Below are 55,984 nucleotides of genomic sequence, written 5' to 3'. Positions count from 1 at the left end.
TCCCACAGGGGATGGGTGTCAGTGCAGTTTGAGTCGCGGCTCAGTCCCGCGCCCGATCTTGCTGCCCAACATCAACATCGCCGTACGAAACGCGCCATACAGCGCCATCTGGTGCATGCGGTACAGCGACACGTAAAACATCCGCGCCAGCCAGCCTTCAAGCATCACGCTGCCGGTGAGGTTGCCCATCAAGTTACCCACAGCCGAAAAACGCGACAGCGAGATCAGCGAGCCGTAGTCGGTGTATTTGTACGCAGGCAGAGGCTTGCCTTCGATCCGCAGTTTCAGCGATTTGGCCAGCAACGAAGCTTGCTGATGCGCAGCCTGGGCGCGCGGCGGCACATTGCGATCGGTGCCCGGCTGCGGGCAGGCCGCGCAGTCACCGAAGGCGAAGATGTTCTCGTCGCGGGTGGTTTGCAGGGTCGGCAGCACTTGCAGCTGATTGATCCGGTTGGTCTCCAGGCCATCGATGTCCTTGAGGAAACCTGGTGCACGAATCCCGGCGGCCCAGACTTTCAGGCTGGCGTTGATGACTTTGCCATCGGCGGTAATCAGGCTGTCGGCTGTCACTTCGCTGACGGCGGCATTGGTCATGACGTTGACCCCGAGTTTCTCCAGGGTTTTATGCACAGGCCCGCCGATACGTTCCGGCAGGGCTGGCAACACCCGTGGCCCGGCTTCGATCAAGGTGATGTGCATGTTCTCCGGTTTGATCCGGTCCAGGCCGTAAGCCGCGAGTTCATGGGCGGCGTTGTGCAGTTCGGCAGCCAATTCGACCCCGGTGGCACCGGCGCCGACGATGGCCACGCTGATCTGCTCGACCTTGTCGGTCTGCCCGGCATGGGCACGCAGGTAGTGGTTGAGCAATTGCTGGTGGAAGCGCTCGGCCTGTTTGCGGGTGTCGAGGAACAGGCAGTGTTGCGCCGCGCCCTGAGTACCGAAATCGTTGGTGGTGCTGCCGACCGCGATCACCAGCGAGTCGTAACCCACTTCGCGCGCCGGGACCAGTTCAATGCCGGCTTCGTCGTAGGTGGCAGCCAGCTGGATTTTTTTCTGTGCGCGATCGAGCCCGCTCATGCGCCCCAGCTGGAACTCGAAGTGGTTCCATTTGGCCTGGGCAACATAGTTGAGTTCGTCTTCGGAAGAGTTCAGGGAACCTGCCGCCACTTCGTGCAACAACGGTTTCCAGATGTGGGTCAGGTTCGCGTCGACCAGCATCACACGGGCCGTGCCGCGCTTGCCCAGAGTCTTACCCAGACGGGTAGCCAACTCCAGACCGCCGGCGCCGCCGCCAACGATGACAATACGATGAGTCATGGGGATATCTCGCAAGGCTAAAAGAAATCGGTGCAATTACCCGAGCGAGCGCGATGCTGCTCATAGCGTCAGGTAACTGATAAATCGGCTCAACAGGCCTAAACCAATGGTCACTGCCAACACCACCACCAGGAGCATCCACGGCCGGAAAGGCCGGCGCTCGACTTGGTGCTGGGACAGTTGCAGGTACTCTTCGACATGCTTTTGGTCGTCGGGGTTCAGGCGGCTGGTCATATTGGGTCTCGTCAGGAGTAGACGTTGCTAAATGTGTAGAAGCTACAAGCAGGCTGCTGTGCAACACGTTAGCCCACATTGAACGGAGCATAGCCGCTGGCAGGAATGGGCTCGACGCTCACCGTATCGTCCAGGCGAATGATCCCACTTTGTAACACTCGGGCTGTGATTCCGCCATGTCCGCGAACGGCCTGAAAGGTCCCGGGGCCGAGGTTGTTTTGCAAGCGTGCGCAAGGCTGGCACCAACCGGTGGTTTCGAAAATCGCCTGGCCGATCCGGAAGCGACGGCCCTTGAGGCTGAACAGGTTGATACCGCTGATAACGAGGTTGCGCCGCAAATCATTCGGTAAGACCGGTTTGTCGTCCGGGCGGCCCATGAGCGAGCTGATCACTGCCAGATGCTCCCACTGAATCAGCGTCACCTGCCGCGCATTGCGTGCGCCGGGCCGGGCTCGATCGCCGGTCAAACCGGCCTCAAGCCGCGCTTCCACGGCCTCCAGTTCAATCATCGGAGCATGAGGTGCCGGGCGCACGCCGATCCAGCGTACGCGGCCGATTTGCGGAACTTCAGCAATCAGTTCCTGCAATGGACTCACAGGCTGATCCCGACGTCGAAGACGATGCTGCGGCCGAGGTTGCTGCGCAGGAAATCCGGGGCGTCCGGGTGTGCGAACAGCACACGGGCGAAGGTCGGACCGACCAGCGACAACGAGCGCCAGCCCTGGCGCAGGTATTCGGTCGGTGGCGGGAAATGGCTGTTGAGGTCCAGCACTTCGCGCTTGAGGCTGGCGAAGGCGATGATGTCCAGTTCGCCCAGGTCCATGCCGCGTTCTTTGTAGTTGTGCGCTTTTTTGCGCAAGGTTGGCGCCAGTCTCAACAAAAACTCATTAGCCGGAATGCGCCGGGGCTTAGCCTCGCGGCGCACCAGCGAACTCAGGGAAAACGCGCTGCGTCGACGTTGCAGCTCATCGCGCCATTCATCGTTGAGGCGCCGACCTTCATCGAGTACGAAAAACACTTCGAAACTGGCGTCACGAAACAGCACGTCCGGCGGCTCCCCGGCCGGGGCGAATTCGTCGGCGCGATAGGGAATGTTCAGGCCTTGCAGCAGGCGCTGACACACCCAACGCTCACGCTCCCATTTGCGGGCATTGGACAGGAACGCGTTGGCTTGCTCGGCCGCGATGGTCAGCAGGCGTAAATAATCTGAGTCATCCATAAGCCCAAGCTTAGCGTTCAAATGCGATCGCAAAGAAGACAGTTTATCGGAGAGGGTCAGATCTGCCGGATCTGCGGCGCGCCATCCCCACAACACTCCTCATCCCACGCCCTGTTCAGGGCATTGCACAAAACGGATAGCGATCTGCGCAAAGCGGATATTGCCCCGTGCCTGGCGCCTCTACCCTCGGCTGTACGGACGTGAGCCGTGCTACCGACGCTCTAAAAAAACAACAACAAGAGATAGATGCCATGCGCAAGATTGACGTACATGAGGTTATCGACAACGCACGATTCAACCGCTTCCACTGGATGGTGCTGTTCTGGTGTGCACTGATCATCATCTTCGACGGTTACGATTTGGTGATCTACGGCGTGGTGCTGCCGATGCTGATGAAAGAGTGGGGGCTCAGTCCCCTGCAGGCGGGCGCACTGGGCAGTTATGCACTGTTCGGCATGATGTTCGGTGCGCTGTTTTTCGGCCCGCTGTCCGACAAGATCGGCCGCAAAAAAGCCATTACGATCTGCGTGATGCTCTTCAGCGGGTTTACCGTGCTCAATGGTTTTGCCCGCAACCCCACCGAGTTTGGCCTCTGCCGGTTCATTGCCGGGCTCGGCATTGGCGGGGTGATGCCCAACGTTGTGGCGCTGATGAATGAGTACGCGCCGAAGAAGATCCGCAGCACGCTGGTGGCGATCATGTTCAGCGGCTATTCGGTGGGCGGCATGCTCTCGGCGGGGCTCGGTATCGTGCTGATCCCGAGTTTTGGCTGGCAATCGGTGTTTTACGTGGCGGTGCTGCCGTTGCTGTTGTTGCCGTTGATCATGTACTTCCTGCCCGAGTCGGTGGGTTTCATGCTGCGTCAGGGGCGCAATGAAGAGGCGCGCAACATCCTGCAGCGGATTGACCCGGCTTTCGTCGCGCAAACCGGCGATCAACTGCACATGAGCGAAGTGAAGGGCACTGGCACCCCGGTGTTGCAATTGTTCCGCGAGGGACGTGCGCTGCGCACGCTGATGTTGTGGCTGGCGTTTTTCTGCTGCTTGCTGATGGTCTACGCCTTGAGTTCCTGGCTGCCGAAACTGATGGCCAACGCCGGTTACAGCCTGGGCTCGAGTCTGTCGTTCCTGCTGGTGCTCAACTTCGGTGCCATTTTCGGCGCGGTCGGCGGCGGTGTTCTGGGTGACAAACTCAACTTGCCGCGGGTGTTGGCGGTGTTCTTCGCCGTGGCTGCTGTGTCGATCACCTTGCTGGGATTCAACAGCCCGATGCCGCTGTTGTACTTGCTGATCGCCATTGCCGGCGCCACCACCATCGGCTCGCAGATTCTGTTGTACGCCTGCGCCGCGCAGTTCTACTCCATGACCATTCGCTCAACCGGTTTGGGCTGGGCCTCGGGCATCGGGCGCAACGGTGCCATCGTCGGACCGCTGCTGGGCGGTGCGCTACTCGGGATCAGCCTGCCGCTGCAACTGAATTTCATGGCCTTTGCGTTGCCCGGTGCGGTGGCCGCCATCGCCATGACCGTGTTCGCCATCAGCAGTCGACGCAGTGCTAAACAAGCGCTGTCGGGCCTGCGCCACGGTTCGCCCGACGGGTCTGTTGGCGACGTTTCATGAGAGCGTTAGTCCGGGACTTTTCCCTGTCTGCGGCAGTCGCCGGATTTATCGCCACGGTGATTTCCTACGCAGGCCCGTTGGTGATCATCTTTCAGGCTGCCGAGACCGCGCACCTCTCGCGAGAAGTGCTGTCGTCGTGGGTCTGGGCGATTTCCATCGGCAGCGCCGTGCTCGGCATCGGTCTGAGCCTGCGTTACCGCGTCCCGGTGATCATCGCGTGGTCGGCGCCGGGCTCGGCGTTGCTGGTGGCGCTGTTGCCGGGGATCTCCATGCCGGAGGCCGTAGGTGCGTATCTGGTCAGCAGCCTGATTATTTTCCTGGTCGGGGTTTCAGGCGCATTTGACCGGATCATCGGCAAACTGCCCGCGGCGATTGCGGCGGCGATGCTGGCGGGGATTCTGTTCAGCTTCGGCACCGGGTTATTCATCTCGTTGCAGGGCAAGCCGCTGCTGGTGCTGGCGATGTTCGCCACGTACCTGATCTGCAAACGGCTGATGCCGCGGTATGCGGTGTTGATGGTGCTGCTGGTGGGCTGCTCGACGGCTTTTCTCGCCGGTGATTTGCGCAGCGAGGCGTTGGTGATCGGGTTGGCCACGCCGGTGTGGATCACGCCCGTGTTCAGCCTGAGCGCGACCCTGAATATCGCCTTGCCGCTGGTGATGGTGGCGCTGACCGGCCAGTTCGTTCCCAGCATGGCGGTGCTGCGCGCCAGCGGTTACGTAACACCGGCCGGCCCGATCATCGCCAGCAGTGCGGTGGGCACGGCGCTGTTGGCACCGTTCGGTTGCCATGGGCTGAATCTGGCAGCCATCACCGCGGCGATTTGTACCGGGCGCGAGGCCCATGAAGATCCCGGCAAACGCTATGTGGCCGGGGTTGTGGGTGGGCTGTGTTACCTGGTGTTGGGGATCTTCGGCGCCACCCTGGTTTCACTGTTTTCCGCGTTCCCCAAAGAACTGATCGCAGCCCTGGCCGGGCTGGCGCTGTTTGCTGCGATTGCCGGGGCATTGGCCGGCGCAATGGCCGTGCCGAGTGATCGCGAAGCCGCGTTGGTGACCTTTCTGACCACCGCGTCGGGCATGTCGTTGTTGGGTTTGTCCGCCGCCTTTTGGGGGCTGATTTTCGGCATGGTCACCCATTTGTTGTTAAACGCCCGTCGTCCCGTTCCCCGCCGCGAATCCGCTGCGGCTGAAGCACTTCAACCTGTCGATCAATAAAAATAAGAGAAAAAACGATGAAACAGATTCTTCCAACCGGTTCAGTGTTGTCCATGGCTGTCGTCTCGAGTTTCTCCGCCGGTGCGATGGCGGCCGAGGGCGGGTTCATCGAAGACACCACCGCCACCTTGCAAGCACGCAATTACTATTTCAGCCGGGACTTCTCCGACATCGTCGGGGCCAACCAACAGTCGAAGGCTGAAGAGTGGGCGCAGGGCTTCATCCTCAACGTCAAATCCGGTTATACCCAGGGCCCCGTCGGTTTTGGTGTGGATGTCATTGGCCTGCTCGGCCTCAAACTCGACAGCAGCCCGGACCGGGTCAATACCGGTTTGCTGCCGGTAAAGGATGATGGGCGTGCGGCGAATGATTACAGCCGACTGGAGGGCGCATTGAAGGTGCGTTACTCCAAAACCGAGCTGAAGGTGGGTGAGCTGCAACCCAATGTGCCGGTACTGGCCTTCAGCGATATCCGGCTGCTGCCGCCCAGCTATCAGGGCGCGAGCATCAGCTCGAACGAGATCAACGGCCTGACGCTGCAAGGTGGTCACTTGAACTCGACCAGCCTGCGCAACGAGGCTGGCGACGAAAAGATGCAAGCCATGCTCGGTCACGTACCGCAGCGTCAGGTCAGCAGTGATGGCTTCAACTTTGCCGGTGCCGATTACGCCTTCAACGATAAACGCAGCTCGGTCAGCGCCTGGTTTGGGCAACTGGAGGATATCTACAACCAGCGTTTTCTCGGCCTCAAGCACAGCGAGCCACTAGGTAACTGGATTCTGGGCGCCAATCTTGGATATTACGATTCGCGCGAAGACGGCAAAAAGCTGCTGGGCAACATCGACAACCAGGCGTTCTTCTCCTTGCTGTCAGCCAAGCGTGGCGGACACACGTTCTATGTCGGCTATCAGGGCATGTTCGGCGACAGCGCCTTCCCGCGAGTGTTTGCCAACATCAGCCCACTGGGTAACGAGGTGCCGACCTACGAGTTCGCCTACACCGATGAGCGCTCCTGGCAGGCGCGTTACGACTACGATTTCGCGGCCCTCGGCGTGCCGGGGCTGACCAGCACCGTGCGGTACATCACCGGCAACAATGTTGATACCGGCAAGGGGTTTGAAGGCAAGGACCGCGAACGCGATCTGGACATCGGCTATGTGCTGCAGAGCGGCAGTCTCAAAGGCCTCGGGATCCGTGTGCGCAATGCGATGGCTCGCTCCAACTACCGCAGTGATATCGACGAAAACCGCCTGATCCTCAGCTATACGTGGACGCTGCTATGAGGCGTAGATCACAGGCTGCTCAGGCAGTTACCCATCACCTGATACGTCACGCGATGAGTCTGGCCCTGATGATCGATGTAGACCATGGTGGCTGGGCCTACCGGCCGGCCTGTTTTCTCAACACCTGCGTGTACTGATCGTTCCCACGAGCAGCAAAGGAATGCCGCCGGGGAAGCTCCGCGTTCCGCTGTCTACGTGAGGCTTGAGTCCTGCGCATGGTGACGCGGAGAGTGGGAACGATCAGCGGGTGAGCGCTGAGTTCTGTTGACCTTGCTTTGGCTTTGGCTTTGGCTTTTGCTCTGGTTTTTGATCTTGATCTGCCTGCCCCTTTCCCAGAGGCCGAACGCAGGCGTTGCGCAGGGGGCACCGCGGCAAGGATGCCGCGGTAGCCGCCCCCGGCCATGGATGGCCGATGGCGGCGGGCCCCCGGAGCAATGCCGGAGTGAGGGCATGCCGAGCCTAGGCGAGGCACCGAATGGAGGGGCAGAAGCGCTTTGGTTACTTTCGCGCTTTTCGAAAGTGACTCGCTGTAAAAGCGAAACCGCCAGCAGCCGCTACGCAGAAACGGATATGCCCCCAATCGTAAAACGCCCCTCCGGAGCAAAGTCGAAGCGCATCCAAAGCCCGGTGTAGACTGAGAACCTGTCCTCTTTCGGCAAGACAAAGGAGTGCGCCTCACCATGATCGGTGCCGAATTACTGTCACCCGAATCCCTCGCGGCGGGGTGGTTGATCTATGTGCCGGTGCTGATCTGGGCCGTTGCGCGAGCACCGTGGGTCGAACTGTTCAGCGACAGTCGCCGCCAGCATCTGTTGTTCGGCACGGTGTTCGCGCTGTTCATGCTCTGGCTGGTGCGACAAGACTTCGACACCGGCGTGTCCTACCACTTTATCGGCATGACCGCCGTGACCCTGTTGCTCGACTGGCCGCTGGCGATTGTCGGCGGGTTGGTCGCGCAAGCGGGATTGGTGTTGCTCGGGCGGCAGGATCTTGCGGCGATGGGGGTCAACGGCGCGCTGCTGATTCTACTGCCGGTGCTGGTCACCGAGTGCTGCGCGATCCTGGTGGAGCGAGCGCAACCGCGTAATCCCTTTGTGTATATCTTCGTGTCCGGGTTTTTTGCAGCGGCGCTGTCGGCGTTGCTGTGCCTGCTGCTGGCGCTGTGGTTGCTGTGGTTCGACGAACGTTTCGCCATGCCGTACTGGCTGGAAGATTTTGTCGGTTATCTGTGGTTACTGATTTTCCCGGAAGCATTTATCAACGGCATGGTGGTCAGCGCGCTGGTGGTGTTTTGCCCTGAGTGGCTGGAGACGTTCAATCGCACGCGCTACCTTTCGGCGCCCTGGAAAGACGACGATCCCAAATCTTGATCCACATCAAATCCAAAAATCGCTGACGAATCCATGCTCGGGAAAACCTTCAGGAGCATCGAAATGAGTGTCTACGAATGGGCAAGGCAGGAGTTGCGCCAGAGTCTGGATGGGGCGCAGGAAGTGGGGTTTGATCCGGGTTTGAGCCTGCGCGCCTTGCTAAGCGCAGTGGTGCAACAGAGCAAGGCGGTGCGCAGCACCGCAGACCTGGCCGATGAGTTGCGTTTTCTTGCGGAAAACCTCGATGACAGCCAGGACTACGGTTTTATGCGGCCTTGAAGATCAGTGACGCGGGTCGAAGTCTTCGCTGAACAGTTCGTCTTCTGCATCCGGGCTGACTGGAATCTTGTGTTCTTCCGACGCCCAGGCGCCCAGGTCAATCAGCTTGCAACGGTCCGAACAGAAAGGCCGGAATTTGCTCTCGGGGCTCCATTCAACAGGGGCGCCGCAGGTTGGGCATTCGACGGTTGGGGTTTGGCTCATGACTGGCCTCCAGGCAAAGTAAGGTAAAAGTGATGCAGGCGTTCGACCTCGCTGTGCAGCCAGGCGAGGTCGCGGTCGTTGACCACCACATCGTCGGCGTGGCTCACGCGGTCCTGCCGGCTGGACTGGGCCTTGAGGATCGCCTGGACCTGTTGCTCGCTGGTCTGGTCACGCTGCAGGGTGCGCTCGATCTGTAATTGTTCCGGGGCATCGATCACCAGAACACGTTGGGTCATGGCGTACTGCCCGGACTCGATCAGCAGCGGCGAAACCAGAATCGCGTAAGGCGATTGTGCCTTGGCCAGATGATCGGCGATTTCCTTTGCGATCAGCGGATGCAGCAACGCTTCGAGCCAGCGGCGTTCCTCTGGCACTTCGAAGATCAGTTTGCGCAACGCCGCGCGATCCAGCTGTCCGTCGGCTTGCAATACGTCGGGGCCGAAGTGTTCGGCAATCTTTGCCAGCGCCGGGCGACCCGGTTCTACTACCCAGCGCGCTGCGTGATCGGCGTCCACTACGTGCACGCCCAGATCGATGAAGTGCTGGGCAGCCGCGCTTTTGCCGCTGCCGATGCCGCCGGTCAGGCCGAGAATCCAGGGTTTTTCCACAGGGGTATTCATTTCAAACCGACAAACTGCCAATAGAAGTCGGTTATTTGACCACCCCAGAGCAAGGCAATCCAGCCGGCAATTGCCAGAAAGGGTCCGAAGGGGATCGGTGTCGACGGTTTCGCGTTGCGCAGGCGCAGTAAAATCACGCCGACAACGGCGCCCACCATCGACGATAACAGGATGGTCAGAGGCAAGATCTGCCAGCCACCCCAGGCGCCAAACATCGCTAACAGCTTGAAATCACCGTGGCCCATGCCGTCCTTACCGGTGATCAGCTTGAACAGCCAGAACACTGTCCACAGCGCCATATAGCCGGCCACCGCGCCCCACAATGCTTCATGCAGGGACACGAAGAGCCCGAAGCTGTTGACGATCAGCCCCAGCCATATCAGCGGCAGCACCAGCACATCCGGCAGCAGTTGGTGCTCGGCGTCGATCAGGCTCATCGTCAGCAACCCCCAACTCAGGAGCAGCGCCATGCAGGCCTGCCAGCCGAAACCGAAATGCCAGGCGATGAACGCCGAGAGCAAACCGCAGACCAGTTCGGTCAGCGGGTAGCGTTTGCTGATGGCTGCCGTGCAGTTCGAGCATCGACCCTGTAAAAACAGATAACTGAGCACCGGAATATTTTCCCAGGCGCGGATTCGATGGCCGCAATGTGGGCACTGGGAGTGGGGTAGTATCAGGTTGAAGGTCGGCAGCGGCGTTTCGCCTGGCAAGCCCAACACTTCACGAGCCTCCTCACGCCATTCGCGGTCAAGCATTTTTGGCAGGCGCCAGACCACCACGTTGAGAAAGCTGCCAATCAGCAGGCCGACCAACATGGCTGCGATCACGAAGGTCAACGGGTGGAGGGTCAGAATGTCGTTCAAGGGCATGTCAGATCGCTGTGCCGAGTTGGAAGATGGGCAGGTACATCGCAACCACCAGGCCACCGACGATAACACCCAGCACCACCATGATGAACGGCTCCATCAGGCTGGTGAGGTTATCGACCATGTTGTCCACTTCGTCCTCATAGAAGCTCGCGACCTTGTCGAGCATGTCGTCCAGTGCGCCGGACTCTTCGCCAATCGCGGTCATCTGGATCGCCATATTCGGAAAGATACCGGAGGCGCGCATGGAGAAGTTCAGTTGCATACCGGTGGATACGTCCTGCTTGATGCGCAGCACCGCGCGCTTGAACACGATGTTGCCGGTGGCGCCGGCCACCGAATCCAGGGCTTCCACCAGTGGCACACCTGCCGCAAAGGTAGTCGACAGTGTGCGGGCGTAACGGGCCACGGCGGACTTGTACATCAGCGTGCCAATCAGCGGCAATTTCAGCAGCCAGGTGTCCATTCGGTCCCGAAAGGCTTGCGACGTTTTAAAGGCGTGGCGCACGCCGAAGATGGCCGCGATCAGCACGCCGAGCATCGCCCACCACCAGTCCTGCATGAATTCCGAGAGGCCGATGACCATCACCGTGAAGGCTGGCAATTCGGCACCAAACCCTTTGAACACCGATTCGAACTGCGGCACCACTTTGACCAGCAGAATCCCGGTCACAATGATCGCGACGAACACCACCGCCAGCGGATAGGTCATGGCTTTCTTGATCTTGGCCTTGAGGCTTTCGCTCTTTTCCTTATAGGTCGCCACTCTCTCCAACAGGGTATCGAGGGCACCGGCCTGCTCGCCGGCATCGACCAGGTTGCAGTAGAGCTCATCGAAATACTGAGGCTTTTTGCGCAACGACGCGGCGAAGCTGTTACCCGCCGCGACTTCCTGTTTCACCTCGTCGACCAGTGTGCGCATGGCCGGGTTATCGAAGCCTTCACCGATGATGTCGAAGGACTGCAACAGCGGTACACCGGCCTTCATCATGGTCGCCATCTGCCGGGTGAACAGAGCGATGTCCTGGGCCTTGATGCGCTTGCCCAGGTTGAAAATCGAGGCGGACTTCTTGCGTACCTTGCCGGGGGTGATGCCCTGTTTGCGCAACTGGGCCTTGATCAACGCCGGGTTCTGACCGCTCAATTCGCCCGTCATTTTGGTGCCTTTGCGGTCTGTGCCTTCCCAGGCAAAGACGCTGATTTTTGCTGCTTTGACCGCCATATTCAGTCCTTGGTGACCCGGTTGATTTCTTCAAGGCTGGTGATGCCTTGCATGGCCTTGAGCAGGCCTGACGTGCGCAGGTCGTTGAAGCCGTCTTTACGCATCTGACTGTCGATTTCCAGTGAATTGCCTTCGGCCATGATCAGCCGTTGCAGGTCCTGTGTGTTCTTCACCACTTCATAAATCCCGACTCGCCCTTTGTAACCGCCGTTGCAGTAATCGCAACCGACCGGTTCATAGATCGTGAACGAGCCGATGCGTTCCTCGGGGAAGCCTTCCTTGAGCAGCGCTTCCCGGGGAATCTCGATGGGTTTCTTGCAATGGCTGCACAGCTTGCGTGCCAGGCGCTGGGCAATGATCAGGCTGATCGAGGTGGCAATGTTGAAACCCGGAATGCCCATGTTGTGCAGGCGAGTCAGGGTTTCGGCGGCGCTGTTGGTGTGCAGGGTCGACAGCACCAGGTGACCGGTCTGGGCGGCTTTGATGGCGATTTCGGCGGTTTCGAGGTCGCGGATCTCTCCGACCATGATCACGTCCGGGTCCTGTCGCAGAAATGAGCGCAGCGCCTGGGCGAAGTCCAATCCCTGTTTGGGATTGACGTTGACCTGGTTGATGCCTTCCATGTTGATCTCCACCGGGTCTTCGGCGGTGGAGATGTTGATGTCCACGGTGTTGAGAATGTTCAGCCCGGTGTAGAGCGATACGGTCTTGCCCGAGCCGGTGGGCCCGGTCACCAGAATCATCCCCTGCGGCTGCTTGAGGGCGGCCATGTACAGTTCTTTCTGGTCGGGCTCATAGCCGAGGGCGTCGATGCCCATTTGAGCGCTGGACGGGTCGAGGATCCGGATCACCACTTTCTCGCCCCACAGGGTCGGCAGGGTATTGACCCGAAAGTCGATGGATTTGCTCTTGGACAGGCGCATCTTGATCCGCCCGTCCTGGGGCCGGCGCCGTTCGGAGATGTCGAGGCTGGCCATGACTTTCAGCCGCGCGGCGATGCGATTGGCCAGTTGAATCGGTGGTTTGGCGACTTCACGCAAGATACCGTCGGTACGCACCCGCACGCGGTAGGTTTTTTCATAGGGCTCGAAATGCAGGTCGGAAGAGCCGCTTTTGATCGCGTCCAGCAACATCTTGTGAACGAAGCGCACCACGGGCGCGTCATCGGCATCCTGTCCGGCGATGGCGTCTTGTTTGTTGTCATCGATCGACTCGATGTCCACGCCATCGAGGTCAACGTCGGCCATGTCTTCCAGGCCGGTGCCTTGGGTATCGAAGAATTTTTCGATGGCATCGGTGAGCTTGTCGTCTTCAACCAGGATGGCTTCGGTATTCAGCCCGGTGCTGAACTGGATGTCATTGATGGCTTGCTGATTGCTCGGGTCGGAAACGCCCACAAACAACTTGTTGCCGCGCCGCCAGAGGGGCAGCGCGTGATTCTGGCGAATCAGCTTCTCGCTGACCAGACCCTTGGGTTGGGTTTCCTTATCCAGACAGTTGAGGTCGAGCAAGGCCATGCCGAAGTGTTCCGAAGCGATCTCGGCGACCTGGCGACTCTTCACCAGTTTGTTCTGCACCAGATAACTGACCAGGGAGGTTTTGTTGCGTTGGGCTTGCTGATACGCCTGTTGCGCGCTTTTGTCAGTGAGCAGCTCGGCCAGGACCAATTGCTTGGCCAGACCGCTAAGGGCGATGTCATTCATTGGGATACCGGACGCAGACAGTTCATGACTTATAGCCTAGTCAAGCGGAGGAACCAAACCAGCGGCGTTCAGGTGACAAAAAGTGTCAGATAGTGCGGAATCTGGGGGTGGGAAAGGGCGTTGCACTCACTTTGCGTCCTGCCAACAGGGGGCTCGGCGCTTGGCATGGGCTGTGCTGCGGCTACTTCAGATCATGAGATTTCGACTCATGCATGGAGCTTGTCTATGAAGACTCAAAAAGGTTTTACCCTGATCGAGCTGCTGATCGTGGTGGCGATCATCGGGATTCTGGCGACGTTTGCGTTGCCGCAATATTCCAAGTACCAAGCGCGGGCCAAAGTAACGGCGGGGCTGGCTGAAATCAGCGCGTTGAAAGTGCCTTTCGAAGACACCATCAACCAAGGCACCGACCCTACATTGTTATTGGTTGCAGGTAACGCGGCGGCGACGACCTCTAATTGCACGTTGGCGGCTTCAGGCACAGCTTCGACAGGTGCAGGGACGATCACTTGTACGCTGGTTAATGCTCCAGGACCGGTGTTGGGCAAGACCATCACACTGACTCGCTCATCAGGGAACACGGCGGGTGCCTGGACGTGTGCCAGTAATGTCAACGCTGACTTCGCACCAAAAGGCTGTCCCGGCAGCGGCGTGTAATCTGGCTGCTTGATCTGTTGCCTCGTCTGTTGACGGGGCATTTTTTTGTTCGCCGTTCGGGGCAAATTGGAGTAATGAGAAAACTTCCAACAATTCATGGCCTTAGGCCTGCGGTAAAACCCGCAACTTGCATGTCGATAATTTGGAAGTCATGCATTTTGCATGATTCCGAAAATCAGGTGTTTTTGTAAGTTATTGATTTATATGTGTTTGTTGGCTGTCTCAAACTTGGCACAGCGTTCGCAATATCTCCAGTAACCCTGCTGACAAGACACGCAGCAGACTTTATGAAAAACAGGAGTTACTCGTATGAAGAAGTTCGCTATCGCTGCCGCTACTGCTACCGCGCTGACCCTGACCATGGCCAACGCTGCATTTGCTCAAACCCAAGCCACTCAAGCACCTATGATGCTGGCTGCTGGTGAGGTCACTGAAGCGAAAGAGGATGTTTCCGATACTTGGATCACCACCAAAGTCAAAAGTGACCTGGTGACTGAAAAAGGGATTCCTGGTACCGATATCAAAGTCGAAACCAACAAAGGCGTTGTGTCTCTGTCGTCCACCGTTGCGGTGACTGACGCTCAGAAAACCACTGCTGTGGCCATCACCAAGAAAATCAAAGGCGTCAAAGCGGTCTCCGCTGATGGCCTGAAAGCCGAGTAAGGCAAGACTTCTCGCCTGGACTGGGAGAAGGCGCGACAGGCGGGCCGAGCAATACGTCTGCCGCCTCTGGAGAGTTCATGCGAAGGCCATAAGGATGTGGCCATTACAGGCCCCGGCATTCGTGTCGGGGCCTGTTCTATTTGGCAAACGCAAAAGATCGCAGCCTCCGGCAGCTCCTACAGTGGAGTGTGTGCACCTGTAGGAGCTGCCGGAGGCTGCGATCTTTTGATCTTCAGTTACCGCGCTTGCTGGTGATCTGCTTCAAACGATTGCCTTCAAAACGCAGGTACTGATACATCCCGCCGTTGGGTCCGTAGGTCCATTCCTCGACTTGAAACTCTTCCCGCCGGTTGGCGCTGCGCTTGTAGCCCAACAGATCACGGCTGACCGGTTCACCGCATTTCTGCAGCACTTCGCTGGACCTGTCCCCGACACTGACCAATTGACTGCCGCAGCGCAGGGTGTCGGCTGCCGAGGCCTGACTGGTGGCCATCGCCAGAGCCAGGCTCATCAGCCATTTTGCGCCCATCACTCGGCGTCCAGATGCAGCGGCGTAACGACCCCACCGTCACTTTCCGCCTCGCCGAGGTTAGCGTCGATGAAGTACACGCGGTCATCGGCCAACTGACCCTTGTCGACCAGATAGTCCTTGATGCTGCTGGCGCGTTCCTGACCCAACTGACGCAACAGCACATCGCTGGAACTCCAGAACTTGATCACGCCTTCGCGCATTTTTACCGTGCGTTCTTCCTTGCCCAGATCCTTCCATTCGGCGGGCGGCTGAGTCTTCAGGCGCGTGCGGTAGATCCCTTCCAGCAGCGGACCTTTCTCGTTATCCGGTACTTCCAGCAATGAAGCCTGAGCCGGCACCTTGTCACCGCGACGCTGGAGCATTTTGTAGTAGTTGTACTGGTATTCCCGCTCCAGACGTTGCTCGGCGATCAGCGGGCCATCGCTGCTTGCAGCAGCCGTGCCTTCGATTTCCAGGCGCAAGGCCGGACGTTCCTTGAGGGCCTGGGACAGTTTGACCAGCGCACCCTCGGCCTCCTTGCTCAGGTTGCTTGAACCCGGGGCAAACGACACAGTGCCCAAATCTTCCGAACCACCACCACTGACCAGCCCGCCAATCATTTTGAATGGTGCCGCGGCGGCTTTGACGATCAGGTTGCGCAAGGTCTGCCAGACAATCGGCATGATGCTGAACTGCGGGTTGTTCAGGTCGCCGGTCACCGGCAGCTCGATGGAAATCTTGCCATCGACGTCCTTGAGCAACGCGATCGCCAGTTTCAGCGGCAGGCTCACGGCGTCCGGACTGTCGACTTTCTCTCCCAGTTGCAACTGCTCGACCACCACTTTGTTTTCGGCCTTGAGCTGGCCCTTGGTGATCAGGTAATGCAGGTCGAGATTGAGCCGGCCCTTGCGGATGCGGTAGCCGGCGAACTTGCCGGAGTAGGGCGTCAGCGTGGTCAGTTCCACCCGTTTGAAGCTGGTGGTGATGTCGAGGCTGGCCATCGGGTCGAACGGATTGACCGAGCCCTTGATGGTCACCGGCGCATAGCGGTCGACCTTGCCTTTGATGTCCACGGTCGCAGGTTTCGCCTGACGGCTGTCGATGGTGCCGATCTGTCCGTTGAGCTGTTGAACAGCAGTGGCGAAGTTCGGGGTCAGGCTGAAGTCGGCGAAGTTGGCCGAGCCGTCATTGATGGCAATGCCGCCAATGTGGATGCCCAGCGGTTTTTCCTTGCTGGCAGGTTTGGCTGCAGCCGTTTTGGCGCCTGAGTCGGCCGGTTGCGGGATCAGCAGGTCATCGATGTTGGTGGTGCGGTCATCGTTGATCATGAAGCGCGCATAAGGCTGGAACAGGTTGACCTTGTCGATCGACAGACTATCGCCGTGCTGATAATTCAGGCCTTCGAGCACCAACTGCTGCCACTTGAGGAAGTCGCGGGTTTTGAGGGTGTCGAGGGTATGCAGTTGATCGACCTGGGCTTTGCCTGTGACGCTGAACGCCAGCGGCTCGGTGCTTTTCAGATCGACCGCCAGATCACTGCCGAGCATGCCGCTGCGCAGTTCCAGGCGGATGAACGGGTTGATATAGGACTGGGCGACGCGCAGGTCGATGTCCTTGGTTTGCACTTTTAACTGAGCGCTGACCGGGGCGAGATTGACGACACCGTCTGCCGTGATCTTGCCTTGCTTGCCCACGCCCGTATCGAGCTTGAGGTTAAAAGGCGAGCCATTGAGGCTGTCGAAATTCTGCAGGTCCAGGTTCAGCGGGCCGACATCCAACGCGACGGCGGGTTGCGCCTTGCGGTCAGCCAGATGCACCTGGTAATCGCGCAGTTGCACGTCTTTGAGCAGCACCTGCCATGGCTTGCTCGGTGGCGCCGGGTCGGGTTTCGGTGAATCGGCGGCTGCCGGGGTGCTGGCCGGTTCGGCGTTGGCTTTGACGGCCGGTTTGGACGGTTGGCTGGCGAACAGTTTCTGCCAATCGAGTTGGCCGTCGGCTTCAAGGGTGGCCCAGGTTTCCAGTTTCTGGCTGCGGATCTTGCCGACGACCACTTGCTGCTTGGCCAGGTCTACGGTGGTTTCGCTGATGTCCAGCCGCCCAAGCTTCGCCAGCGGCCGACCGTCCGGTGCCTTGATGTTGAAAGGCGCGACGCTGACGGCGACGTTGCTCAGCAGCAGTTCGGTTTCTTTGGACAGGTTCAGCTTGTAATCGGTGCTCAGGTTCAGGGTGCCGTTTTCCAGATCCAACGGCACCGAATCGCGCACGTAAGGCCACCAGACTTTCATGTTGGCATCGGTGACTTTCAACTTACCTTCGGAGGCGATCGGGATCAGGCTGAAATTACCGGTCCAGTCGATCTGTCCACCGGCAGGGCCGGCGGCCACCAGGGTCATGTCGGCGTTATCTTCTGGCAGGGTACTGAGGTTTTTCAGCTCGAAGTCGAGTTTGTCGTAGAGGAATTCGATCGGCTCGCTGGGCCGTGCATCCTGGAAGTGCACATAGCCGTCGGCCAGTTTGATCCGCTCGATGCGCAACGGGAACGGTTTGGCGTTCGGGTCGGCCGGGGTCGGCTCACTGGCGGGGATTTTGAACAGGCCAAGCAGATTGAGCTTACCGTCCTTGCCGAAGAGGATTTCGGTCTTGGGTTTGTCTATGTCGATATCGGACAGGTGCAGCGCCTTGGTCCAGAGGCTGTCGATCTGGAGATTGGCATACAGCCGCTCGAAGCCGACCTGCTCCTTGCCCGGATCGCCGATGATCAAGCCCCACAGGGTCACTTCAAGGCTGAACGGGTTGAGTTCGATCCGCGAAATCGTCGCGGGCGTCGTCGCGTAACTGGCCAATTGTTGATTGGCCACCCGTAACGCGATACCCGGCAAAATCAGAAACCCCAGCAGGCTGTAGAGGGCTAGAGCGGTCAACAGAGCGCCAATAGCGCGAATCAATCCTTTGGGCATGTGCGGCTTCATCTGTCTGAATCGGAGTGCGTTGGAGTATGGCACGCGATTCCGGTTCCGAAGTGATCATGCTTTATAGGATTTATCTGATTTTCCGGACGAATCTCAGAGCTGCAGAATCAGGGTTTTCAGCGGCGGCTGCTCATCCATTGACGGAAAATCGCCGCCCGGTTTCATCGCTGTCCACTCGCGCACTGGCCGGCCGGCTTTCTCTGCACAACGCAAAACTTGCTCGCGCCAGTCGTCCATGCTGACTTTTGCCAGGTTATTGCAGCAGATCAGCACGCCATTGTCGGCGGTGGCCAGCAGCGCGGGTTTGAGCAGGCTCTGATAGTCGCGCAGCAAGTCGACGGTGCCAAAAGCGCTCTTGGCCCAGGCCGGCGGGTCCAGCAGCACCAGATCGTACTGACGCTGTTCCAGACGCTGATAGCTCGGCAGTTTTTGCCCGCGGCGCTGGCTGATCGGCAAGCCCGCCAGTTGGCGGATGGCCGGGAAATAATCGGACTGGATGAAGTCCATGGTCGGCAATTGCGGATTGAGCAGGCCGTTCTCACGGCCGACGGCCAGGTTGCCCTCAGCGAAGTCGAGGTTGCAGACTTCGCTAGCGCCACCGGCCGCAGCACTCAGGCCGACGCCACAGGTGTAGGCGAACAGGTTCAGCACACTTTTGTTTTTGCTGTGCTGCTTGACCCAGCCGCGCGTGGTGCGCAGGTCGAGGAACAGCAGCGGATCCTGGCCGGCGTGGCGGCCGCGGACCCGGTAATTCAGGCCCCATTCGTGGCCGATCAGGTCTTGCAGGGCGGCTTCGTCGGCGCGGTAGACGATGTCTTCACGGTCGATGCGCGAGTTGCCACGGGAGCGATCGTTGTACACCAGCAGCGTTTCGAGGCCCAGGTGCTGATTGATGGTGTCGTGCATTTGCAGCAGCGCATCTCGCTCCAGCGACTGGTGAAAGCTTTGCACCAGCAATTGCGGGCCGTAGCGGTCGATCGTCAGGCCGCCGGCGCCTTCCTGGCTGCCGTGGAACAGTCGATAGCAATCGGTGCCTTGCTGATGCAGTTCGGCCAGCAGGTCCTGACGACTATCGAGGGCGGCGCGCAGCGCCTGATTCAAGGAAGACATGCTGGGCGCCTTGCAGGAGGGAATTTGGCGCGGGAGTTTAACAGCTTGGCGCGGGACCGCGGTGATGCCTTCGCGAGCAGGCTCGCTCCCACAATGATTTGATGAACAACACGCATCCAATGTGGGAGTGAGCCTGCTCGCGAAGCTTTTAAGCGCTTAGCTGAGCAACCCCATCCGCCGCTTGGCGCGCTGCACCGAGCCATTACGCATCGCCCAGCGCATCATCGGCGCACTACGCATGACGCTGGCGCGGATCAACTTGCGTTGCAGCGAGGTCTGATTGACGCTGAGCATGTCACTGGCCCAGTCCGGCAGCAGATCGATCCCGGCCTGCATCATCAAGCCGCCAAACGGTTTGGCCAGACGGCTGGGGGCGGGCGCGTTCAACAGCAGTCGCAACACCTCGCGACTGCGTTGGTCGCACAGCAGTTGCGGGCGGATTCGTTCAAGGTAATCAGCAATTTCCTTGCGGCTTCGCGGCACATCACGGGCGCCCAACCGCTCAGCAACCAGCGCGATTTCGCCGTAGTAACGGTCCTGATCAGCCATGGACAAGTGTGGATTGCGATAGCGCAAATGCGCGGCGAGGAAGTTGCTGACCTCGGCCACGTGCACCCACGTCAGCAAGTCGGGATCGCTGGCGGCGTAAGGCCGGCCATCCGGCGCGGTACCGACCACTTGCAGGTGAATGGTGCGGACTTTCTCGATCAGCCAGTCGGCGTCTTTGCGCGAACCGAACGTAGTCCCGGAGATGAACTGACTGGTGCGGCGCAATCGGCCGATCATGTCTTCGCGAAAATTCGAGTGATCCCAGACTCCGGCCAAGGCCAGCGGATGCAAGGCTTGCAGCATCAGCGCACTGATGCCGCCAATCAGCATGCTGCTGAAGTCGCCGTGGACTTGCCAGCTCACCGAATCGGGACCGAACAGGCCGGGATCGCCTTTGGGGTTTTCCAGGTCGAGCTTGCCGAGGGACAGACCGGTCAGGCTCATGAGTTGGGTTTCGATGCGGGTACGGATGAATTCCATGGCAACTCAGTGGGGGAAAAAAATGCGCGGCCAGTGGTGGCCGCGCCGGGGTTATTGGTTCAGACGTTTGTCGATCAAGCCCTGGACCACGCTTGGATCAGCCAGCGTCGAGGTGTCACCCAGGCTGTCCAGTTCGTTGCAGGCGATCTTGCGCAGAATGCGCCGCATGATCTTGCCCGAACGGGTTTTCGGCAAGGCCGGCGCCCACTGGATCAGGTCCGGTTTGGCGAAGCTGCCGATTTCCTCGCTGACGTGGGCGAGCAATGCTTTCTTCAGTTCGTCACTGGGCTCGGTGCCTTTCATGGGGGTGACGAAGGCGTAGATGCCCTGACCCTTGACGTCGTGCGGGTAACCGACCACCGCCGCTTCGGCGATGCTGTCGTGCAGCACGAGCGCGCTTTCCACTTCCGCGGTGCCGATGCGGTGCCCGGAAACGTTGATCACGTCGTCGATGCGCCCGGTGATCCAATAATCGCCATCCTCATCGCGCCGGGCGCCGTCGCCGGTGAAGTAGTAACCGGGGTAGGGCTTGAAGTAGGTGTCGACCATTCGTTGCGGGTCGCCATAGACACTGCGGATCTGCGCCGGCCAGCTGGATTTGATCGCCAGCACACCGCTGCCGGCGCCTTTGATTTCCTTGCCTGCTTCATCGAGCAACACCGGTTGCACGCCGAACATCGGTTGCGTGGCGCAACCGGGTTTGATCCTTTGAGCGCTGACCAGAGGGCTGAGCATGATGCCGCCAGTTTCGGTCTGCCACCAGGTATCGACGATCGGACAACGCTGTTCGCCGACAGCATTGAAGTACCACTCCCACGCTTCCGGGTTGATGGGCTCACCGACACTGCCGAGTAATCTGAGGCTCGCGCGGGAAGTTTCCTTCAACGGTTCGGGGCCTTCACGCATCAGGGAGCGCAGGGCGGTCGGGGCGGTATAGAAAATGTTCACATGGTGCTTGTCGATCACCTGCCAGAAGCGCGAGCTGCTCGGGTAGCTCGGCACGCCTTCGAAGATCAGCGTGGTCGCGCCGTTGGCCAGCGGACCGTAGACGATGTAGCTGTGGCCGGTGACCCAGCCGACATCGGCGGTGCACCAGAAGACTTCGTCGTCACGGTAGTCGAGCACGTACTTGAAGGTCATCGCCGCTTGCAGCAGGTAGCCGCCGGTGGTGTGCAGCACGCCTTTGGGTTTGCCGGTGCTGCCGGAGGTGTAGAGGATAAACAGCGGGTCTTCGGCGTCCATCGGTTCAGGCGGACAATCGTCACTGACGTCGCGCAGCGCCTGGTGATACCAGATGTCCCGACCGTCAACCCAGTCCACTTCGCCCTGAGTGCGCTCGACCACGATGACGGTGCTCACGTTCGGGCAACTTTGCAGCGCCTTGTCGACCTTCTGCTTGAGCGGCACGACTTTACCGCCGCGCACGCCTTCATCGGCGGTGATCACGGTGCGGCAGTCGGCATCGAGAATCCGGTCACGCACAGAGTCCGGAGAGAAACCACCGAACACCACCGAATGCACCGCACCAATGCGCGTGCAGGCGAGCATGGCGTAGGCGGCTTCGGGGATCATCGGCATGTAGATGCACACGCGGTCGCCTTTCTTCACGCCACGGCTTTTGAGCACGTTGGCCAGGCGACAGACGTTGTGATGAAGTTTTTTGTAGGTGATCTGCGCGGATTCGGCAGGGTCGTCGCCTTCCCAGATGATCGCGATTTGATCGCCGCGCTTTTCCAGGTGGCGGTCGATGCAGTTGTAACTGACATTTAACTTTCCGCCGGCGAACCAGCTCGCCTCACCGGTTTTCAGGTTATAGCGCTGGACGGTATCCCACGGCGTACTCCAGTCGAGAAAGCGTGTGGCCTGTTCAGCCCAGAAGGTGCTGGGGTGGTCGATGGATTGGCGGTACAGGCGCGTGTAGTCGTCCTGACTTAACTGTGCAGCCCGGCGGACGGCATCGGCTTGGGGGAACGTGCTGATATCGAACATGACGGTTCCTTATTCTTGTTTTGCGACAAGAGGGGAGCTGCGCGACCCTCGTAGGAGCTGCCGAAGGCTGCGATCTTTTGATCTTGTTTTTAACAATCAAAATCAAAAGATCGCAACCTTCGGCAGCTCCTACAGTGATAGCGCACGCCACCGATTTTGCGGTAAACCCGGTGCCGTGGAACTGTCGATGCTGCAAGTAGAAGGGGCGGGTAAGCCGCCCCTTCAGCCTATCACCCGCGGTGACGACCGCGGAAGTAGTTGATCAGGCCTTGGGTCGAAGCATCGTCAGCCGGGGTTTCTTCGCTGCCGACCAGGCGGTTGTAGACGCCTTTACCGAGCTCTTTACCCAGCTCCACGCCCCATTGGTCGAAGGCGTTGATGCCCCAGATCACGCTTTGCACAAAGACTTTGTGCTCGTACATCGCCACCAATGCGCCGAGACGGCGCGGGCTGATGCGCTCAACCACCAAGGTGTTGCTTGGACGGTTGCCCGGGATCACCTTTTGCGGTGCGATTTTGTGCACCTCTTCTTCGCTCATGCCCTTGTCGCGCAACTCGGCTTCGGCTTCGGCAAGGGTCTTGCCCAGCATCAGCGCCTGGCTTTGCGACAGGCAGTTGGCATACAGCCACTGGTGGTGGTCGGACACCGGGTTGAAGCTGACGATCGGCACGATGAAGTCGGCCGGGATCAGTTGGGTGCCCTGGTGCAGCAACTGGTGATACGCATGCTGACCGTTGCAGCCGACGCCGCCCCAGATCACCGGGCCTGTGTCGGTGGACACTGGAGTGCCGTCCTGACGCACGCTCTTGCCGTTGGATTCCATGTCCAACTGTTGCAAGTGCTTGGTGATGTTGCGCAGGTAGTGGTCGTACGGCAGGATCGCGTGGCTCTGTGCACCCCAGAAGTTGCCGTACCAGACGCCGAGCAACGCCAGCAACACCGGCATGTTCTGGTCGAAGGGCGCGCTCTGGAAATGCTGGTCCATGGTGTAGGCACCGGACAGCAGTTCCTTGAAGTTCGACATGCCGATGGCCAGGGCAATCGGCAAACCGATGGCCGACCACAGCGAGTAACGGCCGCCAACCCAGTCCCACATAGGGAAGATGTTTTCTTCGCGGATCCCGAATGCCACCGCCGCTGCATTGTTGCTGGAGACGGCGATGAAGTGACGGTACAGCTCGGCTTCCGAACCACCCTGAGCCAGGTACCAGGCACGTGCGGCCTGGGCATTCTTCAGGGTTTCGAGGGTGTTGAAGGATTTCGACGAAACGATGAACAGCGTGGTTTCGGCGCGCAGTTTCATGGTCAGTTCGTGGAACTCACTGCCGTCGATGTTCGCCAGGTAATGGCAGCGCACGCCTTTCTGGGCGTAGGACAGCAGCGCTTCGGAGACCAGCTCCGGGCCGAGGAACGAGCCACCGATGCCGATGTTCACCACGTCAGTGATCGGCTTCTCGGAGTAGCCGCGCCACAAACCGTCGTGGATACGGCCCACGAGGTCGGTGATCTGGTTCAGGACCTTGTGCACTTCCGGCATCACGTTGACGCCGTTGACCGACAGCTTGTCGCCGACCGGACGGCGCAGGGCGGTGTGCAAGGCCGGACGACCTTCGGAGGAGTTGACGATTTCGCCTTCGAACAGCGCTTTGATCGCGCCCTGGAGGTCGACTTCGTTGGCCAGGCCCACCAGCAGATTGCGGGTCTGGGCGTTGATCAGGTTCTTCGAGTAGTCGAGAAACAGGCCGCAGCTGCTGAGGGTGAATTGGGTAAAGCGCTGCGGATCGGCATTAAAGGCTTCGCGCATGCTGAAATCCTGCATGGCTTGGCGGTGGTCATTCAACGCTTGCCAGGCGGGCAGAGCGGTAACGTCTTGAGGGGTGCGGTAATACGCCATCGCTGCGGGTTTCCTTTTTACTTGAACGGCCTTTTGAACACTAAAAATACCGGAGCGCTGTGGATGGGCGTCCGGTGAACTGCGTCGACACGATTTCATGACACAGGGCGAATACAGTAAACCTCGCGCTGCGATCTGTCTTGACTTTGTCTGACCCGTTCCCGGTACTTTTTTATACATCGAGCAGGGAACGGTCCGACAAACGGAAGGGGAGGGCTAAGACTGGATCAGGCGACCTGAACCGGAATGGCATTGCTGGTATGGCTCAGTTCATTACCCGGCGCCATGTAGAGCATGCGTGGCTTGAAGTTGAGCAGCTCGGCTTCGCTGTAGTGGGCGTATGCGCAGATGATCACGCGGTCACCCACCTTGGCCTTGTGCGCTGCGGCACCGTTGACCGAGATCATGCGCGAGCCTTCCTCGCCACGAATCGCGTAGGTGGTGAAGCGTTCACCATTGTCGACGTTGTAGATCTGGATCTGTTCGTACTCACGAATGCCGGACAGGTCCAGCCATTCGCCGTCGATGGCGCAAGAACCTTCGTAATCGAGTACAGCGTGGGTGACTTCGGCGCGATGCAGCTTGGCTTTGAGCATGATGGCGTGCATGAGTTGTTTCCCCAGGTCGGAATCGAACGGCGGGCAGCGCCCACAGGCGCGTAGAAGCTGCCGTAGGCTGCGATCTTTTGATCTAGCCGTTCAGTTTTTGATCTTGTTGTTTATTCTTTGATCTTGCCGTTTAAACCGCAGCGTCGAGGTTCAGATGCAGGTTATCGATCAACCGCGTTGTACCCAGGAACGCCGCCACCAGAATCACCAGATCCCGATCTTGCGCAGTTGCCGGGCGCAAGGTCAGCGCATGGCGAATTTCCAGATAATCAGGACGCAAACCAGCCGTTTCAAGCTGCTTGATCTGCGCGCTGATTACGGCCGGGAAATCCCGTTCGCCCTGTTTGATCGCGTCGGCAATCTGGCTCAAACCGCGATACACAACCGGCGCAATGGCCCGCTGTTCTTCGCTGAGGAAACCATTGCGCGACGACAGCGCCAGGCCATCGGCTGCACGTACCGTCGGTTCGCCGATAATCTGGATCGGCATGTTCAGGTCATGCACCAGGGCGCGGATCACCGCCAGTTGCTGAAAGTCTTTCTGGCCGAAGATCGCCAGGTCCGGCTGGACCATGTTGAACAGCTTGGTGACCACCGTCGCCACACCTTCGAAATGCCCGGGACGGCTGGCGCCGCAGAGGCCTTCGGAGAGTTGCGGAACGCTGACGCGGGTCTGGCCGACCATGCCGTCGGGATACATTTCTTCAACGGTTGGCGCGAACAGCAAGTGGCAACCGGCCTGGAGCAGTTTCTCCTGATCGGCTGCGAGGGTGCGCGGATACTTGTCGAGGTCTTCGCCGGCGCCGAACTGCAACGGATTGACGAAAATGCTCGCGACCACGAAATCCACCCGTTGGGTGGCTTTGGTCACCAGTGCAACATGACCGCTGTGCAGGTTGCCCATGGTCGGCACGAAGCCGATTCGCTTGCCTTCGCCACGGGCACGGGCCACGGCGGCCCGCAATTCGCGTACGGTTTTTACGGTGTTCATGCAGAGAATCCGTGTTCGATACCAGGGAAAGTCGCCGCTTTGACTTCAGTGACGTACGCACCAAGCGCCGCTTGAATGTTTTGTTGCCCGGCCATGAAGTTCTTCACGAACTTCGGCACACGGCCAGTGATCGACAGGCCGAGCATGTCGTGCAGAACCAGTACCTGGCCGTCAGTGCCACTGCCGGCGCCGATGCCGATCACCGGAATACCCACTGCCTGGGTAATTTCCTGAGCCAGTTCGCTCGGTACGCACTCGAGCAGCAACATGGATGCACCCGCCTGCTCCAGCGCGATGGCATCGGCGCGCATCTGGCGTGCCTGGTTCTCGCTACGGCCCTGGACTTTGTAACCGCCGAGGATATTCACCGATTGCGGTGTCAGCCCCATGTGGGCGCACACCGGGATACCGCGTTCGGCCAGCAGACGGATCGATTCCGCCAGCCACAGCGCACCTTCAACCTTGACCATGTGCGCACCCGCCTGCATCAACAGGGCACTGTTGGTCATGGCTTGTTCGGTGGTGGCGTAGGCCATGAAGGGCAGGTCGGCGAGGATCAACGCATCGGTGTTACCGCGTTTGACGGACGCCACGTGGTAAGCCATTTCAGCGGTGGTGACCGGCAGGGTGCTGTCGTGACCTTGCAAAACCATGCCAAGGGAGTCGCCCACCAGCAGTACTTCGACACCAGCCTCATTGCAGGCGTGGGCGAAGGTCGCGTCATAGCAGGTCAGCATGGTGATTTTTTCACCTTTTTGCTTGAGACCTTGCAGAGTGGTCAGTGTGATGGCTGGCATGAAAAGTTCCTCATTCAGGCGCTGTGGAAACTACTGCGAGTAACGCGCGTGATTCTTCGTTAAATACAGGCGCACGGTCTGTTGTCGTGCTTTTAAGGCCTGGATTGCGCCCTTCAACGCCGTGTTGGCGGCAGCGGGACGCCTATAGTCGTGAGGAGAACTCGGGAAGTCAATTGCGTGTGTTACCGCATTGTTACGCCAGGGGTGTTACCGGGGTAACTGATGCGATTCAGCAACTTTTTGCTGCTGCGGATCTTTGAGGCGACACAAACCATTGTGGGAGCGAGCCTGCTCGCGAAAGCGATCTGACATTCAACGGAAATGGTGAATATGAGGTCGCTTTCCCGAGCAGGCTCGCTCCCACAGGAGATTTTTGTCAATTTTGGGAAAGGCGTTCCAGCCCGACGAACGGGCAGCTCGCGAGTAATTCCTTCAGGCTTCGACCATCAGCGAGACGCAAATCCGCAGGCGCCAGTTCGGCCAGTGGATAGAGAACGAAAGCTCGTTCCTGCATATGGTAGTGAGGCACCTTGAGGCGAGGTTCATCGATCAGCCGATCACCGAACAGTACGATGTCGAGATCCAGCGTACGCGGCCCCCAACGTTCAAGGCGCTCGCGGCCCTGTCCGTTCTCGATGGCTTGCAGCGCATCCAGCAGCTCAAGTGGCGGGAGTGTGCTGTCGAGGGCGGCAACCGCGTTGGTGTAACGCGGTTGGCCGGGCAGCAGCGAGTCGCTCTGATAAAACGCGGAAACCCCGATCAGTTCGGTTTGCGGCAACTGCGCCAGCGCCTCGACGGCGCTGCGCAATTGTTCGGCGGGGGCAGCCAGATTGCTGCCCATGCCGATGTAGATGCGTTCCATGGATTACTCGCCCGTCGCGCTCGGTGCGCCGGCGGTGCGTTTGCGCTTGGCGCCACCGCTGCGGCGACGTTTGCGTGGAGCTCCGGTGCCGTCGTCCTTGCCGCTGAGGTCGCGGATCATGTCGCGACGTTCGCTGTCGTTGGCGTCCTGATAGTCCGTCCACCATTCGCCCAGGCCATCGGTCTGCTCGCCGGCGCTTTCGCGCAGCAGCAGGAAGTCGTAACCGGCACGGAACCGCGGGTTGTCCAGCAACAGGTCGGCGCGCTTGCCGCTGCGGCGTGGCAGACGCTCTTGCATGTCCCAGATCTCGCGGATCGGCATGGTGAAGCGTTTCGGAATCGCGATGCGCTGGCACTGTTCGGCGATCAGTTCATGAGCGGCTTCCTGCATGGCCGGAATCGGCGGCATGCCACGTTCTTGCAAGCGCAATACACGAGCCGGCAGGGCAGGCCAAAGCAGCGCCGCAAACAGGAACGCCGGGGTCACCGGTTTGTTCTGTTTGATCCGCAGATCGGTGTTGATCAACGCTTCGCTGATCAGCGTGTGGGTGTACGTCGGGTTGTATTCCAGCGCCTCGGCACTGGCCGGGAACAGCGGATCGAACAGCTGCAGGTCGACCAGCATCTCGAAGGTGTCCGCGGCATGGCCGGAGAGGAACAGCTTGAGTACTTCTTCGAACAGGCGGGCCGATGGAATCTCGCGCAGCATCGGCGCCAGTTCACGGATTGGCGCGGCGCTGTGTTTTTCGATGCCGAAATTCAGCTTGGCGGCGAAACGCACGGCTCGCAGCATCCGTACCGGATCTTCCTGGTAGCGTTGCTTCGGATCGCCGATCAGGCGGATCAGGTGATTGCGGATGTCGTGTACGCCGTTGGCGTAGTCGAGGATGCGCTCGCTGACCGGATCGTAATACAAGGCGTTGATGGTGAAGTCGCGGCGTTGCGCGTCTTCTTCCAGCGTGCCGTAGACATTATCGCGCAGGATGCGCCCGCTCTCGTTGCGCGAGGACTGGTTGCTGTCTTCCTCTTCATCGCTTTGCGGGTGATTGGCGCGGAAGGTCGCGACTTCAATGATTTCGCGGCCGAAGTGGATATGCACCAGCTTGAAGCGTCGACCGATGATCCGCGCGTTGCGGAATTCGGCCCGAACCTGTTCAGGCGTGGCACTGGTGGCGACGTCGAAATCTTTTGGCGTGATGCCGAGCAGCATGTCACGCACACAGCCGCCGACCAGGTAAGCCTGATAACCGGCGTTCTGCAGGCGTTCGACGATGTTCACCGCGTAGCGACTGAATTGGGCCTTTTGCAGCGAATGTTGGCCGCTGTTGAGCACTTCAGGCGTGCTGCGAATGTGTTGCGTATGACGCTTGGGAGAACGGAATGACTGGAACAGCTTCTTCAGCATGGGATGCACTGTTTGAAGGAATGTTCGGCCAAAACGAAGAATGACCGCATGATGGGCGGGGATTCTAGCATTTAGTCGGGGGATGGTGTAGGAAGCTGCGCAAGCGCTTGAAGCAGGGGCTGGTACGCATAGGCATGTAGCAGCTGCCGAGCAGCGCGAGGCTGCGTTCGGTGCGGGCCGCGTTCGGACGAAGCCGTCGTAAAACCTGAGATTGCGGTGTGTCAGGAGAAAGCCGGTTGCCCATATTGCGACTACTGCGTAGTCGAACGCAGCCTCGCAGCCTCGGCAGCTACAGGGGCAGCGTGAATGCCGAATCGCAGAAACTACAAGGGGAGCCGAAGCTCCCCAAGAAAGTAGTTGCGTGCTCTATTTTTATTTTTGATTCGGGCTTCTTGTTTTTGTTGAGTGCCCTCGCCATGAAGTTTTTCCTTCACGACCCTCCCAATCGGGAGCCAAGAGCAAACGGATTGCTTTGGTCGCTGTGTTGCAGTGATCTTGCGATCCAACCAGTTCAGGCTCTGTCTTTTGACAGTTTTTTGTTGTTCTCGGCCTGGTCGTGGGGCAAGCCCCAAATACAACGCCTCTCCAAAAGAATCAGTTAGCTGCGCCTCTCGCCGTCTTGTTTTTATTGTGCGTGAGTCGATACGTCTTATTTTTATTGTCTTGTGCATTGCTTGTTATTGTTCTTGTACCAAACATATAGCAGGGTGCGTGCCAACTTTTGTGAGGCCCAGTAAAACAAGGGGTTAGGCGAGCTGGTGAGGTTTTTAGAGGCCAAAAAAAACCGGGGCTTCGTTACCGTAAGCCCCGGCTTCTGTTACGTGAAAAAGCTGAGGTAACAGTTTTTTCACAAGGTGACGTGTTACTCGCGCATCAGACAGGCACGGTTCAGCTCTCGCTGGCCACTCCGGTCTTGCGCCGCGGAATGCCCAGGCGCTGACGGCGTTCCCACAGGCATTTGCGACTGACACCGAGTTTGCGCGCCAACTCGGTTTCGGTCATGTGGTCCTGATGCTCGAGAACGAAGTGCTGGAAGTAATCTTCCAGTGACAGGTCTTCGGTCGGCTCATGGCTATTGTTACCGGTGGCGCTGCCCTGTTGTGGGGGCAGGCCGATGAAATCGTCATCGTCCAGATCGCTCAGTTCGATGTCGATCCCCAGCAGCTCGGCGGAAATCTCCGGGCTCTCGCACAGGATGACGGCACGCTCTACGGCGTTTTCCAACTCCCGAACGTTACCCGGCCAGGAGTAATGACGAATGGCCTGCTCGGCATCCGGGGCGAACTTCAGGTCGGTGCGGTTGACCCGCGCGCTCTGCCGCGCCAGGAACGCGTTGGCAATTTCGTTGACGTCGGCGCCGCGCTCGCGCAGGGCCGGCAGTTTCAGGGCGATCACGTGAAGGCGGTAATACAAGTCTTCACGGAACTGGCCGATCTTCGCCAGGCTCTTGAGGTCCCGGTGAGTCGCGGCAATCAGGCGCACATCGACTTTCTGTGACTGCACCGAACCCACACGACGAATTTCACCTTCCTGCAGCACGCGCAGCAGGCGGGCCTGGGCTTCCAGTGGCAGTTCGCCGATTTCGTCGAGGAACAAGGTGCCGCCGTCGGCGGCTTCTACCAGGCCGGCACGCCCGGCGCTGGCGCCAGTGAACGCGCCTTTTTCGTGGCCGAACAGTTCGGACTCGATCAGGCTTTCCGGAATGGCTGCGCAGTTCACCGAAATCATCGGCGCCTTGGCGCGTTTGGACAAATTGTGCAGGGCGCGCGCCACCAGTTCTTTACCAGTGCCGGATTCGCCCTGGATCAGGACATTGGAGTCGGTTGGCGCGACCTTGCGGATCTTGCTGTACAGATCCTGCATAGGCGGGCAGGAGCCGATGATGCCGATTTCGCCGTTGTTGTTGCTGGCGCCCGGTTTCGCGGCGCCATTACCGGCTTTACCGGCGAGCGGCTCACCGCTGGCTTGCACTGCTTGACGGTCACGCAGGATTCGCGCGACGGCTTGCAGCATTTCATCGTGATCGAAAGGCTTGGCGATGTAATCCACCGCACCCATCTTCATCGAGTCGACCGCCGAACGCAGGCTGGCGTAGCTGGTCATGATCAGCACCGGAGTGCCCTGGCCGAGTTTGATCAACTCGGTGCCAGGCGCGCCAGGCAGACGCAGGTCGCTGACGATCAGGTCGAACGTGGGAATGGTGAAGCGTTCTTGTGCTTCCTGCACTGAACCGGCTTCGCTGACCTGGTACTGGTTACGTTCCAGCAGGCGGCGCAAGGCGGAGCGGATAATTGTTTCGTCTTCGACGATCAAAATGTGCGGCATTGATTCGATACTCTCGACGGTCTCAGTTCACAGCGGACGTCGCTTCGACATGACGCGGCAAGGTCACCCGGAGACGGGTGCCGCGTTGGCTTTGAACATCAGCCGGGCTGTCGATGGTGATTTGTCCATAATGCTCTTCAACGATGGAATAGACCAGTGCAAGGCCCAGACCGGTGCCTTCGCCAGGATCCTTGGTGGTGAAGAAAGGTTCGAACAATCTATCCATGATGTTCTTCGGAATACCGCTGCCTTCGTCTTCCACGATCAAGTCGACCGTGTGTTCGCCGGCTTCGCTTTTGACCCGCACCGCACTTCCGGGAGGCGAGGCGTCGCGGGCGTTTGAGAGCAGGTTGATCAGTACTTGTGCAAGCCGCTGCGGGTCGCCTTCGACCCAGTGGTCGGGATCGCACAGGTTGTAGAACTGCACTTCGAAATTGCGTCGGTTCAGGGCCAGCAAACCGATGGCATCCTGGGCCACTTCCGCCAGACAGACGGGCTCGTCGCTGTGCTGATGACTGCCGGCGTGGGCGAAGCTCATCAGCGACTGAACGATGCGCGACACGCGTTTGGTCTGCTCCAGGATCTGCCCGCTGATTTCCTTCAATTCGCTGTCTTCTTCGCGTTCTTCGCGCAGGTTCTGCGCCAGACAGGCAATGCCGGTGATCGGGTTGCCGATTTCATGGGCCACGCCGGCGGCCAGTCGACCGATGCTGGCCAAGCGCTCGGAGTGCACCAGTTTGTCTTCGAGCATCTGGGTTTCGGTCAGGTCTTCCACCAGCAGTACCAAGCCACTGTTACCCGGTGCGAGCGGTTCGTCGATCGCCGCTTTGTGCAAGTTAAGCCAGCGGGTCTGGCCGTCGAGGGCCAGGTGCTGTTTGTGTAAATGCTCGTCCGGCAGATTGATGAAGCCTTGCAGCAGCTCTTTCCACGGATCGGCAATGGTGCTCAGCCGCGATCCGACCACCCGCTGCGCGGCAATCCCGGTCAGCTCCTCCATGGCTTTGTTCCACATGAGGATTTCCTGATCCTTGGCCAACGAGCAGACGCCCATTGGCAATTCCTGCAAGGTCTGGCGGTGATAGCGGCGCAGGGCATCGAGTTCGGCGGCAAGCCCGGTCAGGCGCGAGTGGTAATCCTCGAGGCGACTTTCGATGAAGTGGATGTCTTCGGTGACGTAGTTTTCGCCGCCGGCCTTATAAGGCAGGAATGTTTCGACCATGTCCTGAGCCACGCTCGGCCCCATCAGGCCGGAGAGGTTGGCTTCGATACGGTCGCGCAAGCGGCGCAAGGCGTAAGGCCGGCGCTCATCGAAAGGCAGGTAGAGATCGCGCAGGGCCTGTTCGACTTCTTTCTGCGCCGCTTTCGCACCCAATGGTTTTGCAAGCTGTGTGGCGAACTCCTGAGGTGAGGCGGCGTGCAGTTCGCGGCGTTGCGGCCGGCGCACGTTGTCCACGGCACAGGCTTCGGCGGCGCTGGCCTCTTCGCTGCTGGCGTTGGTGAACAGCGAAATCAGGGTAAACATCAGCACGTTGGCAGCCAGCGAGGCGATCGCTGCCATGTGCCAACTGGTGTCGTCCAGCACGTAGATCATGTTCAGCAGCGGTATGTAGAAGCCTTGCAGATTGCCGACCAGCGGCAGCAGCATGGTCACCAGCCACACCAGAATCCCCGCGAGCAAACCGGCGATGAAACCACGGCGGTTGGCGGTCGGCCAGTACAGTACCGACAGCACGCCCGGCAGGAACTGCAGGGTGGCGACAAAGGCGACGATGCCCAGATTCGCCAGATCCTGTTCCGCGCCCAGCAGAAGGTAGAAACCATAACCAGCCATGATGATCGCGACGATCAGCCCCCGGCGGGTCCATTTCAGCCAGCGGTAGATATTGCCTTCGGCTGGCGGCTGATAGAGCGGCAGTACCAAATGGTTCAGCGCCATCCCGGACAGGGCCAGGGTGGTGACAATGATCAAACCGCTGGCCGCCGACAATCCGCCGATATAGGCCAATAGCGCCAAAGCCTTGCTGTTGGCCGCGATACCAATGCCCAGCGTGAAATATTCCGGGTTGGTGGTGGCGCCCAGTTTCAGTCCGGCCCAGAGAATCAGCGGTACCGCCAAGCTCATCAACAGCAGGAACAGCGGCAAGCCCCAGCTCGCACTGACCAGCGAGCGCGGGTTGAGGTTTTCGGTAAACGTCATGTGGTACATGTGCGGCATCACAATCGCCGAAGCGAAGAACACCAGCAGCAGCGTGCGCCATGGGCCTTCCTGCAATGGCGTGTGCAAAGCGGCGAGCGCGGTCTGGTTTTGCAGCAGCCACAGTTCCAGCTGTTGCGGGCCGTCGAACACGCCATACAGCGCATAGAGACCAACGCCGCCGATGGCGATCAGCTTGATCACCGACTCGAAAGCAATCGCGAACACCAGGCCTTCGTGTTTCTCGCGGGTGGCAATGTGGCGGGAACCGAAGAAAATCGTGAACAGCGTAATCAGTGCGCAGAAGCTCAGGGCTACGCGATGTTGTACCGGCTCGCGGGTGAGGATGCCGATGGAGTCGGCCACCGCCTGAATCTGCAACGCCAGCAACGGCAGCACGCCGATCAGCATGAAGATCGTGGTCAGTGCGCCGGCCCAGGTGCTGCGGAAGCGGAAGGCGAACAGATCGGCCAGCGACGACAGCTGATACGTGCGGGTGATTTTCAGGATCGGATACAAAAGCACCGGTGCCAGCAGAAACGCGCCGGAGACGCCCAGATAGCTGGACAAAAATCCGTAGCCGTATTGATAGGCCAGGCCCACCGTGCCGTAAAACGCCCACGCACTGGCATACACGCCCAGCGACAGGGTGTACGTCAGCGGGTGGCGAATGATTGCCCGGGGGATCATGCCCCGTTCGCTGACCCAGGCTACGCCGAACAGCACCGCCAGGTAGGCGGCGCTGATCAGGATCATCTGGGTCAGGCTAAAGCTCATCGGCATCTTTTTGGCTCTGCAGGATGAAGGTCACGACGATCAGAATCAGCCAGAGCAGATAAGGGCGATACCAGGCGCCAGTGGCGTCGATCCACCAATCCATGATGGCCGGGGAGAACAGATAAATCCCCACTACCAGGAGCAGGACCAAGCGATAGATGTACATCCCGGCCTCTCTTTTTTATGCGCGTGCCCGAAAACGTGCGGCGATGGTAACGGATGGGCGCGCCACTGCAAGTGTGATCACTGTAGTTGTGCTTCGGGCAGGTTGAGTGTGCGCGGGATCAACACTGCATCCCAGTGGGCGATGCCCCAGTTCAGCACTTCCCGTGGTGTGGCGTAAGCCAGTTCGGCACCGGGATTCTGCCCCAATGCGCGCAACGCACGCAGCAACAAAGGGGTCGCCTGATCTTCGGTCAACGGCGGCGAACGATAGGACTTGCCGAGCTTGTTGCCATCGGGCTGGGTGATTAGCGGGATATGCAGATAGCGCGGTTGCGGCAGGCCAAGCAGTTCTTGCAAGTAGAGCTGGCGCGGTGTGGAGTCGAGCAGATCGGCGCCGCGGACGATATCGGTAATGCCTTGCCAGGCGTCGTCCAGCACCACCGCCAGTTGATAGGCGTAGAGCCCGTCGCGGCGACGAATCACGAAATCGCCGACTTCCCGGCCCAGGTGTTGGCGGTATTCGCCTTGCACCCGGTCGATGAAGTGATATTCCAGCTCGGGGACACGCAGGCGAATCGCAGCATCTTTAGTGTCATGACCGGCGTTGCGGCACAACCCTGGATAAATCCCGTGGTAGGGCGCAAGTGTTTTGCGTGAACAGGTGCACGCGTAGGCCAGACCGTGATTGAACAGGCGATTGAGGACTTCGGCGTAGGCATCATGCCGGTCACTCTGTCGGACCATTTCGCCATCCCACTCGAAACCGTAGCTTTCCAGCGCCTTGAGAATGGCCGCTTGAGCGCCGGGCTCTTCCCGTGGTGGATCGAGATCCTCCATACGCATCAGCCAGCGGCCACCCACCGAGCGCGCGTCGAGGTACGAGGCCAGCGCTGCGACCAGCGAACCGAAATGCAGATGTCCACTGGGTGTGGGGGCGAAGCGCCCGATGTAGGTGGGGGAGGCGATGGCGGTCATGGCGGCTATTTAAAGTCAAAATGCTTCAGAAACAAAAACGGAGCGTTCGCACGCTCCGTTTTTCGTTCAAGTCGAGATTACTTGCCGACTTGCTTTTCCTTGATTTCCGCCAGGGTCTTGCAGTCAACGCACATATCGGCGGTAGGGCGGGCTTCCAGTCGCTTGACGCCGATTTCGACGCCGCAGGACTCGCACCAGCCATATTCTTCGTCTTCGATCAGTTGCAGCGTCTTGTCGATCTTTTTGATCAACTTGCGCTCGCGGTCGCGGGCACGCAGCTCGAGGCTGAATTCTTCTTCCTGGCTGGCACGGTCTGCCGGGTCCGGGAAGTTGGCCGCTTCGTCTTTCATGTGATCAACCGTACGGTCGACTTCCTGCATCAAGTCCTGTTTCCACTTATTCAGGATCTTGGTGAAGTGAGCGCGCATGGGCTTGCCCATGTATTCCTCGCCCTTTACTTCTTTGTAGGGTTCGAAGCCGCTGATCGACTGGTTTTGCTGCTTTGCTTGGGTGGGCATGAAATGGACCGCCTCTACTCTTGTAATCCATTGCGCAGGATTGCTCCATCACCGACACCTGCCGGCCCTGCGGCTGCAAGCGGGCGAACTTACCAGATCAAATCGGACCGCGCTACTCCCGGATGTCGAGGTAGTGGCCCGCTGTGCTTGCAAATGATTGCAAAGCCTTGTCTGGTGGCGCTGGAGACCTGATCAATTATTGATTTTAGTCAAACCTGGGACACACGCTTGAGTCGTTTGAGATCCGCGTTATAACGGTCTGACCGCTTTAGGTTCTCGCTCGTTCCTGCGCTTGGGTAGAATTGGTTTTTTTCCCCGTTGAAGGAAGGCTAATGGCTCAGTCCTACAGTGCCCGCAGTCGCGCGATCGAACCTTTTCATGTCATGGCGCTGCTGGCGCGGGCCAATGAACTGCAAGCCGCTGGTCACGACGTGATCCACCTGGAAATCGGCGAACCCGACTTCACCACCGCCGAGCCGATCATTCAGGCCGGCCAGGCCGCATTGACGGCGGGGAAGACCCGTTACACCGCCGCGCGTGGCATTCCCGAGTTGCGTGAGGCCATTTCCGGCTTTTATCAGCAACGTTACGGTTTGAACATCGATCCGCAGCGAATCCTCATCACGCCTGGCGGTTCCGGGGCGCTGCTGCTGGCCAGCGCCTTGTTGGTGGATCCGGGCAAGCACTGGCTGCTGGCGGACCCGGGATACCCGTGCAACCGGCACTTTTTGCGGCTGGTGGAAGGCGCAGCGCAACTGGTGCCGGTCGGTCCAGACGTGCGCTATCAACTGACGCCGGACCTGATTGCACGCCATTGGGATCACGACAGCGTCGGTGCGTTGGTGGCATCGCCAGCGAACCCGACCGGGACGATCCTGACCCGCGATGAGCTGACGGGCCTGTCGGCTGCGATCAAGGAGCGTCACGGTCATCTGGTGGTGGATGAGATCTATCACGGTCTGACCTACGGCACTGATGCGGCCAGCGTGCTGGAAGTCGATGACAGTGCCTTTGTACTGAATAGTTTTTCCAAGTATTTCGGCATGACAGGATGGCGACTGGGTTGGCTGGTGGCGCCGGAAGCGGCGGTCGGTGAGCTGGAAAAACTCGCCCAGAACCTCTACATCAGCGCCCCGAGTATGGCTCAGCACGCCGCTCTGGCCTGCTTCGAACCGGCCACGATCAGCATTCTGGAAGAACGTCGCACCGAATTCGGCCGTCGTCGGGATTTCCTGCTGCCAGCCCTGCGAGAGTTGGGCTTTGGTATCGCCGTTGAACCTGAAGGCGCTTTCTACTTGTATGCCGATATCAGCAAGTTCGGCGGTGATGCCTTCGCGTTCTGCCGACATTTCCTCGAAACCGAACACGTGGCGATTACTCCGGGTCTGGACTTCGGTCGTTATCAGGCCGGCCATCATGTGCGGTTTGCCTACACCCAAAGTCTTCCGCGCCTACAAGAAGCGGTCGAGCGGATTGCGCGCGGCTTGAAGAGCTGGCAAGGCTGATGCGTTTTCATCCGCCACTCGAAGAAGGCCGTTTGATTCGTCGTTACAAGCGTTTTCTCGCCGATATCGAAACCGTTAGCGGCGAGTTGCTGACCATTCACTGCCCGAACACCGGTTCGATGCTCAATTGCCAAGTTGAGGGCGGGCAGGTCTGGTTCAGCCGTTCCAATGACCCCAAGCGCAAGTTGCCCGGTACCTGGGAAATCGGCGAAACCCCGCAGGGACGCTTTTTTTGTGTGAACACCGGGCGGGCCAACGGTTTGATCGAGGAGGCACTGCGAGCCGGCGTCATCACCGAATTGAACGGCTTTACCGGACTGAAGCGTGAAGTGGCCTACGGTCAGGAGAGCAGTCGCATCGATTTTCGCCTCGATTACCCAAGCGGGCCGACTTATGTGGAAGTCAAAAGCGTCACTTTGGGCTTCGATGGTTCTTCGGTGGCGGCGTTTCCCGATGCGGTGACCCAGCGCGGGGCCAAGCATCTGCGCGAATTGGCCCATTTGGCCCGGGACGGAATTCGTGCGGTGCAGTTGTATTGCGTCAATCTCACCGGCATCGACGCCGTGCGTCCTGCAGAAGAAATCGATTCGGCCTACGCCGCAGCCTTGCGTGAGGCGGTGTCGTGCGGGGTCGAGGTGCTGGCCTATGGCGTGCACTTAACCCACGAAGAAATGGTGGTCGATCGGCGTCTGGACGTGTTGCTGAACGGCTAAAGACTGACCCAGATCCCTTGCTCGTCTTCGTGGCAGGCGATGGTGGTCAGGGACTGACCGGCGCAAGGACCGGCCACGCATTCGCCGTCTTCGATCAGAAACAGTGCGCCGTGGGTCGCGCACTGGATCAGGCTGTTGCTGGGGTCGAGAAACTGGTCGGGCTTCCATTCCAGTCCGACGCCACGGTGCGGGCAGCGATTGATGTAGACGTAAATCTGGCCGCCACGGCGCACGGCAAAGAGCTTTTGGCCGTCGATGTCGAAACCGCGGCTGCTGGCATCGGCCAGCTCAACGCCTGCGCAAAGAAACTTCATGTCTATCCTCAAGTCCTGCGGCTCGTGACCGGATATGTCCGAGCTTGACGTTCAAATGCAAACAATTATCAAATGGCCGCCTTGCCCTTCGGTTACGGATGCCAGGCGCCAAGGATACGTGGCCTGTCATCTCGATGCCCGGGAAAACCCTTAAAGGAAGCTGTTTATGCGCCTGAGTACCCGCGTTGCTGCGCTCTGTGTCGGACTCCTCGTCAGCCACAACGCCGCAGCGGCCGAGTTGCCACAACGTTGGGTCAGTGCCGGGGGAGCTTTATCGGAGTGGATCAGCGCGCTGGGCGGTGAATCGAAACTGGTCGGTGTCGACACCACCAGTCAGCACCCTGAATCCCTCAAGGCATTGCCCAGCATCGGGTATCAGCGGCAGTTGTCGGCGGAGGGCATCTTGAGCTTACGCCCGCAGATATTGGTCGGCACCGAGGAAATGGGACCGCCACCGGTACTTTCGCAGGTTCGCAGTGCAGGCGTGCAGGTCGAACTGTTCTCGGCCCAGCCGGATCTGCCGACCTTGCAGGGTAATTTGCAGCATTTGGGCAAGTTGCTCGGCGCTGAAGATCAGGCCTCACAGGTGTTTCAGACTTATCAACAGCAACTCGATCAGCAAAAGATCCGGGTCATTCGGGCGCAGTTGAAGGAAAAATCGCCGGGCGTGCTGTTGTTGCTTGGTCACGCGGGCGGCAAACCGCTCATCGCCGGCAAGGACACCGCCGCCGATTGGTTGCTGCAACAGGCCGGTGGGCACAATCTGGCCACGCATACCGGCTACAAACCCTTTTCTGTCGAATCCCTGGTCAGCCTGGATCCCGAGGTGCTGGTATTTGCCGATCGGGCACTGACCGGCGATGCGGCACGTGCGGCGTTGTTCAAGGAGAACCCGATCCTGTCCTCGACCCGCGCGGCCAAGGACGGGCGAGTCATGGAGCTTGATCCGACGTTGTTGGTGGGGGGCTTGGGGCCGCGGCTACCCGATGCGTTGAAAAAGCTGTCTGACGCTTTCTACCCCGGTTCGACCGGCCAATGACCATCCTGGTTAAACCCCGCGCTTTATTCGTTGGTCTGATCCTGCTGTGTGTCTTGGCCATCTGGCTGTCGTTGGCGCTTGGGCCGGTGAGCTTGCCGTTGTTCGACACCTTGCGTGCAGCCCTGCGGCTGGTGGGTGTACCGATCGCGCCCGACGGACTGGAACAGGCCGAGCTGATCCTCGGGCAGATTCGCTTGCCGCGAACCTTGTTGGGTTTGGCTGTGGGAGGGGTGTTGGCATTGTCCGGTGTGGCGATTCAGGGGTTGTTTCGTAATCCTCTGGCCGATCCGGGGCTGGTCGGCGTCTCCAGCGGTGCGGCATTGGGCGCGGCGATTGCGATTGTCGGTGGCTCGGTATTCGGCGGCCTGCCTGAATCCTTCGGGCCGTATCTGTTATCGCTGTGCGCGTTTCTCGGCGGGCTCGGCGTGACGGCAGTGGTGTATCGACTGGGCCGGCGTAACGGGCAGACCAATGTCGCGACCATGCTGCTGGCCGGTATTGCGTTGACTGCGCTGGCCGGCTCTGCCGTGGGGCTGTTCACCTATCTGGCGGATGACGCGACGCTGCGCACCCTGACGTTCTGGAACCTGGGCAGCCTCAATGGCGCCAGCTATTCGCGACTTTGGCCGTTGCTACTGATCAGTGCCGGCGTGGCGTTGTGGTTGCCGCGCCGGGCCAAGGCCTTGAATGCATTGTTGCTGGGTGAGTCGGAGGCTGGTCACCTGGGCATCGACGTCGAAGGGCTCAAGCGCGAATTGGTGTTTTGCACGGCGTTGGGTGTCGGTGCTGCGGTGGCCGCAGCGGGGATGATTGGGTTTGTTGGTCTGGTGGTGCCGCATCTGGTGCGATTGCTGGCCGGTCCGGATCATCGGGTGCTGTTGCCTGCGTCAGTATTGGCGGGTGCCAGTCTTTTGTTATTTGCCGATCTGGTGGCGCGACTGGCCCTGGCGCCGGCTGAATTGCCGATCGGGATCGTCACTGCTTTTATCGGTGCGCCGTTCTTTCTGTACTTATTGCTCAGAGGGCGTGCCTGATGTTGCGAACGCAAAATCTGCAAATCCGTAGGGGCCGAAAGATTGTCCTGACGGACATTACGCTTGAGCTCAAACCGGGCGAAGTCCTCGGTGTGCTGGGACCTAACGGCGCCGGTAAAAGCACCTTGCTCGGCGCCTTGTGCGGCGAGTTGCAGGCTCATCATGGCAGCGTCTGGCTCGACGAGCGCGAGTTGAGCGATTGGGCGGGGACGGCGCGAGCGCAGCGTTTGGCGGTATTGCCGCAGGTGTCGACCCTGGACTTCGCCTTTCGTGTCGAAGAGGTGGTCGGCATGGGCCGCTTACCCCATCAAAGCGGTCGGGTCCGCGATGATGAGATCGTCGCCGCCGCATTACACGCAGCCGATGCCGGGCATTTGAGTGGCCGCAGCTATCTGGCCTTGTCCGGTGGCGAACGTCAGCGGGTGCATCTGGCGCGGGTTCTGGCGCAGCTCTGGCCGGGCGAAGCGGGGCAAACGTTGTTGCTCGATGAGCCAACGTCGATGCTCGACCCGCTTCATCAGCACACCACGTTGCAAGCCGTGCGCGAGTTCGCCAATCGTGGCGCAGCGGTGCTGGTGATCCTGCATGATCTGAACCTGGCAGCGCGCTATTGTGATTGCCTGTTACTGCTCGAAGGCGGGCGCCCTGTGGCGCTCGATACACCGGAGCAGGTGTTGCGCCCGGAACCACTCAAGGCTGTGTTCGGGTTGGAAGTGCTGGTGCAGCAGCACCCGGAGCGTGGGCATCCGCTGATCATCGCCCGCTGAGTTTTTTATGGAGTAAAAAACATGCGTGGGATTTTGATGCTGGTCTTGCTGATGCTGATGCTGAGTGCCTGTCAGCATGTTTCGACTCCGCCACCGGTTGTCGGCGAGATTCGGGACTTGCGCAGCGGTCAGGCCATCACGGCAGAGGAACTGGTTGCGCGGTTGGAGACGTCTTCACGGCTGATCGTGGGTGAGCAACATGACAATCGCGATCACCATGAACTGCAGCTTTGGTTATTGCAGTCGCTGAGTGAGCGGCGACCTCAAGGCAGTCTGCTGCTGGAAATGCTCACGCCGGATCAACAGCTGCGCGTCGATGACGTTCGTCACGCCTCGACACCACCGGTGGATTTACCCGGTGCATTAGCCTGGCAGTCTGGTTGGGACTGGAATCTGTACGGGCCGATCGTTCGTTTCGCCCTGACCCAGCCATATCCGCTGCTGGCAGCCAATCTGGACACGCTTGAAGTCCGTGCCGTTTACGCCAATCCTCCGACATTGAGCGGTTCGCGTTCCAACGCAGCTTCAGTCAAGGACGAGTTGCTGAAGCAAGTCAGCGACTCCCACTGTGGTCTGCTGCCCGAATCGCAGATGCCGGCGATGCTGGCGGTCCAGCAACAACGTGACCGACGGATGGCCGAACGCCTGCTGGCGGCACCCACTCCTTCACTGCTGTTTGCCGGCGCTTACCATGCGCGCAAGGATGTCAGCGTGCCCATTCATGTGCTTGATCTGGGAGAGCTTCAGGCGCCTGCAGTGTTGATGCTGGCGGAGCAGGGTAGTGAGGTCACACCGGCCATGGCGGATTACGTCTGGTACACGCCTGCCAAGCCACCGCAGGATTACTGCGTACAAATGCGTAAGCAATTTGGCAAGTGATCGAACGACTTTTCTCCAGGCAAAAAAAGACCCGGCAAGAGCCGGGTCAAATAACCGTGATTAGCCTGATGAGGAGATATCTGAGAGTCCGAACCAAGGGCTTTTCAAATATCGACCAGTCTCGCGACCAGTTGTGATAATCATAGCGATTCTCATTACCAAGTCAACCGCTGATTTCTCAGTAATTTGAAATACGCTGCCCATTCGCTGGAAACGCCCGTAATCATTGGGTTTCAGCCTGTGCGGTTGAGCGAGCTCATCAGAATGATCTGCTTGTTCAGCAGGTCGATATGTCGGGCCATGCTCGCAATCAGGCTATGGGCGATCTTCGGATTACTTTGGGTCAGGCTGAGAAACTGGTCCTTGGGGATCAGCATGACAGTGCTGGGTTCGCTGGTGATCACGCTGGCGTTACGCTTCTCGCCGGTAAACACCGCCATGGCGCCAAAAATCTCGTCCTTGGGTATATCGCCGACTTTATGCCCGTCGACAAAGGCTTCGGCGTGGCCATCAATGATGACGAACACCTGATCCGGTTCATCGCCCTGACGGATCAACACTTCGCCACTGGCCACGCGCTGAAAGCCATTGGTGTTTCGAAACTCCGGTTGTTTCAGGCGGGCGACGGCGTCGGACAGCAGGGCGGACTGACCGGCCATGTATTGAAGGAACAGCTCCGAACGCTCCGGGTCGGCATAGATATGCTGAAAAACCTCGGATCGCAGATAAGGCGTCAGAGCCAAGGGGCTATCGCTGCGAAAGCGGCAGCGCGGCAGCTCTGTGCCCTGGCGCAAGCCGATCAGATCTCCCTCGTGCAGATAGAACAATGCCCGCTCGTCGATGCATCCATGCAGCAGGCCATTTTCCAGCACAAAGAGTTGATTGCCGGGTAACAGGACGGCCAGATCATCGACGGCTGAAAATTCCAGGCTCGGTCCGCAGGGCATCAAACCTTCCAGCAGCCGGACGGGAATATGTTGCAGTCGGTTGATCAGCGCGTCGGCGTAAGCCGGTTGTTCCCCAAGTAGGTACATGGCTGCTGCGTCCGTTCAGTTCTTGTGACGTGACGAGATAGCTTCCAGCTGTTTGTTCAAGGCGTCCTTGCGCTCGGCGGGAATGTCATTCCAGTGCACATCCATCAGGGCGCCTTCGATGGCATACAACAACACTTTGGACGCCCGAAACCCGCGCGTGCGCACGGCCCGATAAGCATCCACCGCCCCCAGGCGACGCAAGTCCGAGGCGCTGTGGATGCCCACGGCATGCAGCCACTGCGCCGACGTCTTGCCAAGATTCTTCAGGTGCTGCAGTTCATCATTCATCAAGCCTCCTTGCGACGGCCGAACGGTGCGTGGGCGAGCTTCTCAGGAGTGTAGCCATCAGTAGGAAAAGCGTGATTGTTTGGTCGGTTTCGACGCAAAAGCTTCTAAGAGGCAAGGTCCTGAAGCGTTCGAAGGGGCTGAGAATGCAGTAGCGGAGGGTGGTGCAATCTCTGTGGGAGCGAGCCTGCTCGCGAAAGCGGTGTGACATTCAACCCTTATGTCGACTGATACACCGTTTTCGCGAGCAGGCTCGCTCCCACAAGGTGTGTTGTGTCTGGGAAGTGAAACGGATGTTAGCGGGTGCGATAACGCAGTCGTGTACCGAAATTCATCGACATCAGGATCTCGTCAGCACTCAGCTCTGGCGGGAAGTAGGCGCCGGAGATCTGTGCGTGAGCAAGGCTCGCGCCTTCAAGGGAGGCGTTACGAAAGTCGATGCCGCGCAAGTCGGCGGAGCGGAAGTAGGCATCGGTAAAGTCGACGCCGTCGGCGTTCAGTTCACGCAGGTCCAGACCCCGGAAATCGCCACCGACCATGTCGATAGGTCCGTCTTTGGGGCGCTCGTTGTTGAAACCTGTGATGTCGTCTTTGTGCAGCAAAGCATAAAGCGGGGTGTCGAGAAGTTTCGGCTGGCTCATGTCACATCACCTGTTGGTTTTATGACGCCAGTATAGTGCCACTATTTGGCAGCCGTGAAGCCGGCGAAGGCTTCACGGCTGAAATAGTTTCTTACAGGCCCGGCAGGCGCTGGCGAACCTGTGCAACGACTGTGTCGAGGGTTCCGCTTTCATTGGTCTGAACGCGTTTGCTGCAAAGAATCTCTTCAGGCGTCAGGGCCTCACGAGTGGCTTGCTGGGCTTCGATAACAGCCAGGTTGGCGTCGGACGGGTCCTTTTTGTCTGCCTGGCGCAGGGCCAGCCAGCTCTCGATCACCGCTTGCGGCGCATTGCAATCGAGGATCAGGAATGGCGCGCCGGTGGCTTCGGCGATTTTCGCTGCGCCGTCACGCTGGTCGCGCTTGAGGTACGTCGCATCGACTACCACCGGGAAACCAGCACGCAGGATCACTGCGGCAATTTCATGCAGGTGGGTGTAAGTGGCGGCACTGGCGTCGGCGCTATAGATGCCGGCCTGAGGGTCGTTTGGCACGGTTTGCTCGCCGAACAGACGTTTGCGCTCTACATCGGAACGCAGGCGAATGGCGCCCAATGCTTCCACCAGGCGCATGGCCACGTGGCTCTTGCCGACGGCAGAAACACCGTGGGTGATGGCCATGAAGCGCGAAGGAATAGTGCTGTAGCTTTCCGCCAGGTTGGCGTAATTGCGGTACTGACGCAGGGTGGTGGCTCGCTGCACCGGGTCGGCCTCGGCCGGCATGCTGAACAGGCTGACCTTGGCGCGAACCAGTGCGCGGTAGGCTTTATAGAAGTTCAGCAACTCGAGACCCTGGTAATCGCCGGTCAATTCCAGGTATTGGCTGATGAAGCGGCGCGCCAGGCTCTTCAGGCCACGGTCTTCCAGGTCCATCGCCAGGAAACCGGTGTCGGCGTAAACGTCGGTGAAGCGGAACGGTTCGTTGAACTCGATGCAGTCGAAGATCACGACCTTGCCGTCGATCACGGTGGCGTTGCCCAGGTGGATGTCGCCGTGGCATTCGCGGATGAAACCTTCGGCCTTGCGCTGGGCGAACAGTGGCTTGAGGCGTTCGAAGCTGCTTTCGGCCCAGGCTTGCAGCGCATCCAGTTGCAGCAGATCGGCCTTGTCGCTGAGGAACGGGCGGATCTGTTCGAAGTTCTGGCGTACCGGTGCCATCACGCTATCCGGCGTGCCGGCTTCGTGTTCGGCAGGCACTTTGGGTGCGCTGAGGTGGAATTGGGCGATCTGCGCGGCCATCTCGTCGATGTGCAAAGGGGTCAATTCGCCGTTGGCTTGCAGCGTGCTGAGCAGTTGGCTCTGTGGGAATTGACGCATTTTCAGTGCGTAATCGACGACCGGGCCCTCGCCGCCCAGTTGTGGGGCTTCGGCGCTGCCGGTGATTGGCAATACTTCGAGGTACAAATCGTTGGTCAGGCGCTGGTTAAGACGCAGCTCTTCCCCGCAAAAATGCTTGCGAGCGTCGAGGTTGGTGAAATCCAGGAAGCCGAAATTCACTGGCTTCTTCACTTTATAAGCAAAGGGGCCAGTGAGGATTACCCAGGAAATATGGGTTTCGATGACCTGGAACCCGTCTACGGGATGCGGGTAGAGGGCCGGGTTTTGCAGGGCAGCGATCAGGGACTGGCTCACAGGCGATCCTTCAGAGTCTGGGGAAAATTCACGGCCGTCATTATGGCCGCAAGTCCGTCTGACGCAAACCTCGGAGGGCTCCTGTTGAGTATGAATAAAGTGCGTATAATCCGCCGCCATGACTCGTACTCGATCCCCCCGCACCCCCAAAAAACCACCTTCCAAGGGCCTGCGCCCCTGGCTGGGCTGGGCCCTTAAACTCAGTCTGGTCGGCCTTGTGGTGCTGGCCGGGTTCGCGGTTTACCTCGACGCGATCGTCCAGGAGAAGTTCTCCGGCAAGCGCTGGACCATCCCGGCCAAGGTGTATGCGCGCCCGCTGGAGCTGTTCGTCGGACAAAAGCTCAGCAAGGACGATTTTCTGACCGAACTCGATGCCTTGGGCTATCGACGCGAAAGCGCGGCCAACGGCCCCGGCGCCGCCTCGGTCAATGGCAATACCGTCGATCTGAATACTCGTGGCTTTCAGTTCTATGAAGGCATGGAGCAAGCGCAGCCGGTACGGGTGCGTTTCTCTGGCGACTACGTGGCCGAACTTTCGGCGACCAACGGTTCGAAGCTTTCGGTCGTGCGCCTTGAGCCACTGCTGATCGGTGGCCTGTATCCGAAAAACCTTGAAGACCGGATCCTGATCAAGATCGATCAGGTGCCGCCGTACTTGCTCGAGACTCTGGTGGCTGTTGAAGACCGCGACTTCTATCATCACTTTGGCGTTTCACCGAAGTCGATCGCTCGGGCGATCTGGGTCAACGGTTCGTCCGGTCGAATGCGCCAGGGCGGTAGTACTCTGACTCAACAGTTGGTCAAAAACTTCTACCTGACCAATGAACGCAGCCTGAGCCGCAAGCTCACCGAAGCGATGATGGCGCTGCTGCTTGAGCTGCATTACGACAAACCCGAAATCCTTGAGGCTTACCTCAATGAAGTGTTTGTCGGTCAGGACGGTCAGCGCGCGGTGCACGGTTTTGGTCTGGCCAGTCAGTTCTTCTTCAGCCAGCCGTTGGCCGAACTGAAGCTGCATCAAGTGGCGTTGCTGGTGGGCATGGTCAAAGGGCCGTCTTCCTACAACCCACGTCGTTATCCGGAACGTGCTCTTGAGCGGCGCAATCTGGTACTCGACGTGTTGCAGGAGCAAGGCGTCGCCACTGCCGAACAAGTCGAAGCCGCGAAGAAGATGCCGTTGGGCGTGACCAAGCGCGGCAGCCTGGCGGACAGCTCGTTCCCGGGTTTTCTCGACCTGGTTAAACGTCAGCTGCGCGAAGACTATCGCGACGAAGACTTGACCGAAGAAGGCCTGCGGATCTTTACCAGTTTCGACCCGATCCTGCAGATGAAAGCCGAAGCGTCGGTCAACGACACCTTCAAACGATTGGCCGGGCGCAAGGGCTCTGATGAGGTTGAAGCGGCCATGGTCGTGACCAACCCGGAAACCGGTGAAGTGCAGGCCATGATTGGCAGTCGTCAGGCAGGTTTTGCCGGCTTCAACCGTGCGCTGGATGCTGTACGACCAATCGGCTCCTTGATCAAACCGGCGGTTTATCTGACAGCCCTGGAGAAACCGAGCCAGTACACCTTGACCAGTTGGCTGTCGGACGACTACTTCTCTGTCAAAGGCGCGGACGGTCAAGTCTGGAAACCGCAGAACTACGACCGCCGATCCCATGGCACCGTATTTCTGTATCAGGGCCTGGCGCATTCCTACAACCTGTCGACCGCGCGTCTCGGGTTGGCGGTGGGCGTACCGAATGTCCTGAAGACCCTGGCGCGTCTCGGTGTGAGTCGCGAATTCCCAGCGTTCCCGTCGATGTTGCTGGGCGCTGGCGGTCTGACCCCGATCGAAGTGGCGGCCATGTACCAGACGTTGGCCAACGGTGGTTTCAATACGCCGATGCGCGGGATCCGTAGCGTATTGACCGCTGAAGGTGAACCGCTCAAGCGTTATCCGTTCCAGATTCAGCAGCGCTTCGATCCGGCCTCCATTTACCTGATCCAGAGCGCCATGCAGCGGGTAATGCGTGAAGGTACCGGTAGTTCGGTTTACAACGTGTTGCCGAAAACCCTGACCCTGGCCGGCAAGACCGGCACCAGTAACGATTCACGGGATAGCTGGTTTGCCGGTTTCAGTCAGGACCTGCTGGCAGTGGTCTGGCTGGGTCGCGATGACAACGGCAAGACACCGTTCACCGGTGCCACCGGTGCGCTGCAGGTCTGGACCAGTTTCATGCGCAAGGCCGATCCGTTGCCGCTGGACATGCCGCAGCCAGACAACATTGTTCAGGCCTGGGTCGATTCGCGTACCGGGCAAGGCTCTGATGCCAACTGCCCAGGTGCCGTGCAGATGCCGTATATTCGCGGCAGCGAACCGCCTCCCGGTGCCGCTTGCGGTGGCGAAAGCCCTGTTAACGGCGAAACGGTGATGGATTGGGTCAAGGGCTGGATGAATTAAGCAAAGAGGGTTTCAAGTGAACAAGTGGTTGATTCCAGCGGTTACCGCCGTGGCTTTGCTCAGCGGTTGCTCCTCCGTACAGCGCGGTTCGATTCCGGTTGTGGATTCCGGTAGCGCCGTTTCGAACAGTGAACGGGTTTCGGCGAATGGCGGTTTCCGTCAGACGACGACTAAACGTCCTGCGCAAGCCCAGACTCAGGCGATTCCACAAGGTGATACCGGCGTCGTCGTAATGGTGCCAGGTGGTGGCGCAGTGACGTCGGCACCGATCAGCACTGCGCCGATCACGCCAGGCCCGATTACCCCGGGGCCGATCGATACCGCGCCGGTCCAGTCGGCACCGGTCAATCAGGGCAGCTACAGCATGCCGTCGACGCCGAGCGGGATTCCTTCGGCGAGCTCCGGTGGCTTGTCTGCCGACGAGCAATTGGACGGTCCGGTTCTGGCCTTGCTGACTACCGCTCAGCAGCAACAGGCGAGCGGTGATCTCAACGGTGCTTCCTCCAGCCTTGAGCGCGCCCAGCGTGTTGCGCCGCGTGAGCCGCAAGTGCTTTATCGTCTGGCTCAGGTGCGCATGGCTCAAGGCGATGCGCCACAAGCCGAACAGTTTGCTCGTCGTGGCCTGACCTTCGCCAATGGTCGTCCGGCGCTTCAGGCCAGCCTGTGGCAATTGATCGCTCAGGCGCGTGAGAAACAGGGTGATTCCGCTGGCGCAGCATTGGCCCGTCAGAAGGCCAAGGTTTCGCTGTGATGGATGCACGCTTTCCGAAAATTGCCGAGCAGTTGCTGTTGATCGAGCGTGAGCTGCGGGTTCAGGGTTGGTGGGACGAAGTCTCGCCATCCGCTGAAGCGCTTTCCAGCGTCGAACCATTCTCGGTCGATATGCTGGATTTCGAGCAGTGGCTGCAATGGATCTTCCTTCCGCGGATGAAGGTGATCCTCGAGCAGGATCTGCCCTTGCCAAACGCTTCGGGAATTCAGGAAATGGCCGAAATGGTCTTCGCCGCCCGTAATGTTCAGGGCAAGGACCGGCAATTGCAGGTGCTGCTAAAAGAGTTTGATCTACTGATCACCGCCTCTCGCTAACGCCGATCCGTTGTAGGAGCTGTTTATTGGCAGTTATCCGCAACCTGTTTCTGTGCTTCGGTGATGCGGTCCTGACGTTGTTGGTCGGTCAGGCGGCGCATCTCACCTTCGACATCCTCCCGTATTCGCGGATTGTTCTGCAGTTGAGCCAGATTCGTCCGCGCCTGTTCGCAGAATGCCTTTAGCTGGGCTTGCTGCTCGGCGACCTGCTTTTTCACTTTACTGTCGATGGCCTGTTGATCGCCAATGGCGCTGCTGCGTGGCGGCGGGGGCTGGTTGCTGGCGGGCAGCGAGGGCGTGACCACGGTGGTGGCTTCCTGGCCTTGGGGCGGCTGGGCGTCGAAGTGGGTAACGCCCTGGGCGTCGACCCATTTGTAGATCTGAGCGGCCATGCACAAAGGGCTGATGCCAATCAGCAGGCTGACGGTCAGGAAAAACGTTCGCATGCCATTTCCTTGTATTGGGTTGCGCAATTGAAGCTAACACAGTTGCTGTTTAGCGGTTTTTTCTTGCTTTCTCATGTGCTTAGTTCAATAAAGCACATAGACGACTTGACTTGGAGAGGACGAAACAGAAGAATCCAAAGTCCGCTGTAGAGGGACTGCCAGAAGCAGGCCCGCTCAGCAGATCATGAGGCGCACATCCGCGCCGACCTGTTACACCCGCAACGCGTTACCTCGCGCTGGGTGGGAAAGGCCCGCAACACTTGGGACGATCCCAATACTTGCTCAGTCAGTGCTGACGTAGTCGGCGACCACCGTCGCTCATGCTCTGCTGAGAAGTAAACCTATTAAGACCCGTCCCCTTTTATGTGGGCGGTATTCTGGCGTTTTAGAGGTGAACAACGTGGAGCTTTTATCTGGCGGTGAGATGCTCGTCCGCTTTTTGCGTGACGAAGGCGTCAAATATATCTACGGGTACCCGGGTGGTGCTCTTCTTCATGTCTACGATGCCCTGTTCAAAGAACCGGAAGTGACCCACATTCTGGTTCGTCACGAACAGGCTGCGACCCATATGGCTGACGGCTATGCCCGTGCCACCGGTAAAGCCGGTGTGGTACTGGTGACCTCGGGCCCGGGCGCAACCAACGCCATAACCGGTATTGCCACGGCCTACATGGACTCCATTCCGATGGTGATCATTTCCGGCCAGGTGCCTAGCAACATGGTAGGCACTGACGCGTTCCAGGAAACCGACATGATCGGTATCTCCCGGCCGATCGTGAAGCACAGCTTCATGATCAAGCACGCGTCGGAAATCCCGGAAGTCATGAAGAAAGCGTTCTACCTGGCGCAATCCGGTCGTCCTGGTCCGGTCGTTGTCGATATCCCGAAAGACATGACCAACCCGGCCGAGAAGTTCGAATACATCTTCCCGAAAAAAGCCAAGCTGCGTTCCTACAGCCCGGCCGTTCGCGGTCACTCCGGGCAAATCCGCAAGGCGGCAGAAATGCTCCTGGCGGCCAAGCGTCCGGTGATGTACGCCGGCGGCGGCGTGATTCTCGGTGGCGGCTCCGCGCCGCTGACCGAGCTGGCGAAGATGCTTAACCTGCCAGTGACCAATACCCTGATGGGGCTGGGTGCCTACCCAGGCACCGACCGTCAGTTCATCGGCATGCTCGGCATGCACGGCAGCTACACCGCTAACCTGGCGATGCACCATGCCGACGTGATCCTTGCAGTCGGCGCTCGTTTCGACGACCGCGTGATCAACGGCCCGGCCAAGTTCTGCCCGAATGCCAAGATCATTCACATCGACATCGACCCGGCTTCGATCTCCAAGACCATCAAGGCAGACGTTCCTATCGTCGGTCCGGTGGAGAGTGTCCTGACCGAGATGGTCGCGATCCTCAAGGAAATCGGCGAGACCCCGAACAAGGAGTCCGTTGCCAGTTGGTGGAAGCAAGTTGATGAGTGGCGCGGTGATCGCGGCCTGTTCCCTTACGACAAGGGCGACGGCAGCATCATCAAGCCGCAGACCGTGATCGAAACCCTGTGCGAAGTGACCAAGGGCGATGCCTTTGTGACCTCCGACGTGGGCCAGCACCAGATGTTCGCGGCGCAGTACTACACGTTCAACAAGCCGAACCGCTGGATCAACTCCGGTGGCCTGGGCACCATGGGCTTCGGTTTTCCGGCGGCCATGGGCATCAAGCTGAGCTTCCCGGATGACGACGTCGTCTGCGTGACGGGCGAGGGCAGCATCCAGATGAACATTCAGGAACTGTCGACCTGCCTGCAATACGGTTTGCCGGTAAAAATCGTCATCCTGAATAACGGCGTGCTGGGTATGGTTCGCCAGTGGCAGGACATGAGTTACGGCAGCCGTCACTCGCACTCCTACATGGAATCGTTGCCTGATTTCGTCAAGCTGGCAGAGGCCTATGGTCACGTCGGTGTGCGCATCACCGACTCGAAAGATTTGAAGTCGAAGATGGAGGAAGCGTTCGCCATGAAAGATCGCCTGGTGGTGATCGACATTTCGGTCGACACCAGCGAGCACGTCTACCCGATGCAGATCAAAGACGGCTCCATGCGCGATATGTGGCTGAGCAAGACGGAGCGTACATAATCATGCGGCACATTATTTCCTTGCTTCTGGAAAACGAACCGGGCGCTCTGTCTCGTGTAGTCGGCCTGTTCTCGCAGCGCAACTACAACATCGAAAGCCTGACCGTGGCACCTACCGAAGACCCGACCCTGTCGCGTCTGACGCTGACCACGGTTGGCCACGATGAAGTTATCGAGCAGATCACCAAGAACCTGAACAAGTTGATCGAAGTGGTCAAACTGGTCGACCTGTCGGAGAGTGCTCACATCGAGCGCGAACTAATGCTGGTCAAGGTCAAGGCCACCGGTGCCCAGCGCGCCGAGATCAAACGCACTACCGATATTTATCGTGGGCAGATCGTTGACGTCAGCGCTAGCGTGTATACCGTTCAATTGACCGGTACCAGCGATAAGCTCGACAGCTTCATTCAGTCCATTGGTACCGCCTCGATTCTGGAAACCGTCCGCAGCGGCGTAACCGGCATTGCCCGCGGCGACAAAGTACTCAGCATCTAAACCAAATTAGCGAATGGCCTGAACGGCCTGGATACATAGGGGAATTTCATGAAAGTTTATTACGAAAAAGACTGCGACCTGTCCATCATCCAGGGCAAGAAAGTTGCCATCATCGGTTACGGTTCCCAGGGTCACGCTCAAGCGTGCAACCTGAAAGACTCCGGCGTTGACGTTACTGTTGGTCTGCGTAAAGGTTCGGCGACTGTTGCCAAAGCCGAAGCTCACGGCCTGAAAGTGACCGACGTTGCTTCCGCTGTTGCGGCTGCCGACCTGGTCATGATCCTGACCCCGGACGAGTTCCAGTCCGCTCTGTACAAGAACGAAATCGAGCCGAACATCAAGAAGGGCGCCACCCTGGCCTTCTCCCACGGTTTCGCGATCCACTACAACCAGGTTGTTCCGCGCGCCGACCTCGACGTGATCATGATCGCGCCGAAAGCTCCGGGCCACACCGTGCGTTCCGAGTTCGTCAAAGGCGGCGGTATTCCTGACCTGATCGCTATCTATCAGGATGCTTCCGGCAACGCCAAAAACGTTGCGCTGTCCTACGCTGCTGGCGTTGGTGGCGGTCGTACCGGCATCATCGAAACCACCTTCAAGGATGAGACTGAAACCGACCTGTTCGGCGAGCAAGCCGTTCTGTGCGGCGGCACCGTTGAACTGGTTAAAGCCGGTTTCGAAACCCTGGTTGAAGCTGGCTACGCGCCGGAAATGGCCTACTTCGAATGCCTGCACGAACTGAAGCTGATCGTTGACCTCATGTACGAAGGCGGTATAGCCAACATGAACTAATCGATCTCCAACAACGCTGAATACGGCGAGTACGTGACCGGTCCGGAAGTGATCAACGCCGAATCCCGTCAGGCCATGCGCAACGCCCTGAAACGTATTCAGGACGGCGAATACGCCAAGATGTTCATCAGCGAAGGCGCTACCGGCTATCCTTCGATGACCGCCAAGCGTCGTAACAACGCCGCTCACGGTATCGAAATCATCGGCGAGCAACTGCGCTCCATGATGCCGTGGATCGGTGCCAACAAGATCGTCGACAAAGCTAAAAACTAAGTCGCGCACTTGTACGAAAAACGCGGCCTAGGCCGCGTTTTTTCGTTTGGGGGGCTGGTTCTGGTATAAAGCTGCATCGTTTGCGGCCGAACCGTCGTCCCAGACACCTGTCAAAACTTTCCACCCCGTTGCAAGGTAATGTCCATGAGCGAACGTCCCGAAGAGCCAAACAAGGCTTCTGACGCCGAAAGCCTGCTGCCCATCGATGAACACATCGAGGAAGGGCATGACGCTGAAGGTCGTAAAGTCCGGCATCGTGGTATCTATCTTCTGCCGAATCTGTTTACCACTGCGAATCTGTTTGCAGGTTTTTATTCCATCATCAACTCGATGAGCGCCCAGAGCGCCCTGAGTGCCGGTGATTCGATTGGTGCGAGCAAGTATTTTGCTTTTGCAGCGATCGCGATTTTTGTTGCAATGGTGCTCGACGGCCTCGATGGTCGCGTTGCCCGTATGACTAATACCCAGAGCGCCTTCGGTGCCGAGTACGACTCGCTGTCCGACATGGTCGCCTTTGGTGTTGCGCCGGCATTGTTGGCATTCGGTTGGGCCTTGGGCGACATGGGTAAGGTCGGCTGGATGGTTGCCTTCATTTATGTAGCCGGTGCTGCGTTACGTCTGGCGCGTTTCAATACCCAGGTCGGCACTGCGGACAAGCGCTACTTCATTGGTCTGGCCAGTCCGGCTGCTGCTGGTGTGGTTGCAGGCATTGTCTGGGCGTTTAGTGATTACGGCATTCAGGGCTCGAAGATGTCCTTCCTGGTTGCGCTGATGGTCGCTGCCGCCGGCATGCTGATGGTCAGTAACATCAAGTACAACAGCTTCAAAGAGTTGGACTTGAAAGGGCGCGTTCCTTTTGTCGCGATCCTCGCAGTGGTATTGGTATTCGCCGTTGTGTTCAGTGATCCGCCGCGCATCCTGCTGCTGGTTTTCCTTGCCTATGCGGCTTCCGGGCCGGTGCAGTACCTGCTGCGCCTTCGTCGGCACAAAAAAGCCGAGTGATGTAATTTCCCTCATACTCCGCAGTCTATTGGTACATCTGTCCTCCAATGCTGCGGAGTTGCCATGCTGATCAAAGTCTCCAAAGCGTCTGACTGCCATGAGTCGGACGTCACGCCTGAATCCTTCTATCTATCTCGTCGCAATGTTCTTGGCGCCGCCGTTGCCGGTCTGGCCGTGAGCAGCCTGCCGCGTTGGGCCTCTGCCGACGATGCTGCGCGTTATGCTGATGTCGAGCCTGGCAAGGCGCCTTCCTGGTTTGCCGAAAAACTTCCTTCTACGCAGTGGGGCGCGGTCAACGTCAAGGATGAGGCAATCACGCCATTCAAGGACGCGACCCATTACAACAACTTCTATGAGTTCGGCACCGATAAAGGTGATCCTGCCGCCAACGCCGGCGCGCTGAAAACCGAACCTTGGAGTGTGGTGGTGGACGGGGAGGTGGGCAAGCCGGGACGGTACGCACTGGAAGACTTCATGAAGCCTTATCAGTTGGAGGAGCGTATTTACCGTCTTCGCTGTGTAGAGGCTTGGTCGATGGTCATTCCATGGATCGGATTTCCCATCTCGGCCTTGCTCAAGGAAGTTGAGCCGACGTCCAATGCCAAATTCATTCGCTTCGAAACCCTGGAAGATCCCAAGAGCATGCCCGGGCAACGTTCCGGTTTTGGCTTGATCGATTGGCCATATGTGGAAGGGCTGCGTCTGGATGAGGCGATGAATCCGTTGGCGATTCTTGCCGTGGGCATGTACGGGCGGGAGTTGCCTAATCAGAACGGCGCGCCTCTGCGTTTGGTGGTGCCGTGGAAATACGGCTTCAAGAGCATCAAATCCATCGTGCGGATCAGTTTGGTGAGTGAGCAGCCGAAAACCACCTGGCAGAGCATTGCCTCGGATGAGTATGGTTTTTATGCGAACGTAAATCCTGCGGTCGACCATCCGCGTTGGACTCAGGCGCGTGAGCGGCGTTTGCCGAGCGGGCTGTTCAAGCCCAATGTGCGGGACACGCAGATGTTCAATGGCTACTCGGATGAAGTCGCCTCTCTATATACAGGGCTCGATTTGCGGAAGAACTACTGATGCGATTTCCGTTTTGGCGAATTGGCGTCTTTATAGCTGCTGCGGTCTGGCCGCTGCTTTGGTTGTATCAGGCCTGGGAGGATGTGCTGGGGCCTGATCCGGGCAAGGTGCTGGTGGATCGATTGGGGCTGGGGGCGCTTGTCCTGCTGCTCATTACGTTAAGCATGACACCTGTGCAGAAGCTTACCGGTTGGGCGGGGTGGGTTGCTGTCCGGCGGCAACTGGGGTTGTGGTGCTTCGCTTATGTGGTTTTGCATTTGAGTGGGTATACGGCGTTCATCCTCGGCTTTGATTGGTCGCAGTTGGGTGTCGAGTTGCGCAAACGGCCGTACATTATTGTCGGGACGCTTGGGTTTCTGTGTTTATTGGCCTTGGCGGTGACCTCAAATCGCTATAGTCAGCGGCGTTTGGGTTCTAGCTGGAAGAAATTACATCGTCTTGCCTATGTGGTTCTCGGGCTTGGATTGCTGCATATGTTGTGGATCGTGCGCGCTGATCTTAAGGAGTGGGCGGTTTACGCCTCTATAGGTGCATTGCTATTAGTGTTGCGACTACCCCCTGTAACCCGCCGAATCCCACGATTAATAGCCAAAAAGACACCTTCTGCACGAAAAGCGTAATTAAGGGTTGACGGCAGATTCTGGAAGTCTATAATTCGCCCCACTTCCGGCGCAGTCGAAACGGAAAACTCCTTGGTAACCAATGAGTTACGCAGTTTTCGGCAGCGAGTTGCTTCAGGTCATCGAAGCCCAGAAGGAGTTGAAAGAGTGGTGTTGTTTGGCTCTTTTAACGATT

52 protein-coding genes and 2 pseudogenes are annotated in these 55,984 nt (G+C 59.0%); 22 read left to right on the top strand and 32 right to left on the bottom strand.

The window, feature by feature from the left end; translation table 11 throughout:
- Positions 1–18: 18 nt before the first annotated feature.
- From ACIQU2_RS23205 to ACIQU2_RS23190, 4 genes are all read right to left on the bottom strand, one after another.
- A complete protein-coding gene (locus ACIQU2_RS23205) occupies positions 19–1,317 on the bottom strand; it encodes an NAD(P)/FAD-dependent oxidoreductase (RefSeq protein ID WP_403144182.1) in 1,299 nt (432 codons plus the stop codon).
- A 60-nt stretch (positions 1,318–1,377) separates the two neighbouring features.
- On the bottom strand, positions 1,378–1,551 hold the full coding sequence (locus tag ACIQU2_RS23200; protein WP_074870992.1) for a DUF3094 domain-containing protein: 174 nt from the start codon (positions 1,549–1,551) through the stop codon (positions 1,378–1,380).
- 68 nt (positions 1,552–1,619) lie between these two features.
- A complete protein-coding gene (locus ACIQU2_RS23195) occupies positions 1,620–2,147 on the bottom strand; it encodes an MOSC domain-containing protein (protein ID WP_403144180.1) in 528 nt (175 codons plus the stop codon).
- Complete coding sequence (locus ACIQU2_RS23190) at positions 2,144–2,770, bottom strand: DUF1780 domain-containing protein (protein ID WP_008154887.1); 627 nt, start codon at positions 2,768–2,770, stop codon at positions 2,144–2,146. Before ACIQU2_RS23190 ends, ACIQU2_RS23195 begins: the two co-directional genes overlap by 4 nt.
- A gap of 251 nt (positions 2,771–3,021) precedes the next feature.
- On the opposite strand from ACIQU2_RS23190, the gene ACIQU2_RS23185 reads away from it, so the two are divergent.
- The 3 genes from ACIQU2_RS23185 to ACIQU2_RS23175 are packed head-to-tail and all read left to right on the top strand — an operon-like array spanning position 3,022 to position 6,889.
- Positions 3,022–4,389 carry an aromatic acid/H+ symport family MFS transporter gene (locus tag ACIQU2_RS23185; RefSeq protein WP_403144178.1) on the top strand — a complete coding sequence of 456 codons (1,368 nt, stop codon included), beginning with the start codon at positions 3,022–3,024 and terminating at the stop codon, positions 4,387–4,389.
- A complete protein-coding gene (locus tag ACIQU2_RS23180) occupies positions 4,386–5,606 on the top strand; it encodes a benzoate/H(+) symporter BenE family transporter (protein WP_403144177.1) in 1,221 nt (406 codons plus the stop codon). Before ACIQU2_RS23185 ends, ACIQU2_RS23180 begins: the two co-directional genes overlap by 4 nt.
- Before the next feature lie 17 nt (positions 5,607–5,623).
- Positions 5,624–6,889, top strand: a complete 1,266-nt coding sequence (locus ACIQU2_RS23175) for an OprD family porin (RefSeq protein WP_403144176.1) — start codon at positions 5,624–5,626, stop codon at positions 6,887–6,889.
- Between the two features lie 8 nt (positions 6,890–6,897).
- Here the strand turns inward: ACIQU2_RS23175 and ACIQU2_RS23170 are convergent.
- Positions 6,898–6,990, bottom strand: a pseudogene (locus ACIQU2_RS23170) (DUF2790 domain-containing protein); the annotation flags it as partial.
- A 579-nt stretch (positions 6,991–7,569) separates the two neighbouring features.
- On the opposite strand from ACIQU2_RS23170, the gene ACIQU2_RS23165 reads away from it, so the two are divergent.
- Positions 7,570–8,259, top strand: coding sequence for an energy-coupling factor ABC transporter permease (locus tag ACIQU2_RS23165; RefSeq protein ID WP_347803825.1), 690 nt, complete (start codon positions 7,570–7,572; stop codon positions 8,257–8,259).
- Between the two features lie 63 nt (positions 8,260–8,322).
- Positions 8,323–8,538 carry a hypothetical protein gene (locus ACIQU2_RS23160; protein WP_347803824.1) on the top strand — a complete coding sequence of 72 codons (216 nt, stop codon included), beginning with the start codon at positions 8,323–8,325 and terminating at the stop codon, positions 8,536–8,538.
- A gap of 3 nt (positions 8,539–8,541) precedes the next feature.
- Here the strand turns inward: ACIQU2_RS23160 and yacG are convergent, their stop codons facing one another.
- The 5 genes from yacG to pilB are packed head-to-tail and all read right to left on the bottom strand — an operon-like array spanning position 8,542 to position 13,153.
- A complete protein-coding gene (gene yacG / locus ACIQU2_RS23155; RefSeq protein ID WP_223485972.1) occupies positions 8,542–8,742 on the bottom strand; it encodes a DNA gyrase inhibitor YacG in 201 nt (66 codons plus the stop codon).
- On the bottom strand, positions 8,739–9,362 hold the full coding sequence (coaE, locus tag ACIQU2_RS23150) for a dephospho-CoA kinase (protein ID WP_347803823.1): 624 nt from the start codon (positions 9,360–9,362) through the stop codon (positions 8,739–8,741). The genes yacG and coaE overlap by 4 nt, the downstream gene beginning before the upstream one ends.
- Positions 9,359–10,231, bottom strand: coding sequence for an A24 family peptidase (locus ACIQU2_RS23145; protein WP_347803822.1), 873 nt, complete (start codon positions 10,229–10,231; stop codon positions 9,359–9,361). Before ACIQU2_RS23145 ends, coaE begins: the two co-directional genes overlap by 4 nt.
- A gap of 1 nt (position 10,232) precedes the next feature.
- A complete protein-coding gene (locus ACIQU2_RS23140) occupies positions 10,233–11,450 on the bottom strand; it encodes a type II secretion system F family protein (protein ID WP_347803821.1) in 1,218 nt (405 codons plus the stop codon).
- Between the two features lie 2 nt (positions 11,451–11,452).
- On the bottom strand, positions 11,453–13,153 hold the full coding sequence (pilB, locus tag ACIQU2_RS23135) for a type IV-A pilus assembly ATPase PilB (protein WP_347803820.1): 1,701 nt from the start codon (positions 13,151–13,153) through the stop codon (positions 11,453–11,455).
- A gap of 225 nt (positions 13,154–13,378) precedes the next feature.
- Here pilB and ACIQU2_RS23130 point away from each other — a divergent pair, with 225 nt between their 5' ends.
- Both ACIQU2_RS23130 and ACIQU2_RS23125 read left to right on the top strand, forming a co-directional pair.
- Positions 13,379–13,810, top strand: a complete 432-nt coding sequence (locus ACIQU2_RS23130) for a pilin (RefSeq protein WP_403144173.1) — start codon at positions 13,379–13,381, stop codon at positions 13,808–13,810.
- Positions 13,811–14,119: 309 nt separating this feature from the next.
- Positions 14,120–14,473 (top strand): BON domain-containing protein, encoded by a 354-nt coding sequence (locus ACIQU2_RS23125; RefSeq protein WP_274074573.1) that lies wholly within the window; start codon positions 14,120–14,122, stop codon positions 14,471–14,473.
- Positions 14,474–14,705: 232 nt separating this feature from the next.
- Here the strand turns inward: ACIQU2_RS23125 and ACIQU2_RS23120 are convergent, their stop codons facing one another.
- The 16 genes from ACIQU2_RS23120 to dksA all read right to left on the bottom strand — a co-directional run bounded on the left by ACIQU2_RS23120 (position 14,706) and on the right by dksA (position 35,592).
- The gene (locus ACIQU2_RS23120; RefSeq protein WP_347803819.1) at positions 14,706–15,002 is read right to left on the bottom strand and encodes a DUF2845 domain-containing protein; all 297 of its coding nucleotides are present in this window, start codon (positions 15,000–15,002) and stop codon (positions 14,706–14,708) included.
- Positions 15,002–17,953 (bottom strand): DUF748 domain-containing protein, encoded by a 2,952-nt coding sequence (locus ACIQU2_RS23115; protein WP_403144171.1) that lies wholly within the window; start codon positions 17,951–17,953, stop codon positions 15,002–15,004. Before ACIQU2_RS23115 ends, ACIQU2_RS23120 begins: the two co-directional genes overlap by 1 nt.
- Before the next feature lie 93 nt (positions 17,954–18,046).
- Positions 18,047–19,063: a class I SAM-dependent rRNA methyltransferase gene (locus ACIQU2_RS23110; RefSeq protein WP_403144169.1), complete on the bottom strand. Its 1,017-nt coding sequence runs from the start codon at positions 19,061–19,063 to the stop codon at positions 18,047–18,049.
- A gap of 156 nt (positions 19,064–19,219) precedes the next feature.
- Positions 19,220–20,092 (bottom strand): oxygenase MpaB family protein, encoded by an 873-nt coding sequence (locus tag ACIQU2_RS23105; RefSeq protein ID WP_347803816.1) that lies wholly within the window; start codon positions 20,090–20,092, stop codon positions 19,220–19,222.
- A gap of 51 nt (positions 20,093–20,143) precedes the next feature.
- Positions 20,144–22,081: an acetate--CoA ligase gene (gene acs / locus ACIQU2_RS23100; protein ID WP_403144167.1), complete on the bottom strand. Its 1,938-nt coding sequence runs from the start codon at positions 22,079–22,081 to the stop codon at positions 20,144–20,146.
- 230 nt (positions 22,082–22,311) lie between these two features.
- Entirely contained in the window at positions 22,312–23,976 is a 1,665-nt protein-coding gene (pgi, locus tag ACIQU2_RS23095; protein ID WP_403144165.1) for a glucose-6-phosphate isomerase, read from the bottom strand.
- 227 nt (positions 23,977–24,203) lie between these two features.
- Positions 24,204–24,584, bottom strand: a complete 381-nt coding sequence (panD, locus tag ACIQU2_RS23090) for an aspartate 1-decarboxylase (RefSeq protein ID WP_003228271.1) — start codon at positions 24,582–24,584, stop codon at positions 24,204–24,206.
- A gap of 130 nt (positions 24,585–24,714) precedes the next feature.
- Positions 24,715–25,575 (bottom strand): pantoate--beta-alanine ligase, encoded by an 861-nt coding sequence (gene panC / locus ACIQU2_RS23085; RefSeq protein WP_403144163.1) that lies wholly within the window; start codon positions 25,573–25,575, stop codon positions 24,715–24,717.
- The gene (panB, locus tag ACIQU2_RS23080; RefSeq protein ID WP_347803812.1) at positions 25,572–26,372 is read right to left on the bottom strand and encodes a 3-methyl-2-oxobutanoate hydroxymethyltransferase; all 801 of its coding nucleotides are present in this window, start codon (positions 26,370–26,372) and stop codon (positions 25,572–25,574) included. Before panB ends, panC begins: the two co-directional genes overlap by 4 nt.
- A gap of 376 nt (positions 26,373–26,748) precedes the next feature.
- Positions 26,749–27,234 (bottom strand): 2-amino-4-hydroxy-6-hydroxymethyldihydropteridine diphosphokinase, encoded by a 486-nt coding sequence (gene folK / locus ACIQU2_RS23075; protein ID WP_403144162.1) that lies wholly within the window; start codon positions 27,232–27,234, stop codon positions 26,749–26,751.
- Positions 27,235–27,237: 3 nt separating this feature from the next.
- On the bottom strand, positions 27,238–28,638 hold the full coding sequence (locus ACIQU2_RS23070) for a polynucleotide adenylyltransferase PcnB (RefSeq protein WP_347803810.1): 1,401 nt from the start codon (positions 28,636–28,638) through the stop codon (positions 27,238–27,240).
- Positions 28,639–29,526: 888 nt separating this feature from the next.
- Positions 29,527–30,963, bottom strand: a complete 1,437-nt coding sequence (locus ACIQU2_RS23065) for a sigma-54-dependent transcriptional regulator (protein WP_403144160.1) — start codon at positions 30,961–30,963, stop codon at positions 29,527–29,529.
- Positions 30,964–30,985: 22 nt separating this feature from the next.
- Positions 30,986–33,940: a sensor histidine kinase gene (locus ACIQU2_RS23060; protein ID WP_403144159.1), complete on the bottom strand. Its 2,955-nt coding sequence runs from the start codon at positions 33,938–33,940 to the stop codon at positions 30,986–30,988.
- Positions 33,924–34,100, bottom strand: a complete 177-nt coding sequence (locus tag ACIQU2_RS23055; RefSeq protein ID WP_003176118.1) for a hypothetical protein — start codon at positions 34,098–34,100, stop codon at positions 33,924–33,926. The genes ACIQU2_RS23060 and ACIQU2_RS23055 overlap by 17 nt, the downstream gene beginning before the upstream one ends.
- Before the next feature lie 77 nt (positions 34,101–34,177).
- A complete protein-coding gene (gluQRS, locus tag ACIQU2_RS23050) occupies positions 34,178–35,074 on the bottom strand; it encodes a tRNA glutamyl-Q(34) synthetase GluQRS (protein ID WP_347803808.1) in 897 nt (298 codons plus the stop codon).
- Positions 35,075–35,151: 77 nt separating this feature from the next.
- Positions 35,152–35,592 (bottom strand): RNA polymerase-binding protein DksA, encoded by a 441-nt coding sequence (gene dksA / locus ACIQU2_RS23045; protein ID WP_007902025.1) that lies wholly within the window; start codon positions 35,590–35,592, stop codon positions 35,152–35,154.
- 332 nt (positions 35,593–35,924) lie between these two features.
- On the opposite strand from dksA, the gene ACIQU2_RS23040 reads away from it, so the two are divergent.
- Both ACIQU2_RS23040 and sfsA read left to right on the top strand, forming a co-directional pair.
- On the top strand, positions 35,925–37,097 hold the full coding sequence (locus tag ACIQU2_RS23040) for a pyridoxal phosphate-dependent aminotransferase (RefSeq protein ID WP_403144156.1): 1,173 nt from the start codon (positions 35,925–35,927) through the stop codon (positions 37,095–37,097).
- Entirely contained in the window at positions 37,097–37,810 is a 714-nt protein-coding gene (sfsA, locus tag ACIQU2_RS23035) for a DNA/RNA nuclease SfsA (RefSeq protein WP_403144155.1), read from the top strand. The genes ACIQU2_RS23040 and sfsA overlap by 1 nt, the downstream gene beginning before the upstream one ends.
- On the opposite strand, the gene ACIQU2_RS23030 is transcribed toward sfsA, so the two are convergent.
- Entirely contained in the window at positions 37,807–38,124 is a 318-nt protein-coding gene (locus ACIQU2_RS23030; RefSeq protein ID WP_403144153.1) for a Rieske (2Fe-2S) protein, read from the bottom strand. The two genes, sfsA and ACIQU2_RS23030, sit on opposite strands and share 4 nt — an antisense overlap.
- A gap of 166 nt (positions 38,125–38,290) precedes the next feature.
- Here ACIQU2_RS23030 and ACIQU2_RS23025 point away from each other — a divergent pair, with 166 nt between their 5' ends.
- From ACIQU2_RS23025 to ACIQU2_RS23010, 4 genes are read left to right on the top strand one after another with little or no spacing between them, the layout of a single operon-like run.
- Positions 38,291–39,163 (top strand): hemin ABC transporter substrate-binding protein, encoded by an 873-nt coding sequence (locus ACIQU2_RS23025; protein WP_403144151.1) that lies wholly within the window; start codon positions 38,291–38,293, stop codon positions 39,161–39,163.
- Positions 39,160–40,197, top strand: a complete 1,038-nt coding sequence (locus ACIQU2_RS23020) for a FecCD family ABC transporter permease (RefSeq protein WP_403144150.1) — start codon at positions 39,160–39,162, stop codon at positions 40,195–40,197. The genes ACIQU2_RS23025 and ACIQU2_RS23020 overlap by 4 nt, the downstream gene beginning before the upstream one ends.
- Complete coding sequence (locus tag ACIQU2_RS23015) at positions 40,197–40,964, top strand: heme ABC transporter ATP-binding protein (protein ID WP_403144149.1); 768 nt, start codon at positions 40,197–40,199, stop codon at positions 40,962–40,964. Before ACIQU2_RS23020 ends, ACIQU2_RS23015 begins: the two co-directional genes overlap by 1 nt.
- A 21-nt stretch (positions 40,965–40,985) precedes the next feature.
- Positions 40,986–41,843, top strand: coding sequence for a ChaN family lipoprotein (locus ACIQU2_RS23010; RefSeq protein ID WP_403144147.1), 858 nt, complete (start codon positions 40,986–40,988; stop codon positions 41,841–41,843).
- Positions 41,844–42,076: 233 nt separating this feature from the next.
- On the opposite strand, the gene ACIQU2_RS23005 is transcribed toward ACIQU2_RS23010, so the two are convergent.
- The 4 genes from ACIQU2_RS23005 to ACIQU2_RS22990 form a co-directional block, all read right to left on the bottom strand.
- Entirely contained in the window at positions 42,077–42,877 is an 801-nt protein-coding gene (locus tag ACIQU2_RS23005; RefSeq protein ID WP_403144146.1) for a Crp/Fnr family transcriptional regulator, read from the bottom strand.
- A 15-nt stretch (positions 42,878–42,892) separates the two neighbouring features.
- Positions 42,893–43,165: a TfoX/Sxy family protein gene (locus ACIQU2_RS23000; RefSeq protein ID WP_003228231.1), complete on the bottom strand. Its 273-nt coding sequence runs from the start codon at positions 43,163–43,165 to the stop codon at positions 42,893–42,895.
- Positions 43,166–43,458: 293 nt separating this feature from the next.
- Complete coding sequence (locus ACIQU2_RS22995; protein WP_008015079.1) at positions 43,459–43,803, bottom strand: pentapeptide repeat-containing protein; 345 nt, start codon at positions 43,801–43,803, stop codon at positions 43,459–43,461.
- Between the two features lie 91 nt (positions 43,804–43,894).
- On the bottom strand, positions 43,895–45,451 hold the full coding sequence (locus tag ACIQU2_RS22990) for an AAA family ATPase (protein ID WP_403144144.1): 1,557 nt from the start codon (positions 45,449–45,451) through the stop codon (positions 43,895–43,897).
- Positions 45,452–45,569: 118 nt separating this feature from the next.
- Between ACIQU2_RS22990 and mrcB the strand changes: the two genes are divergently transcribed.
- Genes mrcB through ACIQU2_RS22975 form a run of 3 tightly spaced genes read left to right on the top strand, consistent with a single transcriptional unit; the run spans position 45,570 to position 48,980 of the window.
- Entirely contained in the window at positions 45,570–47,894 is a 2,325-nt protein-coding gene (gene mrcB / locus ACIQU2_RS22985; protein WP_403144143.1) for a penicillin-binding protein 1B, read from the top strand.
- Between the two features lie 16 nt (positions 47,895–47,910).
- Entirely contained in the window at positions 47,911–48,645 is a 735-nt protein-coding gene (locus ACIQU2_RS22980) for a tetratricopeptide repeat protein (RefSeq protein ID WP_403144141.1), read from the top strand.
- On the top strand, positions 48,645–48,980 hold the full coding sequence (locus ACIQU2_RS22975; protein ID WP_347803796.1) for a YqcC family protein: 336 nt from the start codon (positions 48,645–48,647) through the stop codon (positions 48,978–48,980). The genes ACIQU2_RS22980 and ACIQU2_RS22975 overlap by 1 nt, the downstream gene beginning before the upstream one ends.
- Before the next feature lie 23 nt (positions 48,981–49,003).
- Here the strand turns inward: ACIQU2_RS22975 and ACIQU2_RS22970 are convergent, their stop codons facing one another.
- Entirely contained in the window at positions 49,004–49,426 is a 423-nt protein-coding gene (locus ACIQU2_RS22970) for a DUF4124 domain-containing protein (RefSeq protein WP_403144139.1), read from the bottom strand.
- Between the two features lie 400 nt (positions 49,427–49,826).
- On the opposite strand from ACIQU2_RS22970, the gene ACIQU2_RS22965 reads away from it, so the two are divergent.
- The 6 genes and pseudogenes from ACIQU2_RS22965 to msrQ all read left to right on the top strand — a co-directional run bounded on the left by ACIQU2_RS22965 (position 49,827) and on the right by msrQ (position 55,809).
- Positions 49,827–51,551 carry an acetolactate synthase 3 large subunit gene (locus ACIQU2_RS22965; RefSeq protein WP_347803794.1) on the top strand — a complete coding sequence of 575 codons (1,725 nt, stop codon included), beginning with the start codon at positions 49,827–49,829 and terminating at the stop codon, positions 51,549–51,551.
- A gap of 2 nt (positions 51,552–51,553) precedes the next feature.
- Positions 51,554–52,045 carry an acetolactate synthase small subunit gene (ilvN, locus tag ACIQU2_RS22960; RefSeq protein WP_003176102.1) on the top strand — a complete coding sequence of 164 codons (492 nt, stop codon included), beginning with the start codon at positions 51,554–51,556 and terminating at the stop codon, positions 52,043–52,045.
- A 48-nt stretch (positions 52,046–52,093) separates the two neighbouring features.
- Positions 52,094–53,110: pseudogene (ilvC, locus tag ACIQU2_RS22955) on the top strand (ketol-acid reductoisomerase).
- Between the two features lie 144 nt (positions 53,111–53,254).
- On the top strand, positions 53,255–54,112 hold the full coding sequence (pssA, locus tag ACIQU2_RS22950) for a CDP-diacylglycerol--serine O-phosphatidyltransferase (RefSeq protein ID WP_403144138.1): 858 nt from the start codon (positions 53,255–53,257) through the stop codon (positions 54,110–54,112).
- A 63-nt stretch (positions 54,113–54,175) separates the two neighbouring features.
- Positions 54,176–55,189, top strand: coding sequence for a protein-methionine-sulfoxide reductase catalytic subunit MsrP (msrP, locus tag ACIQU2_RS22945; protein WP_403144136.1), 1,014 nt, complete (start codon positions 54,176–54,178; stop codon positions 55,187–55,189).
- Positions 55,189–55,809 (top strand): protein-methionine-sulfoxide reductase heme-binding subunit MsrQ, encoded by a 621-nt coding sequence (gene msrQ / locus ACIQU2_RS22940; RefSeq protein WP_403144133.1) that lies wholly within the window; start codon positions 55,189–55,191, stop codon positions 55,807–55,809. Before msrP ends, msrQ begins: the two co-directional genes overlap by 1 nt.
- Positions 55,810–55,984: the final 175 nt, after the last annotated feature.

This window comes from Pseudomonas sp. NPDC098740, assembly GCF_044760065.1.
Taxonomy (GTDB): Bacteria; Pseudomonadota; Gammaproteobacteria; order Pseudomonadales; family Pseudomonadaceae; genus Aquipseudomonas; species Aquipseudomonas rossensis.
The sequence above is the reverse complement of the archived record's forward strand: the minus strand, read 5'-3'. Positions and strand labels throughout refer to the sequence as shown.

Bases quoted from the DNA above. Each gene is read 5' to 3' on its own strand.
- ACIQU2_RS23125 (WP_274074573.1), top strand. From the start codon at position 14,120: ATGAAGAAGTTCGCTATCGCTGCCGCTACTGCTACCGCGCTGACCCTG.
- sfsA (WP_403144155.1), top strand. From the start codon at position 37,097: ATGCGTTTTCATCCGCCACTCGAAGAAGGCCGTTTGATTCGTCGTTAC.
- ACIQU2_RS23180 (WP_403144177.1), top strand. From the start codon at position 4,386: ATGAGAGCGTTAGTCCGGGACTTTTCCCTGTCTGCGGCAGTCGCCGGA.
- ACIQU2_RS23165 (WP_347803825.1), top strand. From the start codon at position 7,570: ATGATCGGTGCCGAATTACTGTCACCCGAATCCCTCGCGGCGGGGTGG.
- ACIQU2_RS23060 (WP_403144159.1), bottom strand. From the start codon at position 33,940: ATGCCGATGAGCTTTAGCCTGACCCAGATGATCCTGATCAGCGCCGCC.
- gluQRS (WP_347803808.1), bottom strand. From the start codon at position 35,074: ATGACCGCCATCGCCTCCCCCACCTACATCGGGCGCTTCGCCCCCACA.
- pssA (WP_403144138.1), top strand. From the start codon at position 53,255: ATGAGCGAACGTCCCGAAGAGCCAAACAAGGCTTCTGACGCCGAAAGC.
- msrP (WP_403144136.1), top strand. From the start codon at position 54,176: ATGCTGATCAAAGTCTCCAAAGCGTCTGACTGCCATGAGTCGGACGTC.
- coaE (WP_347803823.1), bottom strand. From the start codon at position 9,362: ATGAATACCCCTGTGGAAAAACCCTGGATTCTCGGCCTGACCGGCGGC.
- ACIQU2_RS23000 (WP_003228231.1), bottom strand. From the start codon at position 43,165: ATGAATGATGAACTGCAGCACCTGAAGAATCTTGGCAAGACGTCGGCG.
- panC (WP_403144163.1), bottom strand. From the start codon at position 25,575: ATGAACACCGTAAAAACCGTACGCGAATTGCGGGCCGCCGTGGCCCGT.
- ACIQU2_RS23020 (WP_403144150.1), top strand. From the start codon at position 39,160: ATGACCATCCTGGTTAAACCCCGCGCTTTATTCGTTGGTCTGATCCTG.
- ACIQU2_RS23160 (WP_347803824.1), top strand. From the start codon at position 8,323: ATGAGTGTCTACGAATGGGCAAGGCAGGAGTTGCGCCAGAGTCTGGAT.
- ACIQU2_RS22970 (WP_403144139.1), bottom strand. From the start codon at position 49,426: ATGCGAACGTTTTTCCTGACCGTCAGCCTGCTGATTGGCATCAGCCCT.
- ACIQU2_RS23065 (WP_403144160.1), bottom strand. From the start codon at position 30,963: ATGCCGCACATTTTGATCGTCGAAGACGAAACAATTATCCGCTCCGCC.
- ACIQU2_RS23185 (WP_403144178.1), top strand. From the start codon at position 3,022: ATGCGCAAGATTGACGTACATGAGGTTATCGACAACGCACGATTCAAC.
- acs (WP_403144167.1), bottom strand. From the start codon at position 22,081: ATGTTCGATATCAGCACGTTCCCCCAAGCCGATGCCGTCCGCCGGGCT.
- ACIQU2_RS23055 (WP_003176118.1), bottom strand. From the start codon at position 34,100: ATGTACATCTATCGCTTGGTCCTGCTCCTGGTAGTGGGGATTTATCTG.
- ACIQU2_RS22975 (WP_347803796.1), top strand. From the start codon at position 48,645: ATGGATGCACGCTTTCCGAAAATTGCCGAGCAGTTGCTGTTGATCGAG.
- ACIQU2_RS23120 (WP_347803819.1), bottom strand. From the start codon at position 15,002: ATGGGCGCAAAATGGCTGATGAGCCTGGCTCTGGCGATGGCCACCAGT.
- panB (WP_347803812.1), bottom strand. From the start codon at position 26,372: ATGCCAGCCATCACACTGACCACTCTGCAAGGTCTCAAGCAAAAAGGT.
- yacG (WP_223485972.1), bottom strand. From the start codon at position 8,742: ATGAGCCAAACCCCAACCGTCGAATGCCCAACCTGCGGCGCCCCTGTT.
- ACIQU2_RS23040 (WP_403144156.1), top strand. From the start codon at position 35,925: ATGGCTCAGTCCTACAGTGCCCGCAGTCGCGCGATCGAACCTTTTCAT.
- ACIQU2_RS23190 (WP_008154887.1), bottom strand. From the start codon at position 2,770: ATGGATGACTCAGATTATTTACGCCTGCTGACCATCGCGGCCGAGCAA.
- ACIQU2_RS22995 (WP_008015079.1), bottom strand. From the start codon at position 43,803: ATGAGCCAGCCGAAACTTCTCGACACCCCGCTTTATGCTTTGCTGCAC.
- pgi (WP_403144165.1), bottom strand. From the start codon at position 23,976: ATGGCGTATTACCGCACCCCTCAAGACGTTACCGCTCTGCCCGCCTGG.
- ACIQU2_RS23130 (WP_403144173.1), top strand. From the start codon at position 13,379: ATGAAGACTCAAAAAGGTTTTACCCTGATCGAGCTGCTGATCGTGGTG.
- msrQ (WP_403144133.1), top strand. From the start codon at position 55,189: ATGCGATTTCCGTTTTGGCGAATTGGCGTCTTTATAGCTGCTGCGGTC.
- ACIQU2_RS23200 (WP_074870992.1), bottom strand. From the start codon at position 1,551: ATGACCAGCCGCCTGAACCCCGACGACCAAAAGCATGTCGAAGAGTAC.
- ACIQU2_RS23025 (WP_403144151.1), top strand. From the start codon at position 38,291: ATGCGCCTGAGTACCCGCGTTGCTGCGCTCTGTGTCGGACTCCTCGTC.
- panD (WP_003228271.1), bottom strand. From the start codon at position 24,584: ATGCACGCCATCATGCTCAAAGCCAAGCTGCATCGCGCCGAAGTCACC.
- ACIQU2_RS23105 (WP_347803816.1), bottom strand. From the start codon at position 20,092: ATGGAATTCATCCGTACCCGCATCGAAACCCAACTCATGAGCCTGACC.
- ACIQU2_RS23140 (WP_347803821.1), bottom strand. From the start codon at position 11,450: ATGGCGGTCAAAGCAGCAAAAATCAGCGTCTTTGCCTGGGAAGGCACA.
- ACIQU2_RS23145 (WP_347803822.1), bottom strand. From the start codon at position 10,231: ATGCCCTTGAACGACATTCTGACCCTCCACCCGTTGACCTTCGTGATC.
- ACIQU2_RS23015 (WP_403144149.1), top strand. From the start codon at position 40,197: ATGTTGCGAACGCAAAATCTGCAAATCCGTAGGGGCCGAAAGATTGTC.
- ACIQU2_RS23005 (WP_403144146.1), bottom strand. From the start codon at position 42,877: ATGTACCTACTTGGGGAACAACCGGCTTACGCCGACGCGCTGATCAAC.
- ACIQU2_RS23115 (WP_403144171.1), bottom strand. From the start codon at position 17,953: ATGAAGCCGCACATGCCCAAAGGATTGATTCGCGCTATTGGCGCTCTG.
- ACIQU2_RS23030 (WP_403144153.1), bottom strand. From the start codon at position 38,124: ATGAAGTTTCTTTGCGCAGGCGTTGAGCTGGCCGATGCCAGCAGCCGC.
- ACIQU2_RS23010 (WP_403144147.1), top strand. From the start codon at position 40,986: ATGCGTGGGATTTTGATGCTGGTCTTGCTGATGCTGATGCTGAGTGCC.
- mrcB (WP_403144143.1), top strand. From the start codon at position 45,570: ATGACTCGTACTCGATCCCCCCGCACCCCCAAAAAACCACCTTCCAAG.
- ACIQU2_RS23175 (WP_403144176.1), top strand. From the start codon at position 5,624: ATGAAACAGATTCTTCCAACCGGTTCAGTGTTGTCCATGGCTGTCGTC.
- ACIQU2_RS23205 (WP_403144182.1), bottom strand. From the start codon at position 1,317: ATGACTCATCGTATTGTCATCGTTGGCGGCGGCGCCGGCGGTCTGGAG.
- ACIQU2_RS23110 (WP_403144169.1), bottom strand. From the start codon at position 19,063: ATGTCTTCCTTGAATCAGGCGCTGCGCGCCGCCCTCGATAGTCGTCAG.
- ACIQU2_RS23070 (WP_347803810.1), bottom strand. From the start codon at position 28,638: ATGCTGAAGAAGCTGTTCCAGTCATTCCGTTCTCCCAAGCGTCATACG.
- dksA (WP_007902025.1), bottom strand. From the start codon at position 35,592: ATGCCCACCCAAGCAAAGCAGCAAAACCAGTCGATCAGCGGCTTCGAA.
- ilvN (WP_003176102.1), top strand. From the start codon at position 51,554: ATGCGGCACATTATTTCCTTGCTTCTGGAAAACGAACCGGGCGCTCTG.
- folK (WP_403144162.1), bottom strand. From the start codon at position 27,234: ATGGAACGCATCTACATCGGCATGGGCAGCAATCTGGCTGCCCCCGCC.
- pilB (WP_347803820.1), bottom strand. From the start codon at position 13,153: ATGAATGACATCGCCCTTAGCGGTCTGGCCAAGCAATTGGTCCTGGCC.